Raw genomic sequence first — 57671 nt, forward strand, 5'->3', positions numbered from 1 at the left:
CAACATAGTGTGGTGGCGATAGCAAGAAGGATACACCTGTTCCCATGCCGAACACAGAAGTTAAGCTTCTTAGCGCCGATGGTAGTTGGGGGTTTCCCCCTGTGAGAGTAGGACGTTGCCACGCTTTGTTATTATATTATTATTATGGAGGTTTAGCTCAGCTGGGAGAGCACCTGCCTTACAAGCAGGGGGTCAGCGGTTCGATCCCGTTAACCTCCATATGACTCGTTAGCTCAGTTGGTAGAGCATCTGACTTTTAATCAGAGGGTCACTGGTTCGAGCCCAGTACGGGTCATCCTAGCATGCGGGTGTGGCGGAATTGGCAGACGCACTAGATTTAGGATCTAGCGCCTAACGGCGTGGGGGTTCAAGTCCCTTCACCCGCATCAAGAAGATAATAGCCGGCTTAGCTCAGTTGGTAGAGCATCTGATTTGTAATCAGAGGGTCGAGGGTTCAAGTCCTTTAGCCGGCATTATGCGGAAGTAGTTCAGTGGTAGAACATCACCTTGCCAAGGTGGGGGTCGCGGGTTCGAACCCCGTCTTCCGCTTTCTACGAACAAAATTATTAAGCCGGGGTGGCGGAACTGGCAGACGCACAGGACTTAAAATCCTGCGGTAAGTGATTACCGTACCGGTTCGATTCCGGTCCTCGGCATTGTGCGCCCATAGCTCAATTGGATAGAGTGTCTGACTACGGATCAGAAGGTTAGGGGTTCGACTCCTCTTGGGCGCGTTTTATATTTACGGGAAGTAGCTCAGCTTGGTAGAGCACTTGGTTTGGGACCAAGGGGTCGCAGGTTCGAATCCTGTCTTCCCGATAGTTTTTGTTAATAACGCGGTGTAGCTCAGCTGGCTAGAGCGTCCGGTTCATACCCGGGAGGTCGGGGGTTCGATCCCCTCCGCCGCGATCATTTTAAAACGTTGGCACTTGGACCTTTAGCTCAGTTGGTTAGAGCAAACGGCTCATAACCGTTAGGTCGTAGGTTCGAGTCCTACAAGGTCCACTAGTTCAAGTGGAGGATTACCCAAGTCCGGCTGAAGGGAACGGTCTTGAAAACCGTCAGGTGTGTAAAAGCACGCAAGGGTTCGAATCCCTTATCCTCCTTTAAAAATATCGCGGAGTGGAGCAGTTGGTAGCTCGTCGGGCTCATAACCCGAAGGTCGTAGGTTCAAGTCCTACCTCCGCAATTAACTGAAAGGTTCCGTGGTGTAGGGGTTAACATGCCTGCCTGTCACGCAGGAGATCGCGGGTTCGATTCCCGTCGGAACCGTTTCATATTTGCGGGTGTAGTTTAGTGGTAAAACCACAGCCTTCCAAGCTGTTGTCGCGAGTTCGATTCTCGTCACCCGCTTTAGTATTTTTTTAGGGCCTATAGCTCAGCTGGTTAGAGCGCACGCCTGATAAGCGTGAGGTCGATGGTTCGAGTCCATTTAGGCCCATTAGATTTTGGTTTGGGGAAGTACTCAAGAGGCTGAAGAGGCGCCCCTGCTAAGGGTGTAGGTCGGATAATACCGACGCGAGGGTTCAAATCCCTCCTTCTCCGTTTTAGCAAATTTATATTTTCCATGGCCCGTTGGTCAAGCGGTTAAGACACCGCCCTTTCACGGCGGTAACACGGGTTCGAGTCCCGTACGGGTCATTAACAGTCATGGAGGATTACCCAAGTCCGGCTGAAGGGAACGGTCTTGAAAACCGTCAGGTGTGTAAAAGCACGCAAGGGTTCGAATCCCTTATCCTCCTTTAAAAATATCGCGGAGTGGAGCAGTTGGTAGCTCGTCGGGCTCATAACCCGAAGGTCGTAGGTTCAAGTCCTACCTCCGCAATTGACTTAAAGGTTCCGTGGTGTAGGGGTTAACATGCCTGCCTGTCACGCAGGAGATCGCGGGTTCGATTCCCGTCGGAACCGTTTAGGCTCGGTAGCTCAGTTGGTAGAGCAACGGATTGAAGCTCCGTGTGTCGGCAGTTCGATTCTGTCCCGAGCCATTTAAGTACTTTTGCGGGTGTAGTTTAGTGGTAAAACTACAGCCTTCCAAGCTGTTGTCGCGAGTTCGATTCTCGTCACCCGCTTTGGTAATTATTTTTAGGGCCTATAGCTCAGCTGGTTAGAGCGCACGCCTGATAAGCGTGAGGTCGATGGTTCGAGTCCATTTAGGCCCATTGTTTCATTTTATAATATTGGCCCGTTGGTCAAGCGGTTAAGACACCGCCCTTTCACGGCGGTAACACGGGTTCGAGTCCCGTACGGGTCATAAGACATCTAATATATATTAGATGTCTTTTTTTGTTTAACTATAAAAAATAGAGCCTCTTTAAGTTAGATTAGCACTCTAATTTAAAAAGACTCTATATAGAAATATGCAAAAGGTATTAATTAAATACCATACCACCATCAATAATTAAGGCTTGACCTGTCATATAATTAGAATCAGGTCCTGCTAAATAGCTAACACAGGCAGCTACATCTTCAGGTTCAGATAAACGTTTTAATGTAATATCTTTAGCAAATTGTTCCATTCCCCATTCAAATGGTTTTCCTGCTTCATCAGCTGTTTGTTGTGCAATTCCCATCATCATAGGTGTTTTAACAATACCAGGACAATAAGCATTGACAGTAATACCAAGAGGTGCTAAATCTTTAGCAGCTGTTTGTGTAATACCACGGATAGCAAATTTTGTTCCACCGTAGACAGCTAAGCCAGGATTACCTACTTGACCTGCTTGTGAAGAAGCATTGATAATTTTTCCGCCATGGCCAAGTTCTTTAAAGGCTTTAACAGCAGCTTGTATTCCCCAGTAAGTTCCCCCAACATTGACATCGTAGACTTTTCGGTATTGTTCATAAGTAATTTCTTCGATTGGTGTTTGAGGTCCTAATCCAGCGTTGTTGACAATAACATGTAAATCACCTAAAGATTCTACTGTTTTTTCAACGGCTGCAAAAACTGATTCTCTATCAGCAACATCCACTTGTACTGGAATAGCTTGACCACCATTATCATTAATAGTGTTAGCAACACTAGTAGCTGTATCTAAATTGAAATCAGCTACAGCAATTTTAAAGCCATCTTGTGATAAACGTTTACAAATAGCTTCTCCAATTCCTTGCCCTCCACCAGTAACGATTGCAACTTTAATTTGTTTTTGTTCCATATTATAGCCTCTTTTCAAATTTATAGTGGTAACGAATACAAATTTATTATACTACAAGAGTTATTTTTCAAAAAGTAATAACTGTTTTATTTCACAAAATATTTTATAACAATTATTATAGTTGAAAGTTTGACTTATGAGGTAGTTAATGAGAAAATTAAGACACAATTAAATAGAACTTACCATCACAAAGGGGTGCCTATTGGCTGAGATAGGGCGTTAGCTCGGACCCTTGGAACCTGATCTTGTTAATTGCAAGCGGAGGGATTGTGATGGAGTAGAGAGATATCTAATAATCTACTCCGCCTTTTTGTTGTATGGGAAGTGTTCTATACATTTAAAAAGGAGGAGTTTTTTTATGAACCCAGTCGTAACGGGATCAAAAGATTTAAGAGTTTGGATTGAAGGGGCAATTGTGGCAGCTTTAGCGATTATTTTATCGCTGATTCCTTTAAAAATTGGGAGTAGTTTTTCAGTTTCTTTAGGTATGATTCCTTTAACTATTTATGGAATTCGTCGAGGGTTAGTTCCAGGTCTTTTTTCAGGACTAGTTTGGGGGCTACTGCATTTTGCTACAGGAGATGTAACTTATTTAACTGTTAGTCAAGTGTTGATAGAATATGTGGTAGCTTTTACTTTTGCTGGTTTTTCAGGACTGTTTTCAAAAAAAATCCAAGAAAAAAATTCGATTTCTATCTCGTCACTAATAGTGTCTACTTTAGTAGGTGGTTTAGCTCGTTATTTTTGGCATTTTATAGCAGGAGTTATTTTTTGGGGAAAATACGCTATGTGGGGAATGAGTCCTGTTGTATTTTCTTTAGTTATGAATGGTATTAGCTGTCTAGCTACTTGTGGAGTAACGATAGGTGTACTAATTTTGTTGAACCAAATGATGCCTAGTTTATTTATTGTTAAAAAATAAAAAAGAATAGCTCTAGGGCTATTCTTTTTTTGGGGGTAAAACTGTTGACTTGTTGACTAATGTGATTGTTTATAAGTAGGTTGTGTGGCAGGAGATTCTTTGAAGAAAAATCTTGAAAGCCAAACAACGAATATAAGAGGAAGAATAATATGAATGGTAAATCCAATTAATCCACCTAACATGGTAAACAATAAACCAGTGACAATAATAAAGCCCACAACAGTACAAGTATATTTAAAGATGTTTTCTATAGTCATTGTTTTTCTCTCCTTTTATTATCTGAATTTATTGTAGCATGAGATTAAAGGATCCCCATCCTACTTAAGTCGGATTTTTATTCCAACGTAGGACTGATTCTGTTAGTTTTCTCAAATTGATTTATGCTATAATACAACTATCAGTTGTAAGGAGGTTTATGATGAAACAACCAATCTTTCTAACCCCTGTTTTCAAAGAAAAAATTTGGGGTGGTAATCACTTAAGTACAGAATATGGCTACACCATTCCTAGTGATAAAACTGGTGAATGTTGGGCAATTAGTGCCCATCCTAATGGTGTTTGTAAAATTGCAAAGGGTATTTACGAAGGAAAACTCTTAACAGATATTTGGGATAACCATAAAGAATTATTTGGAAATCCAAAAGAAGATCGCTTTCCTTTATTGACTAAGATTTTAGATGCTAATGATGATTTATCGGTTCAAGTTCATCCAGATGACACTTATGGTCTCGCTCATGAAGGAGATTTAGGTAAAACAGAATGCTGGTATATTTTATCTGCAGAGCCAGGAGCTGAAATTATTTATGGTCATCATGCGCAGACAAAAGAAGAATTACGCTCTATGATTGCTTCAGGACAATGGGATAAATTATTACGCCGAGTACCTGTTAAACAAGGAGACTTCTTTTATGTGCCGAGTGGAACTATTCATGCGATTGGAAAAGGTATTATGGTGTTAGAAACACAGCAAAGTAGTGACACAACTTACCGAGTTTATGATTATGACCGATTAGGTGATGATGGCAATAAACGAGAATTACATATTGATAAATCGATTGATGTGACTAATGTTCCTCATCAAGATCCTGCTTTGGTTCAAAAAGAAGTGTTTCAGGGGAAATCTAGTCGATTAGATTTAGTCCGTTCTTCTTTCTTTAATGTTTATTTATTAACAGTAGTCGATCAGTTGAACAATAGACAAAGTGCTCCTTATAGTTTGGTTAGTGTAATAGAAGGTAAAGGGCAGCTATTGATTGAAGAAGAACACCAGTGGACAACTTACTCTTTAGAAAAAGGGCAACACTTTATTTTGCCAAACGGAGTAAAAAATTGGAAATTAGAAGGAAATATGACATTAATCTTAGCGGAAACAGAAGACGGAAGAATCTAACAATAGTTGATTTTTTCAGTAAGATTAGTTATACTATGAAACGTATTAATAGAAAGCCGAATTCGGTTTTCTATTTTTTTGTGAGAATAAATGGATATAAGGAGGAAATTTACATGAAAAAATTCAAAGATGTTGCTTATGTGACTTTAGGTGCTTTTTTACTAGCGATTTCAATCAATTCATTGCTTTTACCTAATCATCTAGTAGCAGGTGGAGCGAATGGTATTAGTATTATTATTAATAAATTATTTCAAGTGCCTCTAGCAGTAACACTTTATGCGATTAATATTCCACTGTTGATTTTATGTTTTATTATGTTGGGAAAAGAAGTTGGGATGAAAACTATTTATGGTAGTATGCTGTATCCTTTTTTTGTCGCAATTGTAGGTCATTTTCCAGTATTTACTCATAATCAATTATTAGGTGCTATTTTTGGTGGTATTATTACAGGGATTGGATTAGGATTAGTCTTTAAAGGGAATGCTTCCACTGGTGGTACAGCCATTATTTCTCAAATAGTGCATGAGTATGTAAAAATACCTATGGGCTTAGCTGTTTCTTTGGTAGATGGTTTAGTTATATTAAGTGCTTTTATTGCTTTTGATACGGACACGGTATTTTATTCATTAATTTGTTTATTTGTGATTGGAAGAGTGATTGATTTAGTCCAAGTTGGCTTAGGAATTTCTAAAAATGTGTTTATTATTTCATCTGAAACTTTAGAAATTAAAGACATGATTCATCATAATATTAATCGTGGTTTAAGTGTGATTCCAATCGAAGGTGGTTACCAAAAAGAACATAAGGAAATGATTATGTGCGTGCTACCAGAAAAAGAATTTCAACAAGTAAAAACTAAAGTATTATCCATTGATCCTGAAGCTTTTGTTATTGCTACAGCAGCGAGTGATGTTATGGGGCGTGGATTTAGTTTAAATCGATTAACGACATAAATGTATCGGCAAGGGAGATTCTCCCTTGCTTTTTTTTTTATTTAGTATATCATATTTCCTATAAGGAAAAGGAGGATTCTTAATTGGAAATAAAACAACCTTATGGTGGCGTGTTAATTAAAGCATCAAAATTGTTAACTATTTTATCTGATTATCATACAGATAAAGCGGGGTTAACTTTGACTGAAATTGCTGAAAAAGCTAGCTTTACACCATCTACCACATTAAAAATTTTAGATACTTTATTACTTATTGGTTATGTACACAAAAATGAAGAATTGAAAACCTATACATTGGGAGCTAGATTAGCTAGATTTGGCAATCAATATTTACATGAGTCAGAATTAATCAGAATTGCTAGACCTTATCTGAATCAGTTGCATCAAGAAGTAGATGAAACGATTCACTTAGGTTTACTTGAAAACAATCAAATTGTCTATTTAGACAAGTTAGAACCAGAAAGACAAACGATTGTGATGTCATCAAGAATAGGTAATACTCGTCCTTTGTATGGTTCAGCTATGGGGAAAGCCGTATTAGCTGTAATGGATGACAAAAAAATGACAAAGTATATAGAGCAAGTAGATATAAAAGTTTATACCCCTAATACTATTTTAGATAAATCAGAATTATTAGAAGAAATCGAAAAAGTTAAAGAGACTGCTTTAGCTTATGACAATGAAGAGTTAGAAAAAGATTGTTTTTGTATTGGTATGTCCTTACCAATGGGGAATAATGAATACGGAGCATTCAGTGTAAGTTTACCTAAATTTCGTGCCACACCTGAAGAAATTGACCGTATTTCCACATTGATGAAAGAAACACAAAAAAATATTATAAAACTATTGCAGAAAGAAGGAGAATAGCATGTTAGAACTATTGATTCAGGATGTAAATGGAGAAATAAAAGCACAACATCGAGGAAATGATTGTGCCTATTTAGGTTATAAAGGAACTTATAATGTAGGAGATAAAATTATTATTAAAAATGATTCAGCTGATAAAGATTACTTAATGGTTAAATTAGATGCTAGTTTGGATACAACTTTTATTTATATGCCAGGAGCTGAATGGCATTATACTATTCCTGAAGTACATGATAGAACTGCTTATTATCCTTTTTCTTTTAAAGGAGAGCGTCATTATATAGAAGTTCGTTACGCTAAGGAATATGAAATTTATCAGTATCGTAATTTAGCACTAAATCCTCATGATCAAAAAGAAGATACAGGGGTTTATCCTCATGCTAGTGCTAATGTTGAAACTCGTAATGAAACAGTCTTTTTTGCTAGAAATGCTATTGATGGTGTTTTAGCAAACGATTATCACGGCCGCTATCCATTTCAATCTTGGGGTATTAATAGACAAGAGGATGCCTATCTTAAATTAGAGTTTGGCCGCCCAGTCAATATTGATACAATCGAACTGGTTTTAAGAGGAGATTATCCTCATGATAGTTACTGGACAGAAGCAAGTTTAGAATTTTCAGATGGAACTGAAGAAAAGGTGTTATTAGATAAATTATTAACACCACAATTAATGTCTATCCAAAAAGAAAATATTGAATGGTTGATATTAAAGGATTTAATTAAGCATGAAGATGAGTCACCGTTCCCAGCTCTTACTCAATTAAAAGTCTTTGGAACTGAAGGATTTTAAGCTTGTTAAATGAAACCCCTTGCTTTTTCGAAAGACTCCGTCTATAATGAATTTAGATTTCTTAATAAGATATATAGATTTCCAAATAAGAAAAGACGGTGGAATGATGAATAAAAGCAATGTGTTGACTCAATTAGGAAAAAATGGTGTAGTAGCAGTTTTACGCGCCAAAAATCAAGAAGAAGCAGTTAAAATGACCAAACATTTGGTTGAGGGTGGAGTTAAAGCGATTGAAGTAACTTTTACTGTCCCAAATGCAGATGAAGTTATTGCTAATCTTGTTCAACAATATGATCAAGATTCAGAAGTAGTCATTGGAGCGGGAACTGTTTTAGATAGTGTGACTGCTCGGATTGCTATTATGGCTGGTGCTAAATTTATAGTAAGTCCATCTTTTGATAAAGATATTGCAAAAATTTGTAATCTTTATCAAGTACCTTATATGGCAGGATGTATGACTATTACAGAAATGACAGAAGCAATGAAGTATGGAGTTGAAGTTATTAAAGTCTTTCCAGCTAGTGTTTACGGACCTTCCTTTATTAAAGCTATTAAAGCACCTTTACCACAAGCGAACATTATGCCAACTGGTGGTGTCAACTTAGATAATATAAAAGAATGGTTAACTAATGGAGCTGTTGCGGTAGGAGTAGGTGGTAATCTAGTAACATTAGATGATGAAGGCTATGAAGGAATTACCCGACGTGCTGAAGCATACATGAAAGCCTATCGTGAAGTGAGAGGGTAATCATGACAAATAAAAAAGTAGTATTAGTAGGGGAACTGTTACTAAGATTATCAACAGATTATGGTTGTTTAATTCAAAATAGTTCTAGTTTTCAAGCTCATTACGGAGGTAGTGAAGCTAATGTAGCAATTAGTTTATCTCAATTCGGTAAAAAAGCCCAATTAGTTAGCGTGCTTCCGACCAATGATTTAGGTAAGGGAGTAAAAAAACATCTATTGGCACATGGAGTAGACTGTTCTCAAGTTCTTGAGAAAGATGGACGGTTAGGGACTTATTATGTAGAGTCTGGCACCAGTGTTCGCTCTGCAAAAGTTATCTATGATCGGCAAGACTCTGTATTTATTAAAAGTCAATTATCAGACTGGGATTGGTCAAGCATTCTAGAAGATACTTCCATTTTACATATTTCGGGAATCACTCCAGCATTAACAGAAGAGTGGCAAGAAATGACACTTAGTATTGTGAAAGAAGCAAAAAATCGTGGTATTTCTGTTTCTTTTGATATGAATTATCGAGTGAAACTTTGGAGTCAAAAAGAGGCAAGTCAATTTTTAATGAAGTTACTGCCTTTTGTAGATTATTGTTCTATGGGAAAAATGGATGCTCTTTATTTACTGAATATTCCTAAGTGTGAAGAAAGTTTAACAACAGAGGAAGAATTAATTTATTACTATCAACAAATGCAAACTAAATTTCCTAATATATCGGTATTTTATTCAACGATTAGAGAGGTTTGTTCTGCTAGTGATAATAATTTGACTGGAACATTGTGGATGAACCAACAATTGTTCATGTCTAAAACTTATGCGATTACAAATATTGTAGATCGAGTAGGCGGAGGAGATGCCTTTACTTCTGGAGTCTTATATGGATTATTAGAAGGCTTAACTCCACAAGAAACGATAGATTATGCAACAGCTGTTTCAACTCTTAAACATACGATTGCAGGAGATGCTTGTATGTTTTCAGATCAAACAGTTCGTGATTTTATAGAAAGTGGATCTAGCAAAATTGTTAGATAAATATGAAAGGAAAGATAAAGATGAAAATGGAAACACGTTATGCACATAGCCCTGAGGATATTAGACATTATTCTACAGAGAAATTAAGAGAAGAATTTTTAATAGAAGAAATTTTTACACCAGGAAAAGTTTGTTTAACTTATACACATAATGATCGCATGATTTTTGGTGGCGTTACACCAACAGATAAAGCGTTAAGTATTAAATTATCCACTGAATTAGGTGTGGATTATTTCTTAGAACGTCGTGAGTTAGGAGTTATCAACATTGGTGGTCCTGGAAGTATTATTATAGACGGTCAAGAAGATAAGATGGTTAAGCAAGATGGGTATTATATTGGGAAAGAAACTAAAAATGTTGAATTTACATCAGATGATGTGAACAATCCAGCTAAATTTTACTGTGTTTCTGTTCCAGCTCACAAAAAATATCCAAATGTAAAAATTGCTATTGCAGACATTACACCAATGGAAACAGGTGAGCAAAAAACATTAAATGAGCGTAAAATTCATCAATATATTCATCCAAATGTATGTGAAAGCTGTCAATTACAAATGGGTTATACTGTTTTAGCAGAAGGAAGTTCTTGGAATACTATGCCTTGTCATACTCATGAGAGACGTATGGAAACTTATTTATACTTTGATATGGATCCAGATACACGAGTATTCCACTTCTTAGGTACACCAGATGAAACCAAACATTTAGTAATGGGTAATGAACAAGCAACTATTTCACCAAGTTGGTCTATTCATACAGGCGTTGGAACAAGTAATTATACTTTTATTTGGGCAATGTGTGGCGAGAATATTACTTATACAGACATGGATATGGTTCCAATGTCAGAATTAAAATAATAAAAAGCAGTCGGAGGATGTAAATATGTCATTAGATAATTTTTCAATGGACTTTTTTAGTTTGAAAAACAAAGTAGCGATTGTAACAGGTGGTAATACAGGTCTTGGGCAAGGATATGTGGTTGCGTTAGCAAAAGCTGGAGCAGATGTGTTTGTTGTAACTCATGATACTGATTGGGAAGAAACGAGAGAACTTGTTGAAAAAGAAGGTCGTCAAGTAGAATTTTTCCAACAAGATTTAACAAAAGCAGATGCAGCTAAAGATGTAACTGAAGCTTGTTTAAAAGCATTTAATAAAATTGATATTTTAGTAAACAATGCGGGAACTATTCGTCGCTCACCTTTACTTGAATATAAAGATGAAGATTGGAATGCTGTTTTAGACATTAACTTAAATGCTGTTTATCACTTGAGTCAAGAAGTAGCAAAAGTTTATGCGAAACAAGGTTACGGTAAAATTATTAATGTTGCGTCTATGTTGTCATTCCAAGGAGGAAAATTTGTTCCTTCTTACACAGCTAGTAAACATGGAGTTGCAGGATTAACAAAAGCATTTGCTAATGAATTAAGCGAACTAAATATTCAAGTCAATGCTATTGCACCAGGCTATATTAAAACAGCTAATACTGCACCTATTCGTGCTGATGAAAAACGTAATCAAGAAATTTTAAATAGAATTCCTGCTAACCGTTGGGGAGAACCTTTCGATTTAATGGGAACAGTAGTCTTTTTAGCAAGTCGTGCATCTGATTATATGACTGGTCATATTGTTGCAGTTGATGGTGGTTGGTTAGTACGCTAACCCTATTTCATAAGAAAATAATAGAAGGAGACGTTAATTTTAACGTCTCCTATCTTTTGTATTAGAGAGGAAGAGTGAAGTGTCTTTTTATAAAGAATTATCACGTCAACAAAAGTATATTTTAATTTGTTGCTTTTTTATTTTTTTTGTTAATGGTTTATATGCCATGGTTTTTGGCTCGCTATTACCGTATTTACGTGCAGAATATGGTTTAAACGAAGTAGTGAGTGGTATGTTAATTTCAGGACACCAAGCAGGTAACTTATTAGGAGGATTTATTGCTGGAGTGTTACCGTTGTACTTTGGAGAAAAACGTTCTATTATGTTTTTAAGTATTTTTGTGATGATCGGTTTTTATGCGATGACGGTAACAGGAAATCATTGGATTCTTTTAATAAGTTTCTTTTTTACTGGAATTAGTCGTGGAAGTATTTCAAATTTCAACAACCGAACAGTTAATAATGTATCAGGCAGTAGCCCGGTTGCTATGAACTTTTTACATAGTTTGTTTGCGGTAGGGGCATTATTATCGCCTTTTTTAATTATTGTAGCTAACCAAATAGTTGGAGATAAAAAAGGTTGGAAAGTGGCCTGCTACGTTATTATTGCTCTTATTTTATTTTCTCAGTTTTTATTTTATCAAATGAAGCTACCAAAAGAGTCAACACAACTGAAAAAAGATAATCAAGGAAAACAAGGGTTCACTTTTATGAAAGATCAATTCTTTTGGTTAACAGTAGGAATTTTATTCTTCTACCTATGTGCTGAAGCAGCGATAACAGGTTGGTTAGTGACTTATTTTATTGAGGCTAATATTTTATCAACGTCACAGGCACAAATGATTAGTTCTGTTTTATGGATTGGTATTTTAATAGGACGTTTAGGTTGTATTTTCTTTGGGGATAGAGTTCGCCGAGGTAAGTTATTATTTGTTATTAGTTTGTTAAGCGTAGTATTTTACTTTTTATTATTAGCAAGTACAAATGGTTTTACTATATTATGGATTGTGTTAGGCTTAGGTGCTTCAATGGGAGGGATTTATCCTACTGCTATGACGATTGCAGGCAAATCGATTGAAAAACATCCAATGGCTTTAGGTTGGATTTTGGTTATTGGCGGTTTAGGAGGTATTTTAATGCCGATGTTAACAGGAGTACTAGCTAGTCAATATGGGATTCAAACAGGAATGAGTGCGATTGTAGTTTCCATCATTCTAATGTTTTTAGGAGTAGTTTGGCATAACCGATTAGAGAAAAAACAAATGAAATAAAGTTAGGGTGTTGGCATGAATGAATAAACAAGATTATTTAATTTACTTAACAGATAAATACCAGCAAATTGATACATTAGATGAAGCAACCTGCAGTTTTGCAACGACTCAGTCTATTTCTGAAAATGTGGGGAAAAAAAGTAATGTAGTCAATCATCATTTGAATAATTTATTCAAAGAAAAAGAGCTTATTAAAATTAATACAAAACCTGTTTATTTTATTCCGGTGTCTATATTGCCTAAATTAATAGGGAGTTTTCCTGAAAAAGAGATGTATGACTCTTTCGAAGAACTTTTAGAAGAATCAGGAGAATCCGATGTATTAGAGCAACTTATTGGCTCAAAACATAGTCTGAAAACTGTTTTAAAACAAGGAAAAATTGCTTTATCATATCCGCCTAAAGGAATGCCTTTTTTGTTAACAGGTCCAACAGGTTCTGGTAAAACGTATTTAGTTAAACAATTTTATCAATATGCAGTTGATACTAGTTTATTAGAAAAAGATGCCCCTTTTAGTATTTTTAACTGTGCAGAGTATGCTGATAATCCAGAGTTATTATCTTCTAAGTTATTTGGATATAAAAAGGGAAGTTTTACTGGAGCAGATCGAGATCAGAAAGGTTTGTTAGAATTAAGTGATGGTGGGCTCCTATTTATTGATGAAGTTCACCGGTTGTCACCTGAGAGCCAAGAAAAACTTTTTTACTTTATTGATGAAGGCCGTTTTAAACCTCTTGGAGAAAATGAACATTGGAAACAAGCAGAGGTAAGGCTGATGTTTGCTACAACGGAGAATATCGGAGATTATTTGCTAGATACATTTACCCGACGAATTCCCATCGTAGCGAAAGTTCCTTCTCTTGATGAACGTGGGACAAAAGAAAAAAGAGAATTTTTATATTATTTTCTAAAACAAGAAGCGAAGCAAATAGGAAAAAATTTGAAAATAGAAAAAAATCTGTTTACATTTATGATTACTTATCAGTTTAAAGGTAACGTGGGAGAACTTGCTAATCTTGTACGCTATATTTGTGGTAATGCTTATGTTAGACAGTTAGATGAAGATGAACTAACTATTTCAATTACGGACTTACCAGAACGTTTGAAAAAACAAGCAGTTCAATTGGTTGATTTATACAATAAAGAGGTATTAGAAATTAAAACAACTGGTCAAGTGATTGATCCAGGTTATTTCTCTCAGCGAGATATGTTAGAGCAAATGTATGATGAGTTAAGGCTGATTGGCGATGTCATGCTTAAAGGTAATCTAAGTTTTAGTCGTTGGTTAAATGGTTCTTTTGAAGAGATAGAACGGCATTTAGATAAGTTTAAAGAAGACATTTTAATAGATAAAATACTTGAAGTAAAGCTACAATATTTAATTGATGAAGTCACACAAATCATGTATGAATCTCATCAAATTGAAATATTACCTGAAATAAAGACGATTGTTCTAACGTATTTAGAGCTACTTATTTCACAAGATCAAGCTAGTGATTATGAATTAAAAGAGCCAATCGCATATAACCGAATTTATTTAGAAAAAATGCCCTATATCAATAAACAAGTAGGATTATTTGTTTATTTGCTAAATGAAATCTCTGACTTATCAGATATTTATTTCACTGAATGGGATTATTTTGTTTTACAAACTATTTTATCCTATTACAATCGGTTAAAACATAAAGACCAAATTAATGGGGTCGTGATTTGTCATGGAAGTAGTACTGCCTCAAGTATTGCAGAAACAGCTAATATTATGATTGGACAAAAAGTGTATCAAGGAATTGATATGTCTTTAGAAGTTAGTTTTAAAGAAATAATCAAAAAATTACAAAGATATTTATCTTTGCATGAAACAGGGAATGGCACAATTATTTTAATTGATATTGGTCATACGCAAGATTTAAAGGAAGCTCTGCAAGATCGGTTAGATGGTCCTATAGCGATTATTGATAATGTTTCTACTAAACTAGCATTAGATGTCGGCTTTAAAATTATTAACCGAGAAAACATTGAGTATATTGTTGAAGAAGCTACTAGACATCATGTCTCTCAATATGCTTTGTTTGAGCCAGACAAAAAACGTCCACCAGCATTGATTATTTCTTGCCAAACAGGTATGGGGACAGCTAAAAAACTGCAAGAAGTTATGAATGAACATTTACCAAAAGATTTAAATTTAGAGTTGGTTACAACAGACTATCAACATTTGAAAAAAATGAAAAACAACACAACTATGTTTAGCCGCTATGATATTATTGGTATTTTTGGAACAACAGATCCTCATGTGGAAAGTGTTCCTTATATAGGATTAGATGATGTGATGTCTCAAGATGGTCTTAAACATTTAACGCGAATTTTTGGCCAGTATTTATCTACGGAAGAAATTCAAGGGTTGAATAATGGTATGATGAAAACCTTATCTTTAGAAAATTTGGTAACCATGTTAAGTATTTTAAATCCTGAAAAGACAATAGAACTTATATCAGAAATGATAGATTATTGGGAATTAACTTTTAAAATTAAAATCCCTAATAATTTAAAAACAGCGTTATACATTCATATTAGCTGTATGATTGAACGAGTTATTACTCGAACTTATGTTGAAGATGAACATATTGACCGAGAATTGTTTATCCAAGAGCACTCTTTCTTTATCCAAACAATTAAAAAAGGTTTGGAAACTTTTGAATCAGTTTATCATGTAGAAGTTGATTTAGGCGAAATTGCTTATTTACATCAACTTTTTCAATTAAATCTAATTGGATTTGCTTATTAACAAAGCAAATCCAATTTTTTTATTTCACTTCCAATAATTATCTAAAAGAAAGCTAATTTATCAAGGAAATAAAAGTTGGCATGATAATTGCTTATATAAGAGTGAGAAAAGAAAAGGAGAGAAGGAATCATGAAGAAAGAGCACTTGTTGGATGCACAGAAATATTTTCAAACAGGGTTAGTGACAAAAAGTGAAATTAAACAAGCGTTAGATCAAGCAGTAACGTTAGTTGATCACAACATGAAAAAATTTGGAGAGATGTTTCCCACTCCAGCAACTAAACATGGACAATATGAACTGATTAAAAATATAGAATGGACAACTGGTTTTTGGACAGGCATGCTGTGGCTTGCTTACGAATATACTGGAGAAGATAAATATCGCGTATTAGCAGAAAAACATGTAGATGATTTTTTAGATAGAATCGAAAATAAAATCGAAGTGGATCACCATGATTTAGGGTTTTTATATATTCCATCTTGTGTAAGCGCATATAAATTAACTGGAAATGAAAAAGCTAAACGTGCGTCTATTTTAGCAGCAGATCAATTAATATCACGTTTCCAAGAAAAAGGTGGATTTATTCAAGCTTGGGGAGAACTTGGAGCAAAAGATAATTATCGGTTAATAGTAGACTGTATGTTAAATATTCCACTCTTATACTGGGCGTATGAAGAAACTGGCGATAACAAGTATAAAGAAATGGCAGATCGCCACTATAAAACAACTGTTGCTAATGCTTTTCGTGAGGATGCCTCAACTTTCCATACTTTTTATTTTGATCCGGAAACGGGAGATCCAATCAAAGGAGTTACTCGTCAAGGGTATGCAGATGATTCTAGTTGGGCTAGAGGACAAGCTTGGGCAGTTTATGGGACAGCGTTACAGTATTACCAAACAAAAGATAGCACCATCGTTCCTGATTTTAAAGCAGTGACTAATTACTTCTTAAATAGATTACCAGAAGATTTAGTTCCATACTGGGATTTAATTTTTACAGATGGTAGTGGCCATTCTAGAGACTCTTCTTCAGCAGCGATTGCTATTTGTGGGATGAGCGAGATGTTAAAATATTTACCAGAAACTGATGAACTTGCAATGACTTATCGATATGCGATGCATGCTATGTTGAAAGCTTTGATGAGTCAGTATACTTACCAAGACTTAGATAATGAAAATGGTTTATTAAGACATGGTGTTTATTCATGGCATTCTGGTAAAGGGGTAGATGAAGGAAATATCTGGGGCGATTATTTTTATATGGAAGCATTAATCAGATTTTATAAAGATTGGGAATTATACTGGTAGGAGGAGATTATCATGACAGAACCAAATATTAAAATGATTAGAATCGACGAAAGACTTATTCACGGACAAGGACAACTATGGATTAATTCACTAGGGGCTAATTTAGTTATTGTAGCCAATGATGAAGTAGCAAAAAGTAGCATTCAACAAACACTAATGAAATCCTTAATTTCAAAATCGATTGGTATGCGTTTTTTCACTATTGAAGAAACTTGCGATAAAATTTATAAAGCATCACCAAAACAGTCTATTTTCTTAGTAGCTAAGAATCCAAAAGATGTATTACGTTTGGCAGAAGGTGGCGTACCTATTAACGAATTGAATGTAGGGAACATTCATTTTGCAGAAGGTAAAAAACAGTTAACTAACTATATTTCTTTAGGGGATGAAGATTTAGAAGCCTTGAAAGAATTGAAAACCAAACATGGAGTTACTTTTAATACAAAAACAACGCCAATGGGTGGAGACTCAGGTGTAAGTTTAGATTTAAACAATTATGTAGAAACACATTAGAAATTATATTGGAGGGAAAAATATGGATGCATCATTAGGTCAAGCGTTATTAGTAGGTCTTTTTGTTTCATTTTGTTTGATAGGACAATTAATAGGTATCTATACAAACCGAGCTATTTTCTTAGCTTTTGGTGTTGGATTAATATTAGGAGATGTACAAACAGGTCTTTTAATGGGAGCTACAGCAGAGCTAGCTTTCATGGGATTTGGTGTTGGTGCAGGAGGAACTGTACCGCCTAACCCAATTGGACCAGGGGTAGTAGGAACTATTATGGCGATTGCAATGAAAGATTCAGGGATGGATGTTGCAACAGCGTTATCACTATCTTTCCCATTTGCAGTGATGATCCAATTTGTGATCACTTTTATTTATTCATTAAATGCAGGCTCACTTAGTTGGGCAACAAAAGCAATTCAAGAAGGAAATTACAAATCATTTAAATTAACTTCTAACTTTACTTTTATTGGGTTTGGTGTATTTGGGTTTTTAATCGGTTTAGTTGCAACAATGAGTATCGATGTTTTACGAGCATTTGTTAATATTATTCCTGAATGGTTAATCTCAGGTTTATCTGTAGCTGGTGGTTTATTACCTGCCATTGGTTTTGCCATGATTCTAAATGTTATGATCAAAAAAGAATATATTCCAGCTATTCTATTAGGTTACGTATGTATTTCTTACTTAAGCATGCCAGTTATTGGTTTGGCTTTTGCTGGAGCAATCCTTGCGTTTAACAATTTCTTTAATAAAGGTAACGGAGGTTCAGCAATAGAACAAGAGGAGGTTATTGAAGATGGAATCTAATCAACAACCAGTATTAACGAAACAAGATTATTTTAAAACAAGTTTACGTTCATATGTCTTACAAAATGGGTTTAACTATGGTAACTACCAAGGAACAGGATATGCAAATTCTATTTTTCCTGCTCTTAAAAAAATCTATAAAGATGACGAAGAAAAATTAAAAGAAGTTACTATTTCAAATTTAGAGTTTTATAATACGAATCCACAGTTGGTGCCTTTCATTACTAGCATGCAGCTAGCAATGTATGATGGTGGTCAAAGTGAAGATGATACACGGGCTATAAAATTTGCGTTGATGGGTCCTTTATCAGGTATTGGTGACTCTTTATCACAATTTGGTTTAGCTCCATTATTTTCAACAATCGCTGCTGGAATGGCACTGGATGGTTTAATTGCTGGTCCAATCTTCTTTATTCTATGTATGTTTGGTATTACATTTGGTTTACGGATGTTAATGGGATACTTAGGATATAAATTAGGAACTAGCGTAATTGATACATTAAGTGAAAAGATGGCAAGTATCTCTAATATTGCAACAACTATTGGTGTAACAGTTATTTCAGGGTTATCTGTTTCATTTGTTAAAGCAAATCTTGCTTTAGAATATGTGACAAAAGTGGAAGGAAAAGAACAAATTGTTGCTCTTCAAACAGTATTTGACAAGATTGCCCCTAACTTATTACCTGTTTTAATTACATCAGGCGTTTACGTGTTAATTAGAAAATACAAATGGTCTACATATAAATTAATTGCATTATTAATTGTAGCTGGTATTTTATTATCAGTTTTAGGAATTTTAAAATAAACTAGGTGGGGAAAAAAATGTTTGAAATATGCATTGTCGGTCATGGAAATTATCCTAAAGGTGTTTGTTCAGCCTTAAAACTTTTATCGGGAACAGAAGAACATGTTACAGCATTTAATTTAAATGAAGAATTGTCACATGCTGATTACGAAGAAAAGATGGGGGCCTTTTTAGATAATCATCGTAATGTTATTATTTTCGCAGATATGACAGGCGGTGCACCGCATCAAATTGCTAGTCGTTTGTTGTTAGAAAAAAATAACCGTAGTCAGTATATTCTATCTAGTGTCTCTCTAAACTTAGTGTTAGATACTTTAATGAAAAATAATTTAGGTATGTTAACAGAAGAAAATGTGGCAGAAGAGCTAGTTAAAAGTTTAGAAGAAAGTCGTCAAATGATGATGATGATGCCTGAGGTAGAAAATATCTCACTAACGACTGAAATTGATGTAGAAGACGAAGGGATTTAGTATGAATAATATCTTAATTATTGGCATGGTTATCATAATGATAATTCTTTATCTAGTTGTACTACCTATAACTAGGAAAAAGCAACAACAAAAAAATATTACCCAAATGAAAGAATTTATAAATAATTTGCGTAAGCATGATAAAGTAATGATGAATTGCGGTATTATTGGTAAGATAAAAACAATTCATGAAGAAACGATTGAATTAGAAATTGCCGATAATACGGTTATTACGATTGATAAAATGTCACTGATTGGGAAAGTATCTGACTAATCATGTTAAAGAAGCACTCATAAAGGAGTGCTTCTTTTTTAATAGGAAAGAGGAGTTATTATGTTTCAATTATTTGAAAAGATAAAGGAACAAAATTTAATGGCAGCTTTATCTAATAGCCAGTTATTAATGCAAAATCAGTTTCAATTTGTACATCCATATGATATGGAACCTTGTAAAGATATTGTCCAACTAGACAAACATTTAAATTGGACATTTACGCCTAATGGGGATCCTGAGTGGATATTTATGTTAAATCGTCAAGAATATTTACTAGATTTATATTTGGCCTATCAAGTAACTAGCGAAACAGTTTATTTAGAAAAAATAAAATATTTTATATTAGATTGGATTAGAAAAAATCCTTGTGTAGGAGATAGTTTAACGTGGCGGACTATCGATACAGGTATTCGTTTAACTTACTGGTCTCTTGTGCTAGATGAGCTTATTACAAAAAATATACTGACTATAGAGGAACAAGTTGTTATTCAAAATAGTGTTTATGACCAAGTCATGTATCTAGATGAATCATATATCGAAAAATATGAGTTAAGTAATTGGGGTGTTTTAATAGTTACAGGGAGTTTGTTAGTGGGTAATTATTATCCAGACTGTATAGATGAAGACTTAAATAAGCGTTTATTAGCACGTTTGACGAATCAATTGCACTTACAAATTAGTCAAATGGGCTTACATTGGGAGCAGTCTCCTCTTTATTTTATGGAAGTTTTTAGAAGTTTCATGTTTCTGTATTTGTCAGAGGGAGTATCTTCAACAGTGACTTATAACTTGTTAGAAGAAGTTGTTTATAACATGTATCACGCTTTACCACATTTTGTTAGCCCTAGCGGATTGACCATTATGCAAGGAGATACAGATTTAATGTGTGTAACTGATGCTATACAAACGGCAGGTGTGTTACTAGATGAGCCGATACCTATGTTGTTTGGAGAAGACATACTTGTTGATTATGCCCAACTATATTGGAGTAAAAAACAGATAGATCCTGTTCAGTGGCAACATAAAGTGGCTAGTCAGAAAACAACTAATTATCCGTTAAGTTTACATGATAATCAAACGGGTAATTATTTTAGTAGAACTAGTTGGGATAATCAAGCGAACTATTACCATATTTATAATGGACCTTTAGGAAGTGGGCATGGACATATTAGCCTAGGACATGTCGACTTGACTTTAACAGGTCAAAATATTTTAGTGGATTCTGGTAGATATACTTACCAAGAAACAAAAGAACGATACGCATTAAAAGAGGCGACAGCTCATAATACTATTCTTTTGAATCAAACACCTTATGGTAAAGTAGTTGATTCTTGGGCTTATAAAAACATACCAACTAGTTTAGGTAATCAAGTATTTGAAGATGAGAATTACCATGTTACTCAAATCATGTATTTAGATGAAACAACTCCACATATAACCAAAGTAGTTCGGACAGCTATTTTGATAAAAGGTATGGATACTTTTATTTTATTTGATCAAATCATTCCAAGTAGTAAAGAGTTAACCAGTAGCAAAATGACTAGATTATTTCATTTGGATCCAGCTGTTCAGTTGGTTCATTTGTCTAAAGAAAGTGCTCAATTAGCTGTATCTAAAAGTTTAAATTCTCAAAAGACATCACATTTTTGGGTTTATTTTTCTGAAGGTAATGTGACAGAGTCAAAATTCCTTTATTCTCCTTTGTATAATGAGTTATCTAGTGGGACTTTATTATCGCATGTGGGCCAGAAACGAGAGGCTTATACGGTGTTTTCAGGAAGGAAAGACATGCAGGTTAGTCGACCAACTATTAGAAAATCGGATGGAAAATTGGTTGATTCTACAAAATGCAGTGGCATCACTTTATCGTTACAAGACAAAGTTTATTCATTTTCTTCCAATGTTCAAGATACATTTGAAGGGCATAAATTATATTATATGAATGATATTCCTGTTTACGGGAAATTATGTGTCGTTGAAGAAACAACAAAAACCTATCTCCGTATTTTTTAGGAGATAGGTTTTTTGATTAGTTAGAATATTCGTGAATAATAACTCCTTTTACCACTCGGTTAACAGTGCCTGTAGGAGAAGGTGTATCAGGTTTATTATCTTGTTTAATAGCTGTCAATAAAGATACCACTTGGCCAAAGATAGCAAAAGGTAATGCTAAGTAGGCATCAGGTAAATCTTGATAATTTTCAGCTAATATAAAGCCATTTCCTTCTAGTTTTTCAATTTGACCAACACTGATTGGCATAGCTTTTAACGCGATGTTATCGTGATAAATTTCTTGAATCATATCCCGATCATATTGACGTGTATAAGGATTGTTTGACACAAATAAGAAGACTAGTGCCTCTTCATCAACAAATGATTTAGGGCCATGTCTAAAGCCTAATGAACTATCAAATAGTGTCGCGACTTTCCCTGCAGTTAATTCTAAAATTTTAAGCTGTACTTCTCTAGCTAAGCCAGCTAAGGAACCTGAACCTAGGTAGATAACTCGGTTAAATGGTAGATTGACTAAAGCTTGAATTTCATCTTCACGTTCTAATACGTTGTTTCCAGCTGAAATAATTTGTTTTACGAAATGCTCTTTTTCTGCTAAAGAGTGTTTTTCGTCAAATATTAGTAAACTCATTAAGGTCATACAAGAGAAGCTACCTGTCATCGCAAAACCTTGATCGTTGGATCTTTCAGGCATAAGTAACAATAAATTGTTTGGATCATTTTCAGAACGTTTAGCCAATTCGCCTTCTTTAGCACAAGTGATAGTTACTTGGTAAAAATCTGTGACTAGTTGTTGACCTAATTCTACAGTGGCTACACTTTCAGGACTGTTTCCGCTACGTGCATAAGAAACTAGCACAGTTGGCACATTTTTTTTGAAATAATGTTGTGGATTAGCAACTAAGGTGGTGGTAGCAATATCTCTAAAGTTAAAATAATTTGTATCACCAAAATCTTGAACAAAAGGTTCTACTACTTCACCAACATAAGCAGATGTTCCAGCACCTGTAAAAATAACAGATAAATTAGAATGTTTTTCTTTTAATGTTTGAATAAAAGTCTGGATTCGTGTTTCATTTTCCTGATAAATAGAGAACGTTTCTTGCCATAATTCTGGTTGCTGAGTGATTTCCTGTGTCGTGATATGAGCACCTATTTTTTTTAAAGCGTCTTGAGTGTCGTGTAACAAAATAGATTCCTCCTTTTTATAATTAATTCTTTTAAAAAGAATTTGATTCTTATTTTCAACTGGTTATTACCAGTTGATTAAATTATATAATGTAAGCGGTAAAATGTCAAATATTATCTGTACAGATAATATTTGTAAAAATAAGTAAGCTTCCACATTTTAGATAGCAGAAAAATGGTTATATAAAAAACACTTCTATTTAATTTTAATAAATAGAAGTGTTTGATTAATTAATAAAAGATGAATTACGCTTTTTGAGCAGCGTATTCAGCATTACGTTTTTTCATTTGACCTGCATACCAAACAAAAATACCAAGATAAAGTACTAAGGCAACTAAGGCATACATTATAAATTTAAATTCACCAGTTGAAGCATTACCTACCACGTAAGCTAGGAATTTTTCAATAGGCCCTTCCATAGTTGTATGAGAAATTAGTCCCATATTAGCATATTTTGCTGGATCAATTTGCGTAGCTGTTTTAGTAATAAATTCTGCCATAAGAGTACCAGACCATAAGAATAGAGGTAATTCTAAAGCTCCGATAACAATCATACGAATTAATTTACCGCGAGTTACTACTAATAATGCAGGAGTTACACCCATCGCAATAATACCACCTAATGGAAGTAATTTATTACCTGGTAAAATCATTGCTTCTAAAAGCATGATTGGAGCTAAAACGTTAGCAGCAGCCCAAACTTCAGCACGACCTGCGATAAATGGCCAGTCTAAACCAATGTTAAATTTACGACCTTCCATTTTTTTGTTAGCAAAGTTAGTAATACCTTGAGATAAAGGTTCAACAGAAGCGATGAACCAAGAACCGATAATTGAAAATAGCTCTAGAGAAGCACCAGCTGTAAAGGCTAAAGCAAAAATTTCTTTCGGAGTTTGACCGCCTAAAATACCTACAAAGACTCCTAGATAAACACCAATAGCGAATTTACTTCCCCAAAAACCGATTTTTTTGTTAAGTGCAGCAGCATCAAAATCGTATTTATCTAACCAAGGGAATAATTTATCAAAAATTTTGTCCAATAACATGATAACTGGATTCATCATGTAGTTCATATGAGTAGTTGTCATAGGGTTAGCAGCAGGAGCTTTTAATAAATCATCAAAGGTTGGTTTCATTAGGTCTGAATTGATAATTTTTAAAACACCGATAAAGACAACAAGTAAGGTTGCAATAATAATATTAGCACCGCAATACATAGCGAACAAGCCAACAATAGATAAATGCCAAATATCAAAAATATCTACATCTAACGTATCTGTTTTGTTCATCATTAGCATGACAATGTTAACAATAACCATAATAAGTAAGAAAAATAGTGTGTAAGGAGATCCCCAAGTAACAGTTGCCAAAGGAGCCCACCCTACGTCAGTAATACTTAAATCAAAACCAGTATTTTTTACAAATGCTTGCATAGCATCAGAAAATGATCCAGTTAAAATTCCCATAATAAGACCGATACCCGTTAAAGCAATGGCTAATTTGATACCGCCTTCAAGAGCTTTTGAAAATTTAACACCGAAAGCCCATGCTAATAATGTTAAAATAATTAACATTAATACAGGTGCTCCCATGTCGATAATTGGTTGAAATACCTTGTTTGAAATATCTACAATGGTTTGAAACATGTTTTTCTCCCCTTTAATTAACACTTATTAGTTTATTTTCCTAATGATTTGATTGTTTCTTCCATTTGATTGTAGACAGGATCTGCCATCATTGGAATACGGTAAAGAATAGGACCACAGTCTACTATTGGAATGTTGATATTGAAACCTAAGTCAGTTTGTGCGATAGGTGCAAAGATATCATAGTGTGAAATCATATCTTCATTAATATCTTTAACCATGACAGCATCACATTGGACCTCATAACCACGATTTCCCATTTCTTGTTCAAGTGCACTTTTAATTTGATGACTAGAGTTAACTCCTGCACCACATGCTGCTAAAATTTTAATCATGTTAATTCCTCCTAAAATAGTTTGTTATCAGTTATTAATTTTAAATTGATGTTCTAAAAATTGATTAATTTCTTTTGTATCTGTTAATGTGAAGAAATCTGTTAATGTTTCTGGACTAGTTGATGTTAAAAATTCCATAATCATAGCTAGTAAGTTAGCTTGACCTTCTGGGTCGTTATTTAGAATCATAAATAGATAAGAAACCTCTAAAAGTTCATCGGGTTTAATCATATTTGAAAAAGTAATCGGCTGATTTAATTTAATTGGGACAATTAGTTTAGCTTTTACAAATTCTGGTTCGGTATGTGGAATGGCAATATTTTTTAATAAAGGGTTTACAATTTCAAGGTCCATACCAGTTGGATAATTTTTTTCCCGATCAATTAGATTTTTTTCAAAATCTTGTGTAACAAGATCTAAGTCTAAAAGTTTTTGACTGACTTCTTTAAAAACTTCTAGTTGAGTTTTTTTATCACTAACAAAAGTAGCTTGTTCATTAAATAGATGTGTCATAGTTCTCCTCCTTTTTGTTTAATTATGTTTAATTATGTTTACGTTCACATTATATTAAGTTTGATTTTGTTTGTCAATATAAAAATGATAGCATTTTCTTTTTTCGTTTTTTATAAAATTTAGAATTAAAACCTTGCTATTGACAAATTGTTTGCTATTTGTTAAATTATAAGTGTAAACAAACAAAAACAAACATTCAGATACCTTTAGAGAAAGGAAGTGAGCTTGTGCTCAAGAAAGAACGGCTACGTACTATTAGTGATATGGTAGAAAAAAGAGGTATTGTGACAGTGGCAGACATGATGAATGAGCTAGATGTGTCAGATATGACAGTCCGAAGAGATTTGGATGAATTAGAAGCAGCAGGGCATTTAGTTCGGGTTCATGGTGGGGCCCAAAGCATTAGTTATAGTGAAACGAAAGAATTATCTCACTTAGAAAAAAAAGAAATCCATATTCATGAAAAAAAAGAAGTAGCTAGAATAGCAGCTTCCTTTATTGAAGAAGGAGATACAGTCTTTTTAGGTCCAGGAACAACTATCGAATTAATGGCAGACTACTTAAATGTGTCCTACTTGCGAGTTGTTACCAATAGTTTACCAGTCTTTGAAAAAATTCAAACCAATCATTTAGCAGATGAGTTGTACTTAATTGGTGGTAGTTACCGAGAAAGAACTGGTGCTTTCGTTGGGAGTATAGCCAACGAAACTATTCAACGGTTAAAAGTAACAAAAGCGTTTATCGGAGTGAACGGCATTCACAATAATCATGTGTTTACTTCGAATATCGAAGAAGGTAAAAGTCAAAAATTAGCGCTAGATAATGCTCATAAGAAAATTATTGTATCAGATCACCATAAGTTGAATAGAGAAGATTTCTATTCTTTTTATGAATTAACAGAAGCTGACTATTTGATTACAGATACACAAGTTACTAATGAGTTAAAAAAATATTATTCACAATATGTGAAAATAATAAGTGATAAAGGAGAAAAATAACATGAAAGTAGCTTTAGGTGCAGATAGAGAAGGATTTGAGTTAAAAGAATTAATCAAACAAGAGTTAATGTCACAAGATAAGATAGAAGTGGTAGACGTTAGTGAAACAGCAGCTGAGGATTTTGTAGATTCTTCATTAGCTGTAACAGATGTAGTATTATCTGGTAAAGCTGATTGTGGTGTTATGCTTGATGGATACGGTGTTGGTTCATTTTTAGCAAGTAATAAAGTTCAAGGAATGATTACAGCTAATGTAACAGATGAAAATTCTGCTCGTATGACACGAGATCATAACAACGCTCATGCTATTTCAATTGGGGCTAATATTGTTGGACCAGCTTTAGCACTTAATTTAGTAAATGGCTATGTTCACGGTCAATATTCTGGTGGCAGACATCAAGTTCGTGTAGACATGCTAGATAAAATGATCTAATAAACAACATATAGGAAAACAGATATATTAGGAGGAATTATAGATGAAAATCGCACTAGGTTGTGACCATATTGTAACAGATGTAAAAATAGCTATTTCAGATCACTTAAAAGAGCAAGGACATGAAGTGATTGATGTCGGAACATATGATTTTACAAGAACTCATTACCCAATTTATGGTAAAAAAGTAGCTGAAAAAGTAGCGACAAAAGAAGCTGATTTAGGCGTTGTTTTATGCGGAACAGGTGTAGGGATTACTACGTCAGCAGTTAAAAATATTGGTTCAAGAGCTGTATTAGTCCGAGACGTTACCAGTGCTGTTTATGCTCGTAAAGAGTTAAATGCTAATATTATTGGCTTTGGTGGTATGATTGTAGGTAAAAATCTAGCTAAAGAAATTGTAGATACTTTCTTACAAACAGAATATGTCCCAACTCCTGAAAATGAAAAAATTATTGCGAAAATTGATGCGATTGCCCCAACTGATACAACAGGGCAAACAGGAGATGACCGTTTCTTTGATGAAGAATTAACAAAATGGGACCAAGGTTACTACCACGACTAATTAAAGTAAAGGGAGCAAGGTGATGACATGATTCTATCAGTTACCATGAATCCTTCAGTGGATATGTCTTATCCACTAGAAGAATTTCATTTAGATACAACTAACCGAATTGATAGTGGGAAAGTTAGAAAAACTGCAGGTGGCAAAGGATTAAATGTTTCTCGAGTGCTTCATTTACTAGAAGCGGATGTGTGTTCAACTGGTATTATTGGTGGACAGTTAGGTGGTTATATCCAAAAAGAGTTAGATAAAGATAAAATGAACCACCATTTTTTAGAAATTGATCAAGAATCACGAAACTGTTTAGCTATCTTACATAACGGTAAACAAACCGAAATTTTAGAAAGTGGTCCAGTTATTGATCAACAAACACAAGATGATTTTTTAGAGTTATTTCAAAAATTACTTAAAGAAGCTAACATACTAACTATATCAGGCAGTCTACCTAAAGGAATACCTGCTAATTTTTACAGTCAATTGATTGAATTAGCAGCATCAAAACAAATTCCTACTATTCTTGATTGTTCTGGTCAAGCACTAAAAGAAAGTCTATCAGGTAAAACTAAACCAACTGTTATTAAGCCTAATCATCATGAATTAGGTGCTTTAATTGGAGAAGAGTTAGCAGAAAATAATGAAGATATTTATCAAGCTTTACAGCATCCGATTTTTAACGGAGTAGAACTTATTTTAGTTTCTATGGGTGCTAAAGGAGCCTTTGTCAAATACAAAAATGATTATTATTCTTTAACCATTCCTAAAATAAATGTGGTTAATCCAGTGGGGTCAGGAGATTCCACAGTTGCAGGGATAGCTTATGGATTAGAAAATAAAATGGCCTTAACAGATATTTTGAAAAGTGCTATGACAACTGGTATGCTTAATACTATGGAAGAGAAAACTGGTTTTATTCGAAAAGAAAATTTTGACTATTACTTTAATCAAGTTTCCATTCAAACTTATGAGAGAGAGGCATCATTATGAAAAAATTACAGGTATCTGAAGGAAAATATCAAGCATTAGAACGTTTATCAACTAAAGATGGTATTATTTCGGCATTAGCAATTGACCAACGTGGCGCATTAAAGCGTATGATGAAAGAATCTGGTAAAGAAGCAACTCAAACAGATATTGAAGATTTCAAAAAAATTATCTCTTCTGAATTAACACCATTTGCATCTTCTATTTTACTAGATCCAGAATATGGTTTACCTGCTACAAAAGTAAGAGATAGTGAAGCAGGATTGTTATTAGCTTATGAAAAAACTGGTTATGATGCTAATGCAGTAGGTCGCTTACCTGATTTATTAGTAGATTGGTCAGCACGTCGCTTAAAAGAACAAGGAGCAGATGCTGTTAAATTCTTACTTTACTATGATGTAGATGAAGACGCAGCAATTAATGATCAAAAGCATGCTTTTGTAGAAAGAATTGGTTCTGAATGTTTAGCTGAAGATATTCCTTTCTTCTTAGAAATTTTATCTTATGACGCAACAGATGCAGATAATAAATCAGCTAAGTTTGCGAAAGTTAAACCTCATAAAGTAATTGCTTGTATGAAAGAATTTTCAAAAGATCGTTATGCAGTGGATGTATTGAAAGTAGAAGTTCCAGTTAATATGAACTTTGTTGAAGGATTTGCTAAAGGAGAAGTAGTTTATACTCAAGAAGAAGCAAAAGCTTACTTTAAAGAACAAGCAGAAGCAAGTCACTTACCATTTATTTTCTTAAGTGCTGGTGTTAGTGCAGAAATGTTCCAAGACACTCTTAAATTTGCAGGTGAAGCAGGTTCTAGCTTTAACGGAGTGTTATGTGGCCGTGCTACTTGGGCAAATAGCGTAGAAGTTTTTGTTAAAGAAGGCGAAGAAGCAGCTAAAACATGGATGAATGAAAAAGGTCGCCAAAATATTGAAGAACTAAACGAAGTAGTTAATCAGTATGCAAAACCTTGGCAAGAAAAAGTAAATAAATAATTAATTAATTAAATAGTTAAAAATGCAAACCAAAACTAACTGGTTTGCATTTTTTTATTTTATTTAAGCTAAAACATTGTTTGGTATAATTAGACAAATGTCCTTTGTGTAAGGGACATTTGTCCACTGTGAAAGCGGTATATAAGGGTATATAGTATAAATAGGAGGTAGAAATAAGTTGCTAACTAAAAGACAAACAGATTTATTGCTAGTTTTATTGCAAACTGATGATTTTCTTACAAGTAGTGATTTAGCTAAAAAATTAGATGTTTCCACTAAAACAGTCAAAAGAGAAATCAAAGAGTTAAATGAGCAACTGGAGTTTAAGGATATCCATATATTAGGAAAAAGAGGAGCTGGCTTTAAACTCTCTTCTGTTTCTAAGGATAACTGTCAACATATGCTTTTGGAATTGAGGCATTCTAAAGAACATATTCTGCCTAATTTTCAGAAAGAAAGAGTAGATTGGCTTTTAGATCAATGTGCGTGGCTAACTTTAGACAATGTTATTATTAATCAACAAGATTTAGCCAATCAACTATTTGTTAGTATATCCACTTTAAAGAATGATTTAGAAAAAGTTAAGTGCTATTTGGCTAACTATCAACTAACCCTTACTAGATATAAAAATATCGGGTTGCATTTAGAGGGAAGCGAGCAAAATATTAGAGCATTTATAAGAGATCGTTTTACTAGAAATATGGCAAGTAATGAAAGCCCAATTAGGTTAGATCAGTCATTTGATACAAAAAAGCTTGAAAAAATTTTAAAACAATTATTTGAAACATATGGTATTTATATGACAGATATTGGCTTTATTAACTTGGTAATGCATTTAGAGATATTAATTAAGCGTGTTCAAACGTCTACTTCTCTAAATTTTTATGAGCCGACCTCACATGATATTGATCAACAATCTGCTGAGTATCAGTGTTCAATGGAAATTGTTAAAAGCCTGCAAAGTATTTATCATATTAATATTCCAAAAGAAGAATTGTATAATGTTTATTTTCATTTATCTTCGCAAAAAATGTTAAAACGTAATCAGTATGATACAACGAATCAACAAATCCTAGTATATAAGCAAATTGTTTTAGAAACATTAGCGAAAATAAATACATTATATCAATATGATTTTACTAAAGATCAGTTACTGATAGAAGGGTTATTGGTTCATTTATCTAGTTCGATGAAACGAATCAATTCTCAAATTTTTATCAAAAATGATTTGTTAGAAGATATTCAGCATTCTTATCCCTTTGAAATGCAATTAGCCCAGTTATTAGCTAACCAATTAATGAATTATTTTAAAGTTGATGTGCCAATCAATGAAGTTGGTTTCTTAGCATTACATTTTTGTGGAGCAAGGGAACGTTATCAAAAAAGAGAAGAACAACTTCAAGTTTTGTTAGTATGCACAACAGGGATAGGAACATCTATATTATTAAAAACAAAGATTCAAGCAAATTTTTCTCAATCTATTCATGTAGTTGATACAGTCTCTTATTATCATTTAGAAAACTATGATTTGTCAGGTATTGACTTAATTATTAGTACAATCCCATTAGAAAATCATCTGACACAGGTGCCCTCTATTTATGTTTCCCCTCTTGTAACAGAGGAGGAGCTACAGAAAATTAAAGGATATGTTTATCAAAAAAAATTACCGTTGATTTGGAATATCTTAGATGACAATAATTTTTGGATAGATGTTAAAGCTGAATCTAGAGAAGAAGCTATAACCGTTATTGGGGAGAGATTTGCTGCAAATTTAGGATTAAATGAGCAAATTATTCAAGAAGCACTGGCTAGAGAAAAATTAGGAACAACCGAAATTGGCAATTTAGTAGCAATCCCTCACATGATGAGCGACCATCTAGCTTATTCTCATATTGCTGTTGGTGTATTAAAAGAACCTATCAAGTGGGAGTATCAACAGGTACAGCTAATCATATTTATTTTAATTTCTACGAATGGTCAGGAATTAATCCAAGATATTATGTTAGAACTTTATGAACAGTTGAGTTCCAAAGAAACTGTTCAACAGATTATTCATTCAAAAGATTTTTATCAATTTAAAGAATTATTTTTAGGAGGAAAATAAAATGAAAAAAATTATTGTAGCGTGTGGATCAGGAATTGCTACTAGTACGGTAGCTTTAACTAAAATTAAAACTGGTTTAGAATCTAGAGGAAAATTAGAGGATATTCAATTTGTTCAAACATCCTTATCAGAGCTACCAACGCTTGTAGAGGGAGCTTCTGTTATTGTGACAACTGCTCAAGGTGGAGATGGTTTTGGTGTTCCTGTTGTATCTGGACTAGGTCTTATTACAGGTATTGGTGTAGATAAAGTAATTGACGATATTATTGAAAAAGCTAATTTATAATAAGGGGTTATTTAGATATGTTTAATGAAGAGTTGATTCTATTGAATTCATCAGTTAAGACGCAAGATGAGTTATTTCAGCAAGTTTCTGAATACTTATTAAAAAAAGGTTATGTCAATGAAGACTACGAAATAAATATTAAAAAAAGAGAGGCAACATTTCCAACAGGGATTAATACAGCGGTGTGTGGAGTGGCTTTGCCTCATACAGACAGTGAATATATTGAAAAACCAGGTATATGTTTTGTTCGGACACAAAATGATGTTTTATTTAAAGAAATGGTGTCTAATGAACCTGTTCAGGCTAAATTGTTTTTCTTTTTATTGGTAAAAGAAAAACATCAACAAGTAGATGTTTTAAGTAGTTTAATGGGCAAATTATCTGATGAAACATTTTTGAACACATTACTTATTTTAGATAAAAATGACAGCGTATTACAGTTGTTGAAGACGGAGGTTATGTAAATGTCTGTATTAAATTATTTGGTAGATTTAGGACCTCAAGTGATGATGCCAATTATTTTTACTATTTTTGGATTATTGGTAGGTCTAAAATTTGGGAAAGCTTTAAAATCAGGTTTAATGGTTGGGATTGGATTTATTGGATTAAATGCTATTATTGGGTTATTAACAGATAATCTTGGTCCAGCTGCTGAACAGATGGTTAAAAATTCAGGCTTAAATTTAACAGTAATTGACGTAGGATGGCCTGCAGCCAGTGCGATTGCCTTTGGATCAGCTGTTGGAGTTTTAATGATTCCAGTAGGTTTATTGGTAAATGTAGTGATGCTTTTGACTAAAACAACTAAAACAGTCAATGTAGATATTTGGAATTATTGGCACTTTGCTTTTACTGGCTCATTGGTGTATATGTTGACGAATGATTTGCTAGTTAGCTTACTAATGGCTGCTTTTAATATGATTATTATTATGGTAATTGGAGATAGAACAGCTCCTTACGTAGAAAAAGAACTTGGCTTACCTGGAATATCCATTCCTCATGCCTTTACTGGTTCTTTTGCTCCCATTGCTTTTATTGTTAACTGGATATTAGATAGAATTCCTGGAGTTAACAAAATTAAGTTAGATTATACAAAATTCCAAAAAAAAGTAGGAGTATTTGGAGATCCTGCTATTTTAGGAACTATTATTGGGGCCCTTTTAGGAATTGTTGCTCGTTATGATATTAAAGGAGTTTTAAATCTAGCTGTAGTGACTGCAGCAGTTTTAGTTTTAATCCCTAAAATGGCAGCAATTTTAATGGAAGGCCTTATGCCAGTTAGTGAAGCTGTACAAGCAAAATTACAAGAAAAATTTAAAGGCAATTCCAAATTACTAATCGGGTTAGATTCTGCTATTGGTGTGGGAAGTCCAGTAACTTTAACTATTTCGTTATTGATGATTCCTATTACTATTTTATTAGCCTTTATTATTCCTGGAAATGAGTTTTTACCTATTGCTAGTTTATCAGGTTTAACATTTATGTTTGTTTTAATCACACCAATCTGTCGAAATGACTTTTTTAGAACTTTGATTGTAGGAATTGTGACTTGTGCTCTAGCATTAGTCATTGGCACAAATATTGCACCAATTTTTACTCAAGCAGCAGCTAATGCTAAATTTTCTATCCCTGCAGGCTCTAGTTTGATTTCTAGTATTGATTACGGAGGATCTTGGTTACCTTATGTGATTGTTAAATTAGCTGAGCATAAATGGTTAGGTGTTTTAATTACTGGTGCTGTGTCTTTAGCATTAATGATTTGGAACAGAACACTGATTTTGAAAGAGAATTTAGAATAAAAAAAGAGACTTAAGGCTCTCAGAATGAAGACAAACTAGCTATTCAATTAGAATAGTTAGTTTTTTTTACATTTGCCTATTTTTTTGATAAAAATAGAGCCCTCCTGGTCTCTTAATTTAAGCATTTTGGTTAATTTTTTAATATTAAGACATGCGAAAGTAAGCCCAATTTTCATGTGCATTTTTTCTTTACCTATCAAATTAGTATAGCGTAAACCACGAACTTCTTTAGTCGTTCCAAATAATCGTTTAATTGTTTGCAATTATTATAGATTGCTTTCATTTCAAGGGACTGGTGGATACCCTCACATCGCTCCATGTCATTTTTCCATAAATGTCGTTGAATTAACTTTCTTTTTAAGGTTTTTTTAATTGCTTTTCTCTATCTATTTCAATTTCTTTTTGAAGTGATGTTACGTAAAAAAGTGTTTCTTCCGTTACTTCTTTACTTTCATATTTTTTATTATGAGCATGCGCTTTGATGTGAGTACCGTCAATAAATACTTCTGAGATATTGACTAAATTTAGCCTCAATAGATTGTGTCAAAATACCATAAAAAAGTTGCTTAAAAATGTCTGTCTCTTTAAAACTTCAAGAGTAATCTTTACCGAAGGTTGAAAAATGAGGAACCAAGTCTTGAATGTTTAAACCTAAAAACTATCGATAAGCCATATTCACTTCGACATCTTTAATCGTTTGTCTCATACTTTTAATACCATATAAATATTGAATCAAAGGAAGCTTAATAAGCATAATCGGATCTAAACTAGGTCGACCATTTGATATCGTATTTATCCTCAACAAGTTGGTAAATAAAATTAAAATCTACATATGTATCAATATCTCTTAAAAGATGTTCCTTTGGAACTAAATCCTCTAAGGAATAAAAACCAATTTGATCCCGTTGCCTCATATTTTGCTTTTTCAGCATAAAAAATCACTTCTTTTTTCTATTTTACCAAGAAAAAAAGACAAAGTATCGAAATTATTCAATGCTTTATCTACAATCTAAGAGCCTTAAGTCTCTTTTTTTTATAAGGATATAGCGACTTACCATTGACAATTATGATTAGCTAACTTATAATTTATTTAACTGGTACTAACCAGTTCGATTAACTAGTTGATCGGGGATGAGTATTAGTGTTGAATAAAGAGAAAGCGGTTCCTTTGTATAATCAACTCATTCAACAATTGATGGATGAAATAAAAAATAACATGAAAGCTGGAGATAAACTACCCTCAGAAAGAGAGATTTGTCAAGCTTATCAAGTAAGTCGAACCACAGTTCGGTTAGCCCTTAATGAGTTAGAAGAATTAGGTTATATCTATAAGCATCATGGAAAAGGAACCTTTGTATCTAATTTGTGGCAACAGATGAACGATTTAAGCAATGAGTATAGCTTTACAGAACACATGAAAGGCTTAGGTAAAGTTCCTCGAACAGAAGTTTTAGAGTTTTCTATTACTTATCCTAATCCTGTAGTAGCTAAAGGTCTTCAAGTTAATGAAGAGGATGAAGTTTATAAGCTAGTGAGACTAAGGATTGCAGATGACTTACCTATGATGTATGAAATTAGCTACATTCCTTGCAAGATATTTAAAGGTCTAACTCTTGAAATGATTCAAGAAAAACCACTTTATAATATTTTTGCTCAAGATTATCAAAAAGATATTAAATATGCAGATGAGGAATTTTCAGCATCTCTTGTGAAAGAAAAAGAAGCAAAATATTTAGCAGTGAACGTAGGGGATCCATGTCTTAGGATTGAACGACAAACGTATTGCCAGGATAACTATATTATTGAATTCACGTTAAGTGTAGCTAGAAGCGATCAATTTGTTTATCGAATTAGACATGCAAGAAAATAAATGAGTGTAGGACACTCATTTTTTTAAAAGAGCGTTCACTTATATGGAGTATTTTATTAAAAAATAAATGAGGTGGAATAATGTTAGGAATGATGATTACAGGACACGGTGAGTTTTCTGTTGGTATGAAACAAGCATTAGAAATGATTGCAGGTGAGCAAGTCTTTTGTGAAGCAGTGCCATTTTTTGAAGATATGGAATTGGAAGCGTTTAACTTAAAAATATTTGAGACAATTAAGCAATTAAAAGAACAAACAGATGGGGTTTTAGTTTTCAGTGATTTAAAAGGGGGGACTCCTTTTAACGTAAGCATGCTAGCTATTTCTGAAATAGCTGATACAGCTATGTTAACAGGTGTTAATTTACCGACACTAATTGAAGGAAGTATGCTTAGGTTAACTGAGACAGATCCAGTAGCATTAGCAAAAATATTGATGAATACAGGGAGAGAGGGATTAGAGCAAGTAGATTTTCCAGTGAAACGAGAAGAAACGGAGCAAGAGATAGGAGGGATCTAAATGTGGGAGAACATTCTAGCTTCCTCAATTGTTATGATCGGATTTATTGTTATTATTGTGCTTATTTATGGGATTATGAGTTTTAATAATATCAAAAAGCAAAAAAAATATTATGAAGAGTTACAAACCGGATTGAAAAAAGGACAGTTGGTTTTTTTGTCAAATGGCATTTATGGGAAAATTCATAAGATAAATAAAGAAACCATAGACGTGGAAATACAACCAACAGTGATTATGACAGTATCAAGAAGTTTAGTATCCAAAATTGTTGAGGGAAATTAAAAATAAAGGAGATTTTTACTATGCCAAATATTATGTTAACTAGAATTGATAATCGTTTAATCCATGGACAAGTAGCAACACAATGGAATTCTTCAATAGGAGCAAATTTAATCTTAGTAGCTAATAATAAAGTAGCTAATGATAAAATGCGTCAAGGTTTAATGGATATGGCAGCGCCAAATGGAGTAGCGACTAGATACTTTACTTTGGAAAAAACGATTAACATCATTGAAAAGGCTGCAGATAGACAAAAAATCTTTATTATCTGTGAAACACCTGAAGATGTTTTGACCTTAGTTGAAGGCGGTGTTCCAATTGATAAGGTAAATATTGGAAATATGCACATGTCAGAAGGTAAAAGACAAGTAGCAACAAGTGTAGCAGTAGATGATGCAGATGTAGAAGCATTTAAAAAACTACAAGAAAAAGGGGTGGAATTAGAAATCCGCAGAGTACCAAGTATGGCGGCAGAAGATGTTTCGAAACTGTTTCATTAAAAATAGTAGGAATATGAGGTAGTTGAAAGGAGTGTTAAAGAAATGGGCTACAGTGTTTTACAAATTTTATTAGTTTTTCTGATTACTTTCATTGCAGCTATTGACCAATTTAGTTTTTTAGAGTCATTATACCAACCAATTGTAACTGGAACAGTTGTTGGATTAGTGTTGGGGGATGTTCAGACTGGTTTAATTGTTGGGGGGACTTACCAACTAATGACCATTGGGAATATGCCAGTAGGAGGGGCTCAGCCGCCTAACGCAGTTATTGGCGGGATCATGGCAGCTGTTTTAGCTATTTCATTAAATATGGATGCTAAAGTTGCTGTGGCTACAGCTATTCCATTTGCTTTACTAGGACAATACGGTGTGACGTTACTATTTAGTTTAATGTCACCTGTCATGACAGTTGCTGACCGTTATGCATCCGAAGCTAATCCTAGAGGGATAGATAAAATTAATTACTTATCTATGATTCTTATGGGAACTATATTTGGACTTATTGTAACACTTTTCTTTATAGGCGGAGCTTCATTTGGTAACCAAGTTGTTGCAGCCATTCCTAAACAATTAATGGATGGTTTAGGTGCAGCAGGTGGAATGATGCGCTATGTAGGGTTTGGTATTTTGCTGAAAGTAATGGTATCTAGAGAACTTTGGGGCTTTTACTTTGCAGGTTTTGCTTTAGCTAATATTGTAGCAGGGATTGCTTCTTTAAGTGGTTCTGCTTTGTTATTATTAGCATTTATTGGTTTTGCTTTAGCATTTTGGGATTATCAAATTCAAACACGGTTAAAAGTAGCATCAGAGGCTGCTAGCTATGGAGGTGAAGAAGATGGCATATAGTATTCCGGACTCTTATCAAGATACAACACCTGCTGAACAACTAGATAAAAAGACTTTAAATCGAATGGTTTGGCGTTCTTTATTCTTACAAGCTTCATTTAACTATGAAAGAATGCAAGCTGGTGGTTGGTTATATAGTATTCTACCAGGGCTTGAGAAAATTCATAAAAATAATAAAGATGACTTGGCTGCATCTATGTCACATAACTTAGAATTCTTTAATACTCACCCATTCTTGGTGACATTTGTAATGGGGATTGTTTTATCTCTTGAACAAAACAAAGCAGATATTCCTACTATTCGTGCCGTGAGAGTAGCTGCTATGGGACCTTTAGGTGGTATTGGAGATGCGCTATTCTGGTTTACCTTAGTTCCTATTACAGCAGGGATTACCTCGAATATGGCAATTAATGGTAATATCGCGGCTCCGTTGATCTTCCTATTAATTTTTAACGTGGCACAATTTGCTTTACGTTTCTTCTTAATGAATTGGTCCTACAAAATGGGGACAGAAGCTATTGGTGTTTTAACAGCCAATGCGAAAGAGTTTACTCGTGCTGCAAGTATTTTAGGTATCTTTGTAGTAGGTTCATTAACTAGTTTATACGGCGCAACTTCTTTAAATGTTCAGATTCCAAATGGTCAAACTAACGAACCAATCGAAGTGGTTTCGACTATTAAAAATGCTGAAGTGAAAGATTTTAAAGATAAACTATATGTAGATGGTAAAATGGACGGTGAATTAATCGAAGGTGCTAATGTATTAGATTTGAAAAATGGGTATTCTCAAATTACTTATCATCAAGATCATATGGTACCTGTAACCATTAACTTACAAGAAATATTAGATGGTATTTTACCACAATTAATTCCACTAGCCTTTACATTACTTCTTTATTTCTTACTATCTAAAAAAGGTTGGACACCGCTTAAGTGTATTGGCCTATTATTAATTATTGGTATTATTGGTGGCTATTTTGGTATTTGGGCTGTCTAATAGTGATTAACGTTAAAAAGATGACAAAATTAATTTTGTCATCTTTTTTTTGGATTAAAAGCGTATTAATTGTCAGATTAGGAAATATGCTTTAAAATTAAATATGAAAAGGTATTCATATTAGAAGGAAGTGATTAGATGAAGAATCAAGCAGAACCTAAACAACCTGTGGCAAAACAGGAGCATAATCACGGGAGTGTACCAGTTGTTTTGTTTTTTGTGGGCTTATTTTTATTTATTGTCGGTTTGTTTTTAAGAGGGTTTGACAAGGCACAAATGTTTGTTTACATTGGGGCAATGGTTTTATCTGGTTATCACATTGTGATTGAGGGAGTTGAAGATACCCTTCGTCTAACTAGGAAAGAAAAACATTTTCATCCAAATGTTCATATTTTAATGTCTTTAGCGGCCATTGGTGCAGCAGTTATTGGAGATTATCAAGAAGGGGCATTACTTATTTTAATTTTTGCTGGAGCTCACTTTTTAGAGCATTATGTGGAGAGTAAAAGTAAAAAAGAAATTACCAATCTAATGAAAATGAATCCAACAGAAGCTAGACTTATTTTAGAAACTGGGGAAACTGAAATTGTTCCTGTTCAGTCTTTAAAAATAGGGGATCATTTAAGAGTGTTAAATGGCGATCAAATTCCAACAGACGGGATTATCTTATCTGGTTATAGCAGTATTGATGAATCAGCTATTACTGGAGAAAGTATACCTGTTGAAAAAACAGTGGGCAGTGAAGTGTTTGGTAGTACGATTAACGGAGATGGGACCCTTACTGTTAAAGTAACCAAAGATAGTCAGGATACTTTGTTTGCTAAAATTATTGAATTAGTTAATGAATCTCAGGAAAATATGTCTGTCACAGCTACTAAAATTCAACGACTAGAACCTCGCTATGTTAACACTATTTTAGTGTTAGTTCCTATTTTTATTTTATTAGGCCCAGTTATATTTCAGTGGAGTTGGGAAGAAAGTTTTTACCGAGGAATGGTGTTTCTAACGGTTGCTTCTCCTTGTGCTCTAGCAGCCAGTGCAGTTCCAGCTACTTTGTCAGCTATCTCTAATTTAGCTAAAAAAGGAGTGCTGTTTAAAGGTGGCTCTTATCTGACTAATTTAGCCGAAATTAAAGGAATGGCTTTTGATAAGACTGGTACATTAACTAGAGGAAAACCGGTTGTAACAGATTTTTATTTTGAAGGAGATACAGATAAGCAGCAACATTTTATGGATGTGATTGTTGCTATGGAACAAACGGCTAATCATCCGCTAGCCAAAGCAATTCTAGCTAAATTTAAAGCAAAAGAGCAATTAGATTTAGAAGTAGAAAACCAAATTGGAAAAGGGTTAGTTGCCAGTCATTTAGAGGAGTCTTACCGAATTGGTAAACCCTCTACATTTGGTAAAGTATCTGAGGAGATAGAAGAGAAAAATAAACAATATGCTAAAGCAGGCAAAACCGTGGTCTATTTTGGGATAAATGAAAAAGTTTATGGATTAATTGCCATGATGGATATTCCAAATGATGATGCAAGGGATGTTATTAATTATTTTAAAAACCAAGGAATTCATACGACGATGATCACTGGAGATTCTGAAGTAACTGGTCAAGCAATTGGGCAAGAATTAGGAATGGATGAAGTAATTGGTAATGTTTTACCAGAAAATAAAGCAGCAATCATCCAAGATCAGCAAACTCGTTATGGTCTAGTAGCGATGGTTGGAGATGGGGTTAATGACGCTCCCGCTTTAGTGAAAGCAGATATTGGGATTGCTATGGGGCAAGGAACAGATATTGCCATGGATGTAGCTGATGCGGTTTTAATGAAAAATAAGTTGAAAAAGTTAAGTTATGCCCATAAAGTATCTAATAAGCTTAATCGGGTTGTTCGTCAAAACATTATGTTTGCCATGGTGGTTATTCTCATTTTAATTGTTTTAAATATTATGGGAAAGATGAGCTTACCATTAGGGATTATTGCTCATGAGGGTAGTACGATTTTAGTCTTGTTAAATGGGTTACGTTTACTTCAGCCAATCAAAGATAGCTAAGGGAGAAGAAGAGAGATAACATTATCTCTCTTCTTTTTTCACAAGTATATTTGTTATTCGATTTGTTCTTTTATGGTATGATAGTTATGAAAGGGTTGGTGAAAATAAATGGAAAAGAAAAAAAGAAACGGTAAAATTATCATTATTGGTAATGGAGCAGTAGGTTCAAGTTATGCTTTTAGTTTAGTCACCCAAAATATTGGACGTGAAGTCGGTATTATTGATATTTATAAAGAAAAAGCCCAAGGAGATGCCTTAGATTTATCTCATGCATTAGCCTTTACTTCTCCTAAAGAAATTTATGCGTGTGATTATGATCAGTGTAGTGATGCTGAAATTGTAGTCATTACAGCAGGTGCAGCACAAAAACCTGGTGAAACTCGGTTAGATTTAGTTAAGAAAAATTTAGCTATTTTTAAAGATATAGTTGAAAAAGTAATGGCTAGTGGTTTTAATGGTATTTTTTTAGTAGCCACTAATCCAGTGGATATTTTAACTTATGCGACTTGGAAATTTTCAGGACTTCCTCATCAACAAATTATAGGAACAGGAACTTCTTTAGATAGTGCTCGGTTCCGTCAAGCGATTGCTGAGTTAGTGAATGTTGATGCCAGAAACGTTCACGGTTATATTTTAGGGGAACATGGAGATAGTGAATTCGCCGTTTGGTCTCATGCTAATATTGGTGGACTTCAAATTTATGAATGGGTTAAGGATAATCCTGAAATAGATGAAGAAGCCTTAGTTAATGTGTTTTTCCAAGTAAGAGATGCTGCTTATGATATTATTCAGAAAAAAGGAGCTACTTATTACGGGATTGCAGTGACAATGGCTAGAATTACCAAAGCCATTTTAAACGATGAAAATGCTATTTTGCCTTTGTCAACTTATTTAGACGGAGAGTATGGCTTAACTGATATTTTTATAGGAGCACCTTGTGTCATTGGTAGAGATGGGATTAACCATGTGATTGAGATTCCTTTATCTGATTCTGAAAAAGAAAAAATGCAAGCTTCAGCAGAAACCTTGCATCAAGTCATTGTAGATTCTATTGAATAAAGACAAATAAATTGACTTTACTTACAAATTGTTATAAACTTCAAATAATTACACGGGAGAGGAAGAGTAAGCAATGAAGACAGTTATACAATCATCTATCGCTTTTATTAATACTGTCTGTTGTATGGTATGCTGCGTAAATACCATACCTATTTGCTATACTTAGATATCCTCTTAGACTGTATAATAAAGCGATTGAAGCGACAGAGATAAAACAACCGTTATGTACAAAGAGCTGATATTTAGTCAGCTCTTTTTTGTTTTATCCAAACGATGGAGGCGATAATGATTAAACAATTAAAGTTAGGCATTTTGAATTTAATGTCAAATAAGTTAGAAAGTATCGATCACTTTAATCAGGTGTTCAAAGAAACTGGTATGCCAATAAAGATTACTTATTTCTATCCTAAAGGACATTATCTTGGTAGAGAAATACCTACAGAAGTTAAGGAAAATATGGAGCCTTTAGAATTAGAAAAGCTACAAGCTTTAGATGGGTTTATTATTTCAGGCTCTCCCATTGAACGACATGATTTTGAAGAAGTGACTTATATTCAAGAAGTGAGAGATTTATTGAGTTATTTAGACGAATTTGTCCCTAATCAGTTATATATTTGTTGGGGAGGAATGGTGGCATTAAATTATTTTTATGGGATAGAGAAACAGATTTTACCAAGGAAATTATTTGGTGTCTATAAGCAAACTATTTCTCAATCTAGTAAATTACTGCAAGGATTAACACCTGGCTTTTTAGCTGATCACGCTAGATATGCAGAGATGAATCTTAATCAAATTCAAGCTAATGATAAGTTACAGGTAGTTGCAACAACTGAAGAGAACCACTTGTTTTTAGTGGAAGCTAAACATAAGAAACAAGCCTTTCTTTTTTCTCATTTAGAATATGACAAAGATGGACTGTTAAAAGAATATGTAAGAGAAAGTGAGGCTCATCCTGAGATTACTTATCAAAAACCTGAGAATTACTTTGAAGATACAGAGACATTAACAGGGACTCAGTATAAATGGCAACAAACGCGTCAAGTCTTTTTTAGTAATTGGATGAAACAAGTAGCCGAAAATAAAAATGTACGGAGGAATTATCATGAAAAAAATCGCAAAGTCAGTTGAAGAATTAATTGGAGGAACTCCACTTGTTAAGTTAAATAAAGTTGTGCCAGAAGAAGCAGCAGATGTTTATGTTAAATTAGAATTTTTCAATCCTGGTAGTTCGATTAAAGATCGAATTGCTTTAGCAATGGTTGAAGAAGCAGAAAAAACAGGTAAGTTACAACCTGGTGGTACTATTGTTGAACCGACTTCAGGCAATACAGGAATTGGCTTAGCTTTAGTGGCTGCAGCTAAAGGTTATCGGTTAATCATTACTATGCCAGAAACGATGAGTGTAGAACGCCGAAAATTAATGAAAGGTTACGGCGCAGAACTAATTTTGACTCCCGGTGCAGATGGAATGCCTGGAGCAATCAAAAAAGCAGAAGAATTAGCGCATGAACATGGCTATTTTTTACCGATGCAATTTAAAAATCAAGCCAACCCTGAAGTTCATGAAAGAACAACAGGGGTTGAAATAATTGAAGCGTTTGACGGACAAACACCCGACGCGTTTATTGCAGGAGTTGGAACAGGTGGAACTCTAACAGGGGTAGCTAAGACACTTCGTAAAGTTAATCCCGATGTGAAAATTTATGCACTAGAAGCAGCAGAATCACCTGTTTTAAAAGAAGGAAAAGGTGGCAAACATAAAATTCAAGGAATAAGTGCTGGTTTTGTACCAGATACGTTAGATACTAGTATTTACGATGAGATTGTAGAAGTACCAGGAGATGAAGCAATTAACATGGCTAGATTAGTTGCCCGTCAAGAAGGCTTTTTACCAGGCATTTCAGCAGGAGCTAATATTTACGGAGCAATTGAAGTAGCTAAAAAATTAGGGAAAGGTCATACAGTTGTGACAGTTGCACCAGATAATGGGGAAAGATATTTATCCACTGAATTATTTGATGAATAAATTGGTATGCCTTAACTAGTTGATGATAATAAAAAAGTTTCTCTCAAAATCTGAGAGAAACTTTTTTTGTTGCTGAATTTGTTAATTAGTAGAACTGGCAGGACTCATTGTCTGTCTAGCTTTAGACTGACTAATCTCTTTTTCAAATGGTTTAACATTTAAACATCTCATTGCATTTAAAACAGCAATAACTGTTACACCTACGTCAGCAAACACTGCACCACCCATTGAAGCAATGCCTAGAGCACCTAAAATTAGGAATAAAACTTTGATAACAATCGCGAACACAATATTTTCTTTGACGATTTTCAATGTTTTACGGGACAAATGAATGGCAGTGGAAATCCGCGAAGGTTCGTCTGTCATAATAACAATATCAGCTGCTTCAATGGCAGCATCAGAACCTAAACCTCCCATAGCAATTCCAATGTCTGCTCTAGCTAAAACAGGAGCATCATTGATACCATCTCCTACAAAGGCTAGTTTATGGCCAGCTTTTTCTTCTTTTAATAATGTTTCCAGTTGGGTTACTTTATCTCCTGGGAGTAACTGTGTATAAACTTTAGGAATACCTAAAGAGCTAGCCACTGCTTCACCAGTTTCTTTGGTATCTCCTGTTAACATAACCGTGTTGATACGATGCTGATGTTGTAAATCATAAATGGCTTGTTTAGCATCTACTTTGAGCTGATCTGCAATAACAATATAACCTGCATAGCTTTGATTAATAGCTACATGAACAAGGGTGCCTATTTCTTCAGGCACTAGGTAATCAATTTGTTCTTGCTTCATAAGTTTTTCATTGCCGACTAACATAGACTTGCCAAATACTTTACCTTTTAGCCCGTAGCCAGCTAATTCTTCTAAATCGGTCACTTGATTTTTATCGATATCTTTTCCGTAAGCTTGTTTTAAAGAAGCTCCGATAGGGTGAGTAGAGAAGCTTTCCATGTAAGCTGTTAGCTTAAGTAGTTCTTCTTTACTTAAATTGACTGGCTGAATATGTTGTACTTCAAAGGTTCCCTTAGTTAAGGTACCAGTCTTATCAAAAACAATCGTGTCAGTTTGTGCTAATGCTTCTAAATAGTTGCTGCCTTTAATCAAAATACCTAATTTAGAGGCTCCTCCAATCCCGCCAAAGAAACTAAGTGGTACGGAGATAACTAGAGCACAGGGACAAGAGATAACTAGAAAGGTTAACGCTCGGTGAACCCATTCGCTAAAGTTTCCGCCTGTAAGGATAGGTGGAATAAGAGCCAAAGCTAAGGCTAGGAACACAACCGTTGGTGTATAGTAACGAGCAAATTTAGTAATGAAATTTTCAGAAGCAGCCTTTTTACTGCTAGCATTTTCTACTAAATCTAAAATTTTGTTTACTGTAGAGTCACCAAATTCTTCTGTTACTTTTAATTCTAAAACACCGCTTGTATTAATACAGCCGCTTAAAACGGCATCTTCAATGGTTACTCGCCGAGGAACAGACTCTCCTGTTAGAGCAGAAGTATCTAGTAAACCACTTCCTTTAGTAACCACACCATCTACTGGCACCCGTTCTCCTGGTTTAACTAAAATAGTATCGCCAATTTCCACTTCATCAGGGTCTACTTGTTCAAAAGTTTCCCCTATTTTTAAGTGAGCGTAGTCTGGGCGAATGTCCATTAATTGACTAATGGATTTTCTGGATTGGTTGACAGCGTAACTTTGAAAAAGTTCGCCTATTTGGAAGAACAGCATAACAGCTACCCCTTCAATATAGTCTCCCACAAAAAAAGCGCCAATGGTTGCTACTACCATTAAGAAATTTTCGTCAAAAACTTGTCCATGAATAATATTTTTGACAGCTTTTTTTACAATGTCTCCACCAATGATCCCGTAAATAACTAGATAGATAGCTAATTGTAAATAAGAACGATCTGGAATAGGAAGAAATCCGTTAATTATAAGTAAACTAGCACTGATTAAGATTTTTGCGAATATTTTTTTATTTCGGTTCATTTGACTCACCTAAGCCTTAACCATGTCGACATCAGGTTCTAATTGCTTAACGGTTTTTTCAGTCTCTTTAAGAATCTCAGGCATGTTTTCTCTATCCGCTCTAATACTTAATTTGGTTGTCATAAAATTAACTGAAGCTTCGTCTACTCCTTCGATTTTTTTGACAGCATTTTCAATTTTCATTGCGCAATTAGCACAATCCAAGCCTTCTAATCTAAACGTTTTTTTCATGAAAAACCCTCCTAAATAATAATATGAATGTATGAACATTTTTTCATACTTAACTCTAATTGCATTATATATGAATATGCGTTCATGTGTCAATGGTTAAAAAAGCGCTTTTATTGTTTGTGTATAGTAAAAAACACATGAAGATTACTGGTAGGTAATAGCCATGTGTTTTTATAGCATAAAAATAACTAGAAATTTTTATAAATTATTTTAGGAATCTGGTTTTTAGAAATTGGTTCCCAATGAGTTATTCCTTTTTTAGGAGCATATAACACTTTTAAGTAGGTATCTGGTGTAAATGATTGAGCTTGTTTAACAGTCAAGTTAGCTTTAATTGGTTGATTATCTTCTCCGTATAAACGAAGTTGATAAGTGACGGTTTTATGTTTAGTCTCTGTTTGTTTAGTCTGGTTATTAATTTTAGTATAGTAACTAGCTGAAACATAGTTATGTTGATACCAAGTTAACATAAAAGCAATGGCTAGCATTAGGATGACTAATGTTCCCATTTTTTTAATACTTAAATCGAGCTGAAAGTCCATAAGATTAATCCTCCTTATTTTGCATTATAGAGGAAATAGCAGTAGGAAACTAGTCCTCTTGCATAAAAAAATGAAGAACTAATCCTTGGTGTTAATCTGACCAACTGTTTCTCGTTGAATAAGCCCATAAGTCTGAATAATGACAGGTTGCTGGCGAGTAGTTGGAGTAGTTAGTTGAGAGACGAGCTGCTTAACGCTAGCAGTTGCAAGGTCATGGATTTGGATATCCACGCTGGTCAAAAAAGGATGGGTTAAGGTAGCTAAAAAAGAATTATTAAAACTGATGAGAGAAAAATCTGCTGGGATTTCATAACCTATTTGGCTTAAAGCCTGAATAGTTTTTAAAGCTAAACCTTCATCCATGACAATAGCTCCAGTTATGCCTTCTCTTTGAATCCATGGGATAAATTCTTGCCAATCTTGTTTCTCTTGAAGTATCTTGGGAGAAAAAACAGGTAAGTTAGCTTGTTTTAAAGCAGATTGATAGCCTATATATCGGTCAATAAAGACTTGATCTTCTTGGCGGTCTGTTAAAAATAAAATTTTTTGATGATGATGCTCTATTAAATGATTTGTGCTACAGCGACCTAATAACTGATTATCGTTGTCTACATAAGAGAGGCCATCCCTTTGAGAACAAGGTTTACCAATCAAGGTGACTGGGATAGTTTCTTTCATCAAATAATGAAGAATTGGATCGTTTTTAATAGAGTAAGTTAAAATAAAACCATCTACTTGTTTTTGAGCATACATTTGTTTGACATGGTTAAGTAGTTCTTCATTATCTTTGCCAGTAATAATAACCGTAGCTAGCTGCAAGTCGACAGCAGCTTGGTTAATGCTATAAATAAGTTCTAAGTAAAATGGGTTTCCTACTTGTTCTTTAGTAAGAAAAGGAGGAAGAATAATTCCAAGAGCATTAGCAGATTGAGTGCCTAGATTTCTAGCAGAAATATTAGGCACATATCCCATGTCCTTCATTATGTTTCTAACTTTCTCTTTAGTAGCAATGGAAATACTAGGATGATCGTTAATAACACGGGAAACAGTGGAAGTCGCCACCCCTGCTTTTTTAGCCACATCTTTTACAGTAATAGTCATAGTTCAAACACTTTCTTTCTAAAGTATCATAAGTCTAAGGTTGAAAATTGATAGATAGTTTTTCTAGTATAACGAGTATTAGGTAAAGCTTCAATTGTTCCCCAATGCGGAAAATGAAGGATGTCAGGTAGATGTTGGGGTTCGATAGCTAAACCTAATTGACTACACATTTTTTGTCCTGTAACAGTGATAGGACTGTTAAAACCTGTTGTCGAAAATAAAACAAAACTAGGTTGATCGGTAAAAATTTCTAACTTTCGACCAGAGAGTGGTTCAGATAAGATAAGGTTAGGCTCATTTTTAGTAAGAGTTTTTAAAATAAAAGGATCATCTAAGCCTTGGGGAATTATTTGAAATAAGTCGGACAGTCTAACTTCTTTTAAGAGAAGGGGGATAATCTTGGAAGAAGTTAAGAGTTTTCCTGTTGGTAGCTTATCTTTATCTAATTCTAACAAGCCTTTGGTTTTCACAGTTAAAAAGTGTTCCTGAATCTTTCTTTTTCCATTTCCAGATAGGTTAAAATAAGTGTGACTAGTTGGATTAATCCAAGTTTGTTTTTCAGCCCAGTAGTCCATCTCCATAATAAGTTGATTTTTTTCTAGGGTATAGTGGACAGTTACATGAATAGGTCCAGGATAGCCAGAAAGAGTGTCAATTAAAGAAAAACTAACACGAGAAAAATCTTTTCCTTCAGCAGTAGTAACTGACCAAAATTGAAAGGACCAACCATTAGAGCCACCATGAATATGATGTTTCTTTTCGTTTTTTTCTAAAGAATAGTTGTGGCACTCTCCCTCTCTGATACGTCCTGCCACAGGTCCTACAACTGCACCAAAAAAACTAGTATCTGTTAACAGCTGTTCTTCTTTATCTAAGGTTAATAAAATATTTTCGTGTTTAAAATGAGCATCTGGAGCCCAAAGTTCATACATTCTAGCTCCGTAATTGACAAAAGTAGCAGTTAAGTAATCGTTGCTTAAAGTAATTTTTTTTAAAAGAGGGTGGTTACCAGACTCAATTTTTATTCCCATGTGACGTCTCCCAAGAGTTTACTAAAAAGTTAAAGGTCAGTTGAGTTGTATTGGGAACAAGAGATAAATCTTTTCCTAATTCTTCTGGAGTCCCTACTCCTATAGGATAAGCACCACTTGCTTTAATTCCTTGAATGCCGGCTTTGGCGTCTTCAATCCCAATACATTGGTCAATCGGAACCTTTATTTTTTCCGCAGCTAAAAGAAAAATATCTGGAGCTGGTTTGCCGTTTTTAATTTCTGCCGGATTAGCAATGGCATCAAAATAAGGAAGTAGCCCTAATTTTTTTAAAAGAACTGGGCCATTTTTACTGGCAGAAGCTAAAGAAATAGCGATATTTTGAGCTTTTAAATCAGATAGTAAAGCTAAAATTCCTGGATAAACATCTTTTGGTGAGACTTTTTGGATCATTTCAACATATAAGTCATTTTTCTGCTTAGCTAGTTGAGCAAATTCTTCTTTTGAAAATTGATCAAGTTGGTTACCATGTTTTAAAATTAAGGTGAGAGAATCTTCTCGACTAACTCCTTTTAATTGTTCATTAAAGTCACGGTCAATGTGGATACCAAGATGATTGGCTAATTCTTTCCAAGCTAAATAATGGTATTCTGCTGTATCTGTTAAAACTCCATCTAAATCAAAAAGTACTCCTTTAAACATAAAATTCATCCTTTCAAATGGCTGTTGTGGTTTAAATATGAAGGTCTTGTAAGTAACTCTATCATAAGCGCAACCGGTTGCGCTAGTCAATCTTTTTCTTATGAGCTAAAGGTTGAATTAAGACATAATAAGCTATTTAATTTTATTTGTTTGATAACATACTTAACTATCTATATAATGAATATAAAAAGGTATGATTATATATGGGAAAATATGAGGATTCTTTTCTAGAAAAAAGCATAACAAGAAATATAAAAAGAAACGTAAATCCAAAGTAAAGAAAAAAAGATGACAACTAAGTTGCCATCTTTTTTTTATTATTTCGTAGGAAGATGAAGAGAGCTTTCATTTAAGTTAATGGAGTAGCTAAGGTCTTGATTCCCTCTAATTGTCATACTAAAGTCCGTGCTATAAATAACTAAACCGAGTTGTCTTCCTTTTGGTAAATGATAAAGGGTAGGCTGTAAAGCAAACTCTACTTCCACCCATTGATTAGCTTGTAAGTCATCATTTTTCCAAGGGTTTTCTCTATTTTGAAGATTAATATGACCGACAGAAATTAATTTAAAGTCTGTTTCTTTATCTAATTTAAATTCTTTCAAATCATCTTCTCGCCATTGATAACCTAGTGGCATTGCTTTTAGTCCTAAGGTATCAGCTTCTGGTTTTAAGCGTTTAGCAGTTCCAAAATCAACTAAACGAACACTTAGCATTCCTATATCTTGGTTAGAGGCTACTTTTAATTTCACAGTAGGTTCCCCAGAAAGAATTAATTCTTCTTTTAATGGAGTAGATTTCATCAAATAGCGATGTCCATCTAGAGGGCTACCTTCTGTGCATAAATCTTTCTCCCATTGAGTGAAGTTCTTTGTATAACTATCAAAGAGTACCGGATCCAATTGATCGCTAAAGGTGACTACTTCAGAGGTTTCTTCAGCAACCAGTTGTCCTTTATGACAGTTGAAAGTGACTGTTTCTTTTCCAGTCCAATCTGGACGAGTTAACCAGTTTTCAGGTTGGGTATTATCTTGATAGATTACATCAGGCAGTAATTCTTTAGCATGATTATCTAAATCGTATAATTTATGACTAAGCCATAAATTCATCATGTCGTTAAAGTCAAGAGAAGGCATGTTGTTAATATAGATATGTTGTCCTTGGTGTAGAATTATTTTTTTAGCAACAGGGACTTCTTTTAACGCTTCCCATAGTTGATAAACATGACGTGGTTTAACGTTCCAATCATTTAAGCCATGAACCATTACAACGTCAATTTTAATATCTTTGACATGTGGTAGATAATTTCGTTCGTCCCAAAAAGTATTGTAGTTTCCAGTTTCACGGTCTTGAAGACGTGTCAGCTCTTTTTGAGAAGCGTTGAAGAAATCTTTGATACGTAAGTAGTCACCAGGAGTGTGCATACGGCTAAAGGTTAATTCAGCTAATACATCTGCATCTTCACCAGGAAAACCTCCAGGTGCAACGACTAATCCGTTATCTCGGTAGTATTGATACCAATCAGAGATAGCAGCTTCTGAAATAATCGTTTCTAGACCTGCTACACCAGTTGTAGCAGCTGCAGTGGCTAATGTGCCTAAATAAGAACGGCCAGTCATAGCTACTTTATGATTACTCCACCAAGCTTTAATTTCGATATTATCTGTTCGGTTAGTAAAGGCCCGGCGATTGCCAGCTAACCATTCGATAACAGCAGTCATAGATTCTGTTTGTTCTACAGAGCCACAAGTTTGAATACCATCAGAGTCTTTAGAACCAATTCCTGCAGAATAAACAGCCGCAAAACCTCTAGGTAGAAAATAATCATTAAAGGTGTAGGATTGTTCTCTCATAAATGTTTCACTAGCTTCAGTTGTTTCACCTTGAACTAGTCGTTCGTTAGGTAATTGTTTGTCTGTTGGAGTGAATTGAATAGTTTCATAAGTCACATCATTCGGTTCTTTTCGGGTTAAAGGTTGATTAGGATTGTGCATCATTTTATCGCTAGCTTCAGGATTAATGCCTTGGCAATAAGGGCTAGCTGTGAAAAGACTTGGAACTTTAAGACCTGTTTCCGTTTCTTTTGGTCGCAAAATTTCTACTTTAATCAAATCTCTTTTTCCGTCTTGGTCTGTATCTAGAGAAGATTCTACATAAACCACTTCCCGGATAATTTCATTTGTATCAAAAACAGCTTGAGCTTTTCCGTTAAAGAATAAAGGGAGCGGCCATTTTTTATGAGAATAATATCCTCGGCTAGCTAATGAATCAATAAATGTTAGCGCTTTTTTATTGTGGGTATTTAATAACATATACCAAGCTTTGATTAAGTCTTCTGTCTTATCAAAAGAAGCGTCTAATACAGGTATGCCAATCTTTTTAGCATCAGCTAAACAAGTGTCACTATTAAAATCAATAGTTAATTGGAACTCTAGTAATTGTAGTCCGACTAGATAGAATACTTCTTGTGAAAGAGGAAGATTCTCTTGTTTAAATTGGTATAAATCAGTTGTAGAATTAGCTAAAAGATTACGATACTTGCTAGCTAAACCACCTTCACTCGTTACTTCTGGAAAACTTTTCTCTAATAAATAAAACCATAGTGCAGTTACATCCTTTGGCGCTTGCTCATCTAAAAAACCAATCTTAGTTAATTCATCTACTGCTGTTTGAAAGCTTTCTTCTTTAAAACCAAATTGATTCAATTTCATCCACATCTGCCTCCTTAAGTTATCTTTATTATACCAACAAGTCAGTAATTTCAAACAATTAAATGTTAAGTTGTTTAATAATTAGCTTATTTTTATTATGAAAACATAACATTTGATGATAACGCTTAAAAAAGAAGCTAACAGTGCTATAATAGAAAAGAGTCAGTAGATAAATATTTATCAGAAAAGGTGGGGCTAACACGTGCTAACAATTGAGAATGATCAGTTAACTGTTGTAATTAATCCAAAAGGGGCGGAATTAACTCATGTTTATCACCGTCAAGAAAACTTTGATTATATTTGGAATGGAAGTGAATGGGCAAAGCATGCACCTGTTTTATTTCCAGCTATTGGACGGTCAATGGATGACCACTATTTAATAAAAGGGAAAGAATATCCTATGCCACAACATGGCTTTGTTTCTGGCTATGAATTTGAGGTCTTGTCACATGAGAGTGATCGTTTGGTGTTATCTTTAAAAGATAATCAAGAAACTTACAAAATGTATCCGTTTCATTTTGAATTGCAAATAGAATTTGCTTTAAAAGAGTGTCAACTAGAACAAAATTTTTCTGTTATCAATTTAGATAATGAAGCGTTATCCTTTTCTATAGGATCTCATCCGGCTTTTAATGTACCTATAGATGAAACCGGTGAGTTTTCAGATTATTATTTGAGTTTTTTAACAAATCAGGGAGAAAAAGTAGAGCAGATTGATGTTTTTGATATTGTAAAAAAACCTCATCCTTACCGAACTGGTAATTTAACTCCTTTAGCTGAGCTGACATCTGGTAGATTAGCTTTGAACCATGCTTTATTTGATGAGGGTTTACTGATTTTAAAAGGAGAAATGAAACAGATCGAATTAGCTTCTGAAAAGACAAATCATAAAGTAAGACTAAATTTAGGTGATTTTCCTTATTTAACTCTTTGGACAAAAGAAGGGTTGAATTTACCTTACTTATGTTTAGAACCTTTTTATGGCTTGCCTGATATTTATGATCAACCGCAAGAGATCAGTCAAAAAGAAGGAAATGCTATAGTAGCTCCAGGCGAAACCGGTGTTTATCAGTATCAACTTTATTTTGATTAATAAACTTAATAAGAGAAAATAAAAAGTCAAAAGGGCTAGCCCTTTTGACTTTTTTAAAAGATTTTTGCTAATTTTTTTGCTTCTTCTTGTGCATTGGCTAAAATAGTTGTTTCTTGATCAGGTGTATAGTCGATGCCTTCAATAAATAATTGATGGTGTTCAGGAATTCCCATAAAAGCAAAAGAGGCTTTCACATAAGAAGAACCAAAATCTTGTCCCTGGTAAATACCACCATTTGATTGAATGTGAAGTGATTTTTTAATGTCAGAAATACCCACAGGACCATTTTCTGTATACTTAAATGTTTTTCCAGTAACATAAATAGCGTCAAACCAATCTTTTACTCGGCTAGGAATAGTTAAGTTCCATAAAGGATTAGCTAAGATGATTTTGTCAGCTTTTAAAAATTGATTTAAAAGAGTCGTTGATTGGGCCATTATTTCTTGTTCTTTTTCAGATAATTCTTCTAAAGAAGTTCCTTGCATTAATTTTTTGCGAGCACCTAAAAAGACTTCTTCAATTTCAGGAATGTCTGTTTGGTAAAGATCTAACCATTCAATGGTATCTTCTGGATTGTTTTGTTGATAGTGGGTTAAAAAAGTGTCTAGTGTTTTTAATGTGCGAGAATTTTCTTTTGTTAAAGGATGTCCCTTAACTACGAGCACAGTTGTCATATGTTGTTCCTCCTTGAATAAATTACATCTGTAATAATAGCTTTTTATCTTACTAAAAGAAAGAAAAATGCTCACAAGAAGCGGAAGGATAAGGCGTATAAAAGGGGATGCTTGTTCCTTTTGTTGATTTAGATTAAAAAAATAAAAAAAGACTTGTTATCTAGAGAAGAAGTCTGTAAGATTAAGATTAAAAAAATCAAAAGGAGTCGATTACTTGGATACAGCTATCATTCATCAGTTTCCCAAAGTAGATCTTCACTGTCATTTAGATGGCTCTGTTAGCTTAGCTACTTTAGAAAAATTCGCAGAAAAAGAAGGTCAGGATCCTTCTCAAGTTATACAAGCGGTTGCCCCTGAAAAATGTGAAGATTTAGCCGAGTATTTAAAAAGTTTTGACTTTATTTTATCTCTCCTTCAAACGAAAGAGAATTTAACTGAAGCAGCTTATGATGTTGTAAGACAAGCTGCAGAAGACGGAGTTTGTTACATTGAGATTAGGTTTGCTCCGTTACTTCATCAGCAAAAAGGACTGACGGTACCTGAGATTATCTCTTCTGTTTGTGAAGGAATAGAAAAAGGTATGACTACTTATCAAGTAGAGAGTAATGTGTTAATTTGTGGGATGAGACATCACAGTCAAAAAGATAATCAACAACTATTTCAAGAAGTTAGTCAATTAAATCAAGCTAGGATTGTAGGGTTTGACTTTGCTGGAGATGAGAAACAAGTCTCCAATCAGAAAATTGCAGAGTCCATTCAGTTTGCTAATCAAACTGGTTATCAGCTGACTATTCATTCAGGAGAATGTGGGTGTTACCATAATGTGTTAGAAGGTATTCGCTTAGGGGCAACTAGAATCGGTCACGGAGTTGCTATTAGACAAGATAAAGCAGCTATGGCATTTTGCCGTGAAACCAAAACTTTATTAGAAATGTGTCCAACTAGTAACCTTCAAACCAATGCCATTTCTAGCTGGGAGGAATATCCTTTACGCTTATTTATGGAGGAAGGAATTTTATGTTGCATTAATACAGACAACCGAACTGTTTCTAATACTAATTTGACACAAGAGTATCAACTTTTAGCGACCCATTGTCAATTGACTTATGAAGAGATGAAACAACTAAATATTAACGGCATTACTGGCTCTTTTGCTGTAGACTCAGTGAAAGAAAAAGTTTTAGATAAGATTAATCGGCACATTTAGTGGCTTTAGACAGAAAGAAAACAGTCAGTCACAAGTTGACAGAAAACTAAGAGTATGTTAATTTTAGGAATATTATAAGAAGGTGCCAATATGTTTTATTCTGTCTACTTAAAATTTGTTAGAAAATTTGCTCTTAACAAGTGAAAGATGAAGCCGTGTTAAGAGCCTATAAATAGCTTGCTTCATCGAAACTTCCTACTAATTCTGGTGATGTTAAACAGAGAAAGTTAGGTTTATTCGGTGAACATTAGACTAAGTAAGGTGCTGTAAACAACTGCTTTTGTTTACAGCCTTTTTGTTTGGAAACAAGAAGGTGAGATAGTGGCCTTCTTGTTTTTTTATTTAGCAAAAGAAAGGAAAGAAAAAATGAGTGTTTTAACATTAACTGATATTTCCCATCAATTTGGGGATAAATTATTATATGAAGAATTAAATTTACAATTAAACCGAGGAGAACACGTGGGCTTAATTGGGCAAAACGGTGCAGGAAAAAGTACCTTAATCAAAATGATTACTGGAGAAGTGTTACCAGATGAAGGGAACGTTAGCTATCCTAAAAATTTACATATGGGCTATTTGGATCAATATGTAGAAGCTGACGGAGAGTTAACTATTTATGAATTTTTACAAACGGCTTTTCAGTCTGCTTTTGAAAAAGAAAAACGCATAGCAGATTTATATGAGGAGTATAGTCAAACATTAGAAGATCAACTCCTTGAAAAAGCTGGTAATTTGCAAACGGAATTAGATCAAAGTGGCTTTTATGAGATTGACACAGTTATCAATGAAATGAGTTCAGGATTAGGTCTAACTGTTCTAGGACTAGAGTCAAAAATTTCTACACTAAGTGGTGGTCAACGATCTAAAGTGATTTTAGCTAAGTTATTACTAGAAAAACCAGAAGTATTAATTTTAGATGAGCCAACTAACCATTTAGACGATGAACATGTTACTTGGTTAACGCAATTTTTACAGGAATTTGAGGGAACTTTTTTAGTTGTTTCTCATGACCGAGAATTTTTAAATCAGATTACCACTCATATTGCTGATATTGAATTTGGCCAATTAACAAAATATACTGGTAATTTAGTGCAAGCCTTGAAACAGAAAGAACAAAATAGAGAAGCATATTTGAAACAATATGATAATCAGAAAAAGAAAATTGAAAAAACAGAAGCCTACATTCGTAAATATAAAGCAGGTTCTCGTTCCACTATGGCTAAAAGTCGGCAAAAACAATTAGATAGAATGGAACGGTTAACTCCGCCTGAAACAACAGCTAAACCTATTTATGATTTCCCTTATGCTCCGATTGTGACGACTTTAGCAGTGAATACAACAGACTTAGTGATTGGGTATGAAAAAGCGTTACTACCACCTCTTAATCTGACTATTCGCTACGGAGAGAAAATTGCTATTAGAGGTTTTAATGGAATAGGAAAGTCTACTTTGTTAAAAACCTTATTAGAGATGATACCTGTGATTGACGGAGAGTTTCACTTTCCGCAAAATACTAAATGCAATTATTTCTCACAAGACTTAGTCTGGGCTAATCCCTATGAAACGCCTTTGCAATATTTAAGTGATAAGTTTCCTAAAGCGACGATTAAAGAATTGCGTCGCCATCTTTCAAAGGCAGGACTGCCTAATCAATTGGCCCAAGAACCCTTATCTTCCTTAAGTGGAGGAGAACAAACTAAGGTTAAGCTATGCCAAATGACTATGATTACAAGTAATTTTCTAATATTAGATGAACCCACTAACCATATTGATCAAGATACAAAAGAAAGTCTTCAAACAAGTTTAGCTAACTTTGAAGGAACGGTTATTATCGTTTCCCATGAGCAAGAATTTTATGAAGATTTAGTGGATAGAGTAGTGGATATTCGGCAATAAATAAACTGAAAGAGTTTAGAGATAACCAGTTCTCTAAACTCTTTTTTTATAGGATAATAGATAAGTGAAAGTAGAATCAATTATAATAAAAGACAATCAAGTTTCTAACCTAAGGAGTTGAACCAAGTGAATAGCTTAGACCATATTTTAAGTCTGTATCCCACATTTTCTTTAACGGAGAAAAAAATAGCGGATTATATCATAAAAGAAACAACTAGCATTCCAAACTTAACGATTGCAGAGTTAGCTAAAAAGAGCCAGGTTAGTGAGGCTTCTATTACTCGTTTTTGTAAAAAAATAGGTGTGGCAGGATTTCATGGTTTAAAAATTAATTTAGCTAAAGTAACAACAGAAGAAGTACCAAATAAAGAAGAAACAAAATTATCCCAACAATTAAACCGAATTAGAACAAACAAGTTAGAAGAAATCAATCAAACCCTTAATTACTTAGATGAGGAGCAGCTACAATTAGTGTTAACTCAATTTAAACAAGCTAAAAAAGTAATTTTTTTAGCTTATGGAAATACCATTCCAGTAGCAATGGACGCGGCCTACCGGTTTAATCAAATTGGTATTTTTTCTGTAGCCTATGATATATGGGATACAAGTTTATCGGCTTTGATGAATGCAACTAAGGAAGATTTAGTCGTAGTTATCTCTAATTCAGGAGAAACCAAAGAGATTATTAAAGCAGTGACTTGGTGTCAAAAACACCAAATTAAAGTGATTGCTATGACTAACAGTCCAACCTCTCCAGTGGCTTTGCTTGCAGATATTCATTTAATGACAGCAACAA

53 protein-coding genes, 24 tRNA genes, 1 rRNA gene, 2 pseudogenes and 1 riboswitch (1 of these 81 running past the window's edge) are annotated in these 57671 nt (G+C 34.1%); of the genes and pseudogenes, 66 read left to right on the top strand and 14 right to left on the bottom strand.

Annotated features, from left to right (window positions below; all coding sequences use genetic code 11):
* Positions 1-8: 8 nt before the first annotated feature.
* The 25 genes from rrf (at position 9) to C7P63_RS05060 (ending at position 2251) form a co-directional block, all read left to right on the top strand.
* Positions 9-124, top strand: a 5S ribosomal RNA gene (gene rrf, locus C7P63_RS04940).
* 22 nt (positions 125-146) lie between these two features.
* Positions 147-219, top strand: a tRNA-Val gene (locus C7P63_RS04945).
* Positions 220-222: 3 nt separating this feature from the next.
* Positions 223-295, top strand: a tRNA-Lys gene (locus C7P63_RS04950).
* A gap of 9 nt (positions 296-304) precedes the next feature.
* Positions 305-386 (top strand) — tRNA-Leu (locus tag C7P63_RS04955).
* A 14-nt stretch (positions 387-400) separates the two neighbouring features.
* Positions 401-473 (top strand) — tRNA-Thr (locus C7P63_RS04960).
* 4 nt (positions 474-477) lie between these two features.
* Positions 478-549: transfer RNA gene (locus C7P63_RS04965), tRNA-Gly, on the top strand.
* A gap of 21 nt (positions 550-570) precedes the next feature.
* Positions 571-656 (top strand) — tRNA-Leu (locus C7P63_RS04970).
* 4 nt (positions 657-660) lie between these two features.
* A tRNA-Arg gene (locus C7P63_RS04975) sits at positions 661-734 on the top strand.
* Positions 735-745: 11 nt separating this feature from the next.
* Positions 746-819: transfer RNA gene (locus tag C7P63_RS04980), tRNA-Pro, on the top strand.
* 16 nt (positions 820-835) lie between these two features.
* Positions 836-909, top strand: a tRNA-Met gene (locus C7P63_RS04985).
* Between the two features lie 22 nt (positions 910-931).
* A tRNA-Ile gene (locus tag C7P63_RS04990) sits at positions 932-1005 on the top strand.
* 11 nt (positions 1006-1016) lie between these two features.
* Positions 1017-1106, top strand: a tRNA-Ser gene (locus tag C7P63_RS04995).
* 10 nt (positions 1107-1116) lie between these two features.
* Positions 1117-1189: transfer RNA gene (locus C7P63_RS05000), tRNA-Met, on the top strand.
* A 10-nt stretch (positions 1190-1199) separates the two neighbouring features.
* Positions 1200-1272: transfer RNA gene (locus C7P63_RS05005), tRNA-Asp, on the top strand.
* A 10-nt stretch (positions 1273-1282) separates the two neighbouring features.
* Positions 1283-1353: transfer RNA gene (locus C7P63_RS05010), tRNA-Gly, on the top strand.
* 14 nt (positions 1354-1367) lie between these two features.
* A tRNA-Ile gene (locus C7P63_RS05015) sits at positions 1368-1441 on the top strand.
* Between the two features lie 14 nt (positions 1442-1455).
* A tRNA-Ser gene (locus C7P63_RS05020) sits at positions 1456-1545 on the top strand.
* Positions 1546-1569: 24 nt separating this feature from the next.
* Positions 1570-1641 (top strand) — tRNA-Glu (locus tag C7P63_RS05025).
* A gap of 11 nt (positions 1642-1652) precedes the next feature.
* Positions 1653-1742: transfer RNA gene (locus C7P63_RS05030), tRNA-Ser, on the top strand.
* A gap of 10 nt (positions 1743-1752) precedes the next feature.
* Positions 1753-1825: transfer RNA gene (locus tag C7P63_RS05035), tRNA-Met, on the top strand.
* Positions 1826-1835: 10 nt separating this feature from the next.
* Positions 1836-1908, top strand: a tRNA-Asp gene (locus C7P63_RS05040).
* 4 nt (positions 1909-1912) lie between these two features.
* Positions 1913-1985, top strand: a tRNA-Phe gene (locus C7P63_RS05045).
* Between the two features lie 13 nt (positions 1986-1998).
* A tRNA-Gly gene (locus tag C7P63_RS05050) sits at positions 1999-2069 on the top strand.
* Positions 2070-2085: 16 nt separating this feature from the next.
* Positions 2086-2159 (top strand) — tRNA-Ile (locus C7P63_RS05055).
* Positions 2160-2179: 20 nt separating this feature from the next.
* Positions 2180-2251, top strand: a tRNA-Glu gene (locus C7P63_RS05060).
* Between the two features lie 118 nt (positions 2252-2369).
* Here the strand turns inward: C7P63_RS05060 and C7P63_RS05065 are convergent.
* A complete protein-coding gene (locus C7P63_RS05065; protein ID WP_125943083.1) occupies positions 2370-3152 on the bottom strand; it encodes a (S)-acetoin forming diacetyl reductase in 783 nt (260 codons plus the stop codon).
* 181 nt (positions 3153-3333) lie between these two features.
* Positions 3334-3436: riboswitch (TPP riboswitch) on the top strand.
* Positions 3437-3510: 74 nt separating this feature from the next.
* Between C7P63_RS05065 and thiT the strand changes: the two genes are divergently transcribed.
* Positions 3511-4074 carry an energy-coupled thiamine transporter ThiT gene (gene thiT, locus C7P63_RS05070; protein ID WP_125943084.1) on the top strand — a complete coding sequence of 188 codons (564 nt, stop codon included), beginning with the start codon at positions 3511-3513 and terminating at the stop codon, positions 4072-4074.
* Positions 4075-4130: 56 nt separating this feature from the next.
* Here the strand turns inward: thiT and C7P63_RS05075 are convergent, their stop codons facing one another.
* Positions 4131-4331: a hypothetical protein gene (locus C7P63_RS05075; RefSeq protein WP_125943085.1), complete on the bottom strand. Its 201-nt coding sequence runs from the start codon at positions 4329-4331 to the stop codon at positions 4131-4133.
* Positions 4332-4492: 161 nt separating this feature from the next.
* Between C7P63_RS05075 and manA the strand changes: the two genes are divergently transcribed.
* From manA to C7P63_RS05160, 17 genes are all read left to right on the top strand, one after another.
* Complete coding sequence (gene manA, locus C7P63_RS05080; protein ID WP_125943086.1) at positions 4493-5464, top strand: mannose-6-phosphate isomerase, class I; 972 nt, start codon at positions 4493-4495, stop codon at positions 5462-5464.
* Between the two features lie 113 nt (positions 5465-5577).
* Positions 5578-6417, top strand: a complete 840-nt coding sequence (locus tag C7P63_RS05085) for a YitT family protein (RefSeq protein WP_125943087.1) — start codon at positions 5578-5580, stop codon at positions 6415-6417.
* Between the two features lie 83 nt (positions 6418-6500).
* Positions 6501-7283 (top strand): IclR family transcriptional regulator, encoded by a 783-nt coding sequence (locus C7P63_RS05090; RefSeq protein ID WP_125943088.1) that lies wholly within the window; start codon positions 6501-6503, stop codon positions 7281-7283.
* Position 7284: 1 nt separating this feature from the next.
* A complete protein-coding gene (locus tag C7P63_RS05095) occupies positions 7285-8076 on the top strand; it encodes a carbohydrate-binding protein (protein WP_125943089.1) in 792 nt (263 codons plus the stop codon).
* 106 nt (positions 8077-8182) lie between these two features.
* Positions 8183-8824: a bifunctional 4-hydroxy-2-oxoglutarate aldolase/2-dehydro-3-deoxy-phosphogluconate aldolase gene (locus C7P63_RS05100; RefSeq protein WP_207852977.1), complete on the top strand. Its 642-nt coding sequence runs from the start codon at positions 8183-8185 to the stop codon at positions 8822-8824.
* Positions 8825-8826: 2 nt separating this feature from the next.
* Positions 8827-9846, top strand: a complete 1020-nt coding sequence (locus tag C7P63_RS05105; protein WP_125943091.1) for a sugar kinase — start codon at positions 8827-8829, stop codon at positions 9844-9846.
* Positions 9847-9872: 26 nt separating this feature from the next.
* Positions 9873-10703, top strand: a complete 831-nt coding sequence (kduI, locus tag C7P63_RS05110) for a 5-dehydro-4-deoxy-D-glucuronate isomerase (protein ID WP_207853000.1) — start codon at positions 9873-9875, stop codon at positions 10701-10703.
* Between the two features lie 25 nt (positions 10704-10728).
* A complete protein-coding gene (kduD, locus tag C7P63_RS05115; RefSeq protein ID WP_125943093.1) occupies positions 10729-11505 on the top strand; it encodes a 2-dehydro-3-deoxy-D-gluconate 5-dehydrogenase KduD in 777 nt (258 codons plus the stop codon).
* Positions 11506-11584: 79 nt separating this feature from the next.
* On the top strand, positions 11585-12775 hold the full coding sequence (locus tag C7P63_RS05120) for an MFS transporter (RefSeq protein ID WP_125943094.1): 1191 nt from the start codon (positions 11585-11587) through the stop codon (positions 12773-12775).
* Positions 12776-12794: 19 nt separating this feature from the next.
* A complete protein-coding gene (locus tag C7P63_RS05125) occupies positions 12795-15557 on the top strand; it encodes a sigma 54-interacting transcriptional regulator (RefSeq protein ID WP_125943095.1) in 2763 nt (920 codons plus the stop codon).
* 126 nt (positions 15558-15683) lie between these two features.
* Positions 15684-16865: a glycoside hydrolase family 88 protein gene (locus C7P63_RS05130; protein ID WP_424580144.1), complete on the top strand. Its 1182-nt coding sequence runs from the start codon at positions 15684-15686 to the stop codon at positions 16863-16865.
* A gap of 12 nt (positions 16866-16877) precedes the next feature.
* Positions 16878-17378: a PTS sugar transporter subunit IIB gene (locus C7P63_RS05135; RefSeq protein WP_125943097.1), complete on the top strand. Its 501-nt coding sequence runs from the start codon at positions 16878-16880 to the stop codon at positions 17376-17378.
* Between the two features lie 22 nt (positions 17379-17400).
* Positions 17401-18183, top strand: coding sequence for a PTS mannose/fructose/sorbose/N-acetylgalactosamine transporter subunit IIC (locus C7P63_RS05140; protein WP_125943098.1), 783 nt, complete (start codon positions 17401-17403; stop codon positions 18181-18183).
* Complete coding sequence (locus C7P63_RS05145; RefSeq protein WP_125943099.1) at positions 18173-18988, top strand: PTS system mannose/fructose/sorbose family transporter subunit IID; 816 nt, start codon at positions 18173-18175, stop codon at positions 18986-18988. The genes C7P63_RS05140 and C7P63_RS05145 overlap by 11 nt, the downstream gene beginning before the upstream one ends.
* 17 nt (positions 18989-19005) lie before the next feature.
* Positions 19006-19458 (top strand): PTS sugar transporter subunit IIA, encoded by a 453-nt coding sequence (locus tag C7P63_RS05150; RefSeq protein ID WP_125943100.1) that lies wholly within the window; start codon positions 19006-19008, stop codon positions 19456-19458.
* A 25-nt stretch (positions 19459-19483) separates the two neighbouring features.
* On the top strand, positions 19484-19732 hold the full coding sequence (gene yajC, locus C7P63_RS05155; protein ID WP_279386793.1) for a preprotein translocase subunit YajC: 249 nt from the start codon (positions 19484-19486) through the stop codon (positions 19730-19732).
* A 60-nt stretch (positions 19733-19792) separates the two neighbouring features.
* Positions 19793-21745 carry a heparinase II/III family protein gene (locus C7P63_RS05160; protein WP_125943102.1) on the top strand — a complete coding sequence of 651 codons (1953 nt, stop codon included), beginning with the start codon at positions 19793-19795 and terminating at the stop codon, positions 21743-21745.
* Positions 21746-21761: 16 nt separating this feature from the next.
* Here the strand turns inward: C7P63_RS05160 and C7P63_RS05165 are convergent, their stop codons facing one another.
* The 4 genes from C7P63_RS05165 to C7P63_RS05180 form a co-directional block, all read right to left on the bottom strand.
* The gene (locus C7P63_RS05165; RefSeq protein WP_125943103.1) at positions 21762-22934 is read right to left on the bottom strand and encodes an AgaS family sugar isomerase; all 1173 of its coding nucleotides are present in this window, start codon (positions 22932-22934) and stop codon (positions 21762-21764) included.
* Between the two features lie 245 nt (positions 22935-23179).
* The gene (locus tag C7P63_RS05170; RefSeq protein WP_125943104.1) at positions 23180-24580 is read right to left on the bottom strand and encodes a PTS galactitol transporter subunit IIC; all 1401 of its coding nucleotides are present in this window, start codon (positions 24578-24580) and stop codon (positions 23180-23182) included.
* A 32-nt stretch (positions 24581-24612) separates the two neighbouring features.
* On the bottom strand, positions 24613-24915 hold the full coding sequence (locus C7P63_RS05175; RefSeq protein WP_125943105.1) for a PTS sugar transporter subunit IIB: 303 nt from the start codon (positions 24913-24915) through the stop codon (positions 24613-24615).
* A 27-nt stretch (positions 24916-24942) separates the two neighbouring features.
* Positions 24943-25428: a PTS sugar transporter subunit IIA gene (locus C7P63_RS05180; RefSeq protein ID WP_125943106.1), complete on the bottom strand. Its 486-nt coding sequence runs from the start codon at positions 25426-25428 to the stop codon at positions 24943-24945.
* A gap of 227 nt (positions 25429-25655) precedes the next feature.
* Here C7P63_RS05180 and C7P63_RS05185 point away from each other — a divergent pair, with 227 nt between their 5' ends.
* The 9 genes from C7P63_RS05185 to C7P63_RS05225 all read left to right on the top strand — a co-directional run bounded on the left by C7P63_RS05185 (position 25656) and on the right by C7P63_RS05225 (position 33586).
* On the top strand, positions 25656-26426 hold the full coding sequence (locus tag C7P63_RS05185) for a DeoR/GlpR family DNA-binding transcription regulator (protein ID WP_125943107.1): 771 nt from the start codon (positions 25656-25658) through the stop codon (positions 26424-26426).
* 1 nt (position 26427) lies between these two features.
* Positions 26428-26859 (top strand): galactose-6-phosphate isomerase subunit LacA, encoded by a 432-nt coding sequence (gene lacA / locus C7P63_RS05190; protein WP_125943108.1) that lies wholly within the window; start codon positions 26428-26430, stop codon positions 26857-26859.
* A gap of 43 nt (positions 26860-26902) precedes the next feature.
* Entirely contained in the window at positions 26903-27424 is a 522-nt protein-coding gene (gene lacB, locus C7P63_RS05195) for a galactose-6-phosphate isomerase subunit LacB (protein WP_125943109.1), read from the top strand.
* A 27-nt stretch (positions 27425-27451) separates the two neighbouring features.
* Positions 27452-28408, top strand: coding sequence for a hexose kinase (locus C7P63_RS05200; protein WP_125943110.1), 957 nt, complete (start codon positions 27452-27454; stop codon positions 28406-28408).
* Positions 28405-29397 carry a tagatose-bisphosphate aldolase gene (lacD, locus tag C7P63_RS05205; protein WP_125943111.1) on the top strand — a complete coding sequence of 331 codons (993 nt, stop codon included), beginning with the start codon at positions 28405-28407 and terminating at the stop codon, positions 29395-29397. Before C7P63_RS05200 ends, lacD begins: the two co-directional genes overlap by 4 nt.
* A 178-nt stretch (positions 29398-29575) precedes the next feature.
* Entirely contained in the window at positions 29576-31501 is a 1926-nt protein-coding gene (locus C7P63_RS05210) for a BglG family transcription antiterminator (protein ID WP_125943112.1), read from the top strand.
* 1 nt (position 31502) lies between these two features.
* Positions 31503-31787, top strand: a complete 285-nt coding sequence (locus C7P63_RS05215; RefSeq protein WP_125943113.1) for a PTS sugar transporter subunit IIB — start codon at positions 31503-31505, stop codon at positions 31785-31787.
* A 17-nt stretch (positions 31788-31804) separates the two neighbouring features.
* Positions 31805-32251, top strand: coding sequence for a PTS sugar transporter subunit IIA (locus tag C7P63_RS05220; RefSeq protein WP_125943114.1), 447 nt, complete (start codon positions 31805-31807; stop codon positions 32249-32251).
* Positions 32252-33586 carry a PTS galactitol transporter subunit IIC gene (locus C7P63_RS05225; protein ID WP_125943115.1) on the top strand — a complete coding sequence of 445 codons (1335 nt, stop codon included), beginning with the start codon at positions 32252-32254 and terminating at the stop codon, positions 33584-33586.
* Between the two features lie 86 nt (positions 33587-33672).
* Here the strand turns inward: C7P63_RS05225 and C7P63_RS05230 are convergent.
* A pseudogene (locus C7P63_RS05230) lies at positions 33673-34518 on the bottom strand (transposase); the annotation flags it as partial.
* 209 nt (positions 34519-34727) lie between these two features.
* Between C7P63_RS05230 and C7P63_RS05235 the strand changes: the two are divergent.
* From C7P63_RS05235 to cysK, 10 genes are all read left to right on the top strand, one after another.
* Entirely contained in the window at positions 34728-35456 is a 729-nt protein-coding gene (locus C7P63_RS05235; RefSeq protein WP_125943116.1) for a GntR family transcriptional regulator, read from the top strand.
* Positions 35457-35536: 80 nt separating this feature from the next.
* Entirely contained in the window at positions 35537-35974 is a 438-nt protein-coding gene (locus C7P63_RS05240) for a PTS sugar transporter subunit IIA (protein WP_125943117.1), read from the top strand.
* A complete protein-coding gene (gene yajC / locus C7P63_RS05245; protein WP_125943118.1) occupies positions 35975-36256 on the top strand; it encodes a preprotein translocase subunit YajC in 282 nt (93 codons plus the stop codon).
* Between the two features lie 20 nt (positions 36257-36276).
* A complete protein-coding gene (gene agaV, locus C7P63_RS05250; protein WP_125943119.1) occupies positions 36277-36753 on the top strand; it encodes a PTS N-acetylgalactosamine transporter subunit IIB in 477 nt (158 codons plus the stop codon).
* Positions 36754-36795: 42 nt separating this feature from the next.
* A complete protein-coding gene (locus C7P63_RS05255; protein WP_125943120.1) occupies positions 36796-37599 on the top strand; it encodes a PTS mannose/fructose/sorbose/N-acetylgalactosamine transporter subunit IIC in 804 nt (267 codons plus the stop codon).
* Complete coding sequence (locus tag C7P63_RS05260) at positions 37589-38596, top strand: PTS system mannose/fructose/sorbose family transporter subunit IID (RefSeq protein WP_125943121.1); 1008 nt, start codon at positions 37589-37591, stop codon at positions 38594-38596. Before C7P63_RS05255 ends, C7P63_RS05260 begins: the two co-directional genes overlap by 11 nt.
* Before the next feature lie 138 nt (positions 38597-38734).
* On the top strand, positions 38735-40651 hold the full coding sequence (locus tag C7P63_RS05265; RefSeq protein ID WP_125943122.1) for a heavy metal translocating P-type ATPase: 1917 nt from the start codon (positions 38735-38737) through the stop codon (positions 40649-40651).
* 108 nt (positions 40652-40759) lie between these two features.
* Positions 40760-41710, top strand: a complete 951-nt coding sequence (locus C7P63_RS05270; RefSeq protein WP_125943123.1) for an L-lactate dehydrogenase — start codon at positions 40760-40762, stop codon at positions 41708-41710.
* A 285-nt stretch (positions 41711-41995) separates the two neighbouring features.
* Entirely contained in the window at positions 41996-42838 is an 843-nt protein-coding gene (locus C7P63_RS05275; RefSeq protein WP_165863782.1) for a homoserine O-acetyltransferase/O-succinyltransferase family protein, read from the top strand.
* The gene (gene cysK / locus C7P63_RS05280) at positions 42813-43736 is read left to right on the top strand and encodes a cysteine synthase A (RefSeq protein WP_125943125.1); all 924 of its coding nucleotides are present in this window, start codon (positions 42813-42815) and stop codon (positions 43734-43736) included. Before C7P63_RS05275 ends, cysK begins: the two co-directional genes overlap by 26 nt.
* 81 nt (positions 43737-43817) lie before the next feature.
* Here cysK and C7P63_RS05285 read toward each other — a convergent pair.
* The 6 genes and pseudogenes from C7P63_RS05285 to C7P63_RS05310 all read right to left on the bottom strand — a co-directional run bounded on the left by C7P63_RS05285 (position 43818) and on the right by C7P63_RS05310 (position 52005).
* Positions 43818-45962: pseudogene (locus tag C7P63_RS05285) on the bottom strand (heavy metal translocating P-type ATPase).
* 188 nt (positions 45963-46150) lie between these two features.
* Positions 46151-46504, bottom strand: a complete 354-nt coding sequence (locus tag C7P63_RS05290; protein WP_125943126.1) for a YxeA family protein — start codon at positions 46502-46504, stop codon at positions 46151-46153.
* Positions 46505-46582: 78 nt separating this feature from the next.
* Entirely contained in the window at positions 46583-47605 is a 1023-nt protein-coding gene (locus C7P63_RS05295) for a LacI family DNA-binding transcriptional regulator (protein WP_125943127.1), read from the bottom strand.
* A 26-nt stretch (positions 47606-47631) separates the two neighbouring features.
* Positions 47632-48636 carry an aldose epimerase family protein gene (locus C7P63_RS05300; protein ID WP_125943128.1) on the bottom strand — a complete coding sequence of 335 codons (1005 nt, stop codon included), beginning with the start codon at positions 48634-48636 and terminating at the stop codon, positions 47632-47634.
* Complete coding sequence (pgmB, locus tag C7P63_RS05305) at positions 48620-49297, bottom strand: beta-phosphoglucomutase (RefSeq protein WP_125943129.1); 678 nt, start codon at positions 49295-49297, stop codon at positions 48620-48622. The genes C7P63_RS05300 and pgmB overlap by 17 nt, the downstream gene beginning before the upstream one ends.
* Positions 49298-49614: 317 nt before the next feature.
* Positions 49615-52005, bottom strand: a complete 2391-nt coding sequence (locus tag C7P63_RS05310) for a Xaa-Pro dipeptidyl-peptidase (RefSeq protein ID WP_125943130.1) — start codon at positions 52003-52005, stop codon at positions 49615-49617.
* Between the two features lie 202 nt (positions 52006-52207).
* Here C7P63_RS05310 and C7P63_RS05315 point away from each other — a divergent pair, with 202 nt between their 5' ends.
* Positions 52208-53098, top strand: coding sequence for an aldose 1-epimerase family protein (locus C7P63_RS05315; protein WP_125943131.1), 891 nt, complete (start codon positions 52208-52210; stop codon positions 53096-53098).
* 53 nt (positions 53099-53151) lie between these two features.
* On the opposite strand, the gene C7P63_RS05320 is transcribed toward C7P63_RS05315, so the two are convergent.
* The gene (locus tag C7P63_RS05320) at positions 53152-53772 is read right to left on the bottom strand and encodes an FMN-dependent NADH-azoreductase (protein WP_125943132.1); all 621 of its coding nucleotides are present in this window, start codon (positions 53770-53772) and stop codon (positions 53152-53154) included.
* Between the two features lie 214 nt (positions 53773-53986).
* Here C7P63_RS05320 and add point away from each other — a divergent pair, with 214 nt between their 5' ends.
* The 3 genes from add to C7P63_RS05335 all read left to right on the top strand — a co-directional run.
* On the top strand, positions 53987-54979 hold the full coding sequence (gene add / locus C7P63_RS05325; RefSeq protein ID WP_125943133.1) for an adenosine deaminase: 993 nt from the start codon (positions 53987-53989) through the stop codon (positions 54977-54979).
* Positions 54980-55345: 366 nt separating this feature from the next.
* Complete coding sequence (locus tag C7P63_RS05330; protein ID WP_125943134.1) at positions 55346-56875, top strand: ABC-F family ATP-binding cassette domain-containing protein; 1530 nt, start codon at positions 55346-55348, stop codon at positions 56873-56875.
* 126 nt (positions 56876-57001) lie between these two features.
* A protein-coding gene (locus C7P63_RS05335; protein ID WP_125943135.1) for a MurR/RpiR family transcriptional regulator crosses the window boundary here: on the top strand, positions 57002-57671 show its 5' portion. 152 nt of this gene lie beyond the right edge of the window; the window shows 670 of its 822 coding nt (coding positions 1-670); it begins with the start codon at positions 57002-57004; its stop codon lies off the right edge, out of view.

The sequence above is a fragment of the Vagococcus humatus genome, from assembly GCF_003950325.1.
GTDB lineage: Bacteria > Bacillota > Bacilli > Lactobacillales > Vagococcaceae > Vagococcus_C > Vagococcus_C humatus.

What these genes read in the sequence shown, in the direction of transcription:
- C7P63_RS05160 (WP_125943102.1), top strand. Translation starts at nt 19,793, where the DNA reads ATGTTTCAATTATTTGAAAAGATAAAGGAACAAAATTTAATGGCAGCT.
- C7P63_RS05255 (WP_125943120.1), top strand. Translation starts at nt 36,796, where the DNA reads ATGGGCTACAGTGTTTTACAAATTTTATTAGTTTTTCTGATTACTTTC.
- C7P63_RS05275 (WP_165863782.1), top strand. Translation starts at nt 41,996, where the DNA reads ATGATTAAACAATTAAAGTTAGGCATTTTGAATTTAATGTCAAATAAG.
- yajC (WP_125943118.1), top strand. Translation starts at nt 35,975, where the DNA reads ATGTGGGAGAACATTCTAGCTTCCTCAATTGTTATGATCGGATTTATT.
- C7P63_RS05270 (WP_125943123.1), top strand. Translation starts at nt 40,760, where the DNA reads ATGGAAAAGAAAAAAAGAAACGGTAAAATTATCATTATTGGTAATGGA.
- kduD (WP_125943093.1), top strand. Translation starts at nt 10,729, where the DNA reads ATGTCATTAGATAATTTTTCAATGGACTTTTTTAGTTTGAAAAACAAA.
- C7P63_RS05125 (WP_125943095.1), top strand. Translation starts at nt 12,795, where the DNA reads ATGAATAAACAAGATTATTTAATTTACTTAACAGATAAATACCAGCAA.
- C7P63_RS05240 (WP_125943117.1), top strand. Translation starts at nt 35,537, where the DNA reads ATGTTAGGAATGATGATTACAGGACACGGTGAGTTTTCTGTTGGTATG.
- yajC (WP_279386793.1), top strand. Translation starts at nt 19,484, where the DNA reads ATGGTTATCATAATGATAATTCTTTATCTAGTTGTACTACCTATAACT.
- C7P63_RS05200 (WP_125943110.1), top strand. Translation starts at nt 27,452, where the DNA reads ATGATTCTATCAGTTACCATGAATCCTTCAGTGGATATGTCTTATCCA.
- C7P63_RS05175 (WP_125943105.1), bottom strand. Translation starts at nt 24,915, where the DNA reads ATGATTAAAATTTTAGCAGCATGTGGTGCAGGAGTTAACTCTAGTCAT.
- C7P63_RS05290 (WP_125943126.1), bottom strand. Translation starts at nt 46,504, where the DNA reads ATGGACTTTCAGCTCGATTTAAGTATTAAAAAAATGGGAACATTAGTC.
- cysK (WP_125943125.1), top strand. Translation starts at nt 42,813, where the DNA reads ATGAAAAAAATCGCAAAGTCAGTTGAAGAATTAATTGGAGGAACTCCA.
- C7P63_RS05320 (WP_125943132.1), bottom strand. Translation starts at nt 53,772, where the DNA reads ATGACAACTGTGCTCGTAGTTAAGGGACATCCTTTAACAAAAGAAAAT.
- pgmB (WP_125943129.1), bottom strand. Translation starts at nt 49,297, where the DNA reads ATGTTTAAAGGAGTACTTTTTGATTTAGATGGAGTTTTAACAGATACA.
- C7P63_RS05100 (WP_207852977.1), top strand. Translation starts at nt 8,183, where the DNA reads ATGAATAAAAGCAATGTGTTGACTCAATTAGGAAAAAATGGTGTAGTA.
- C7P63_RS05265 (WP_125943122.1), top strand. Translation starts at nt 38,735, where the DNA reads ATGAAGAATCAAGCAGAACCTAAACAACCTGTGGCAAAACAGGAGCAT.
- C7P63_RS05150 (WP_125943100.1), top strand. Translation starts at nt 19,006, where the DNA reads ATGTTTGAAATATGCATTGTCGGTCATGGAAATTATCCTAAAGGTGTT.
- C7P63_RS05105 (WP_125943091.1), top strand. Translation starts at nt 8,827, where the DNA reads ATGACAAATAAAAAAGTAGTATTAGTAGGGGAACTGTTACTAAGATTA.
- manA (WP_125943086.1), top strand. Translation starts at nt 4,493, where the DNA reads ATGAAACAACCAATCTTTCTAACCCCTGTTTTCAAAGAAAAAATTTGG.
- lacD (WP_125943111.1), top strand. Translation starts at nt 28,405, where the DNA reads ATGAAAAAATTACAGGTATCTGAAGGAAAATATCAAGCATTAGAACGT.
- lacA (WP_125943108.1), top strand. Translation starts at nt 26,428, where the DNA reads ATGAAAGTAGCTTTAGGTGCAGATAGAGAAGGATTTGAGTTAAAAGAA.
- C7P63_RS05225 (WP_125943115.1), top strand. Translation starts at nt 32,252, where the DNA reads ATGTCTGTATTAAATTATTTGGTAGATTTAGGACCTCAAGTGATGATG.
- C7P63_RS05330 (WP_125943134.1), top strand. Translation starts at nt 55,346, where the DNA reads ATGAGTGTTTTAACATTAACTGATATTTCCCATCAATTTGGGGATAAA.
- thiT (WP_125943084.1), top strand. Translation starts at nt 3,511, where the DNA reads ATGAACCCAGTCGTAACGGGATCAAAAGATTTAAGAGTTTGGATTGAA.
- lacB (WP_125943109.1), top strand. Translation starts at nt 26,903, where the DNA reads ATGAAAATCGCACTAGGTTGTGACCATATTGTAACAGATGTAAAAATA.
- C7P63_RS05215 (WP_125943113.1), top strand. Translation starts at nt 31,503, where the DNA reads ATGAAAAAAATTATTGTAGCGTGTGGATCAGGAATTGCTACTAGTACG.
- kduI (WP_207853000.1), top strand. Translation starts at nt 9,873, where the DNA reads ATGGAAACACGTTATGCACATAGCCCTGAGGATATTAGACATTATTCT.
- C7P63_RS05075 (WP_125943085.1), bottom strand. Translation starts at nt 4,331, where the DNA reads ATGACTATAGAAAACATCTTTAAATATACTTGTACTGTTGTGGGCTTT.
- C7P63_RS05300 (WP_125943128.1), bottom strand. Translation starts at nt 48,636, where the DNA reads ATGGGAATAAAAATTGAGTCTGGTAACCACCCTCTTTTAAAAAAAATT.
- C7P63_RS05310 (WP_125943130.1), bottom strand. Translation starts at nt 52,005, where the DNA reads ATGAAATTGAATCAATTTGGTTTTAAAGAAGAAAGCTTTCAAACAGCA.
- C7P63_RS05135 (WP_125943097.1), top strand. Translation starts at nt 16,878, where the DNA reads ATGACAGAACCAAATATTAAAATGATTAGAATCGACGAAAGACTTATT.
- C7P63_RS05170 (WP_125943104.1), bottom strand. Translation starts at nt 24,580, where the DNA reads ATGTTTCAAACCATTGTAGATATTTCAAACAAGGTATTTCAACCAATT.
- C7P63_RS05085 (WP_125943087.1), top strand. Translation starts at nt 5,578, where the DNA reads ATGAAAAAATTCAAAGATGTTGCTTATGTGACTTTAGGTGCTTTTTTA.
- C7P63_RS05065 (WP_125943083.1), bottom strand. Translation starts at nt 3,152, where the DNA reads ATGGAACAAAAACAAATTAAAGTTGCAATCGTTACTGGTGGAGGGCAA.
- C7P63_RS05095 (WP_125943089.1), top strand. Translation starts at nt 7,285, where the DNA reads ATGTTAGAACTATTGATTCAGGATGTAAATGGAGAAATAAAAGCACAA.
- C7P63_RS05140 (WP_125943098.1), top strand. Translation starts at nt 17,401, where the DNA reads ATGGATGCATCATTAGGTCAAGCGTTATTAGTAGGTCTTTTTGTTTCA.
- agaV (WP_125943119.1), top strand. Translation starts at nt 36,277, where the DNA reads ATGCCAAATATTATGTTAACTAGAATTGATAATCGTTTAATCCATGGA.
- C7P63_RS05220 (WP_125943114.1), top strand. Translation starts at nt 31,805, where the DNA reads ATGTTTAATGAAGAGTTGATTCTATTGAATTCATCAGTTAAGACGCAA.
- C7P63_RS05145 (WP_125943099.1), top strand. Translation starts at nt 18,173, where the DNA reads ATGGAATCTAATCAACAACCAGTATTAACGAAACAAGATTATTTTAAA.
- C7P63_RS05295 (WP_125943127.1), bottom strand. Translation starts at nt 47,605, where the DNA reads ATGACTATTACTGTAAAAGATGTGGCTAAAAAAGCAGGGGTGGCGACT.
- C7P63_RS05260 (WP_125943121.1), top strand. Translation starts at nt 37,589, where the DNA reads ATGGCATATAGTATTCCGGACTCTTATCAAGATACAACACCTGCTGAA.
- C7P63_RS05180 (WP_125943106.1), bottom strand. Translation starts at nt 25,428, where the DNA reads ATGACACATCTATTTAATGAACAAGCTACTTTTGTTAGTGATAAAAAA.